General features: G+C 65.9%; 46 protein-coding genes and 2 pseudogenes (1 of these 48 cut by a window edge). 22 read left to right on the forward strand and 26 right to left on the reverse strand.

All coding sequences use genetic code 11. The features are described from left to right. The 4 genes from E1832_RS08190 to E1832_RS08205 all read right to left on the reverse strand — a co-directional run. Window positions 1-22: the start of a pyruvate dehydrogenase complex dihydrolipoamide acetyltransferase gene (locus E1832_RS08190; RefSeq protein WP_133359253.1), read on the reverse strand. Its footprint begins 1286 nt before the window's first position; the window shows 22 of its 1308 coding nt (coding positions 1-22); its start codon is at window positions 20-22; the stop codon falls past the left edge of the window. 11 nt (window positions 23-33) lie between these two features. Next, window positions 34-1404, reverse strand: a complete 1371-nt coding sequence (locus E1832_RS08195; RefSeq protein ID WP_133359254.1) for a pyruvate dehydrogenase complex E1 component subunit beta — start codon at window positions 1402-1404, stop codon at window positions 34-36. 15 nt (window positions 1405-1419) lie between these two features. After that, window positions 1420-2409, reverse strand: a complete 990-nt coding sequence (pdhA, locus tag E1832_RS08200; protein ID WP_133359255.1) for a pyruvate dehydrogenase (acetyl-transferring) E1 component subunit alpha — start codon at window positions 2407-2409, stop codon at window positions 1420-1422. A 138-nt stretch (window positions 2410-2547) separates the two neighbouring features. Beyond that, window positions 2548-2847: an FtsB family cell division protein gene (locus E1832_RS08205; protein WP_133359256.1), complete on the reverse strand. Its 300-nt coding sequence runs from the start codon at window positions 2845-2847 to the stop codon at window positions 2548-2550. Between the two features lie 196 nt (window positions 2848-3043). Here E1832_RS08205 and E1832_RS08210 point away from each other — a divergent pair, with 196 nt between their 5' ends. Beyond that, entirely contained in the window at window positions 3044-4678 is a 1635-nt protein-coding gene (locus E1832_RS08210) for an acyl-CoA dehydrogenase family protein (protein WP_133359257.1), read from the forward strand. 69 nt (window positions 4679-4747) lie between these two features. Next, window positions 4748-5233 carry a bacterioferritin gene (locus E1832_RS08215; RefSeq protein ID WP_133359258.1) on the forward strand — a complete coding sequence of 162 codons (486 nt, stop codon included), beginning with the start codon at window positions 4748-4750 and terminating at the stop codon, window positions 5231-5233. A 90-nt stretch (window positions 5234-5323) separates the two neighbouring features. Here E1832_RS08215 and E1832_RS08220 read toward each other — a convergent pair whose 3' ends face one another. Further along, window positions 5324-6217, reverse strand: a complete 894-nt coding sequence (locus tag E1832_RS08220) for a fructose bisphosphate aldolase (RefSeq protein ID WP_133359259.1) — start codon at window positions 6215-6217, stop codon at window positions 5324-5326. Between the two features lie 190 nt (window positions 6218-6407). Between E1832_RS08220 and E1832_RS08225 the strand changes: the two genes are divergently transcribed. Next, window positions 6408-6872 carry an MAPEG family protein gene (locus tag E1832_RS08225; RefSeq protein ID WP_133359260.1) on the forward strand — a complete coding sequence of 155 codons (465 nt, stop codon included), beginning with the start codon at window positions 6408-6410 and terminating at the stop codon, window positions 6870-6872. On the opposite strand, the gene E1832_RS08230 is transcribed toward E1832_RS08225, so the two are convergent. After that, on the reverse strand, window positions 6869-8083 hold the full coding sequence (locus E1832_RS08230; RefSeq protein ID WP_133359261.1) for a phosphoglycerate kinase: 1215 nt from the start codon (window positions 8081-8083) through the stop codon (window positions 6869-6871). The two genes, E1832_RS08225 and E1832_RS08230, sit on opposite strands and share 4 nt — an antisense overlap. A 136-nt stretch (window positions 8084-8219) precedes the next feature. On the opposite strand from E1832_RS08230, the gene E1832_RS08235 reads away from it, so the two are divergent. Beyond that, complete coding sequence (locus E1832_RS08235; RefSeq protein WP_133359262.1) at window positions 8220-8726, forward strand: peptidylprolyl isomerase; 507 nt, start codon at window positions 8220-8222, stop codon at window positions 8724-8726. Continuing rightward, complete coding sequence (locus tag E1832_RS08240) at window positions 8719-9276, forward strand: peptidylprolyl isomerase (RefSeq protein WP_133359263.1); 558 nt, start codon at window positions 8719-8721, stop codon at window positions 9274-9276. Before E1832_RS08235 ends, E1832_RS08240 begins: the two co-directional genes overlap by 8 nt. Window positions 9277-9566: 290 nt before the next feature. Here E1832_RS08240 and E1832_RS08245 read toward each other — a convergent pair whose 3' ends face one another. From E1832_RS08245 to E1832_RS08265, 5 genes are all read right to left on the reverse strand, one after another. Then, window positions 9567-10082, reverse strand: coding sequence for a bactofilin family protein (locus tag E1832_RS08245; protein WP_133359264.1), 516 nt, complete (start codon window positions 10080-10082; stop codon window positions 9567-9569). Continuing rightward, window positions 10072-11394, reverse strand: coding sequence for a M23 family metallopeptidase (locus E1832_RS08250; RefSeq protein ID WP_133359265.1), 1323 nt, complete (start codon window positions 11392-11394; stop codon window positions 10072-10074). The genes E1832_RS08245 and E1832_RS08250 overlap by 11 nt, the downstream gene beginning before the upstream one ends. Before the next feature lie 163 nt (window positions 11395-11557). Further along, window positions 11558-12364, reverse strand: a complete 807-nt coding sequence (locus E1832_RS08255) for a ferritin-like domain-containing protein (RefSeq protein WP_133359298.1) — start codon at window positions 12362-12364, stop codon at window positions 11558-11560. A 93-nt stretch (window positions 12365-12457) separates the two neighbouring features. After that, window positions 12458-12703, reverse strand: a complete 246-nt coding sequence (locus tag E1832_RS08260; RefSeq protein ID WP_133359266.1) for a hypothetical protein — start codon at window positions 12701-12703, stop codon at window positions 12458-12460. Between the two features lie 112 nt (window positions 12704-12815). Next, complete coding sequence (locus tag E1832_RS08265; RefSeq protein ID WP_133359267.1) at window positions 12816-13277, reverse strand: peroxiredoxin; 462 nt, start codon at window positions 13275-13277, stop codon at window positions 12816-12818. Between the two features lie 99 nt (window positions 13278-13376). Here E1832_RS08265 and E1832_RS08270 point away from each other — a divergent pair, with 99 nt between their 5' ends. The 6 genes from E1832_RS08270 (at window position 13377) to E1832_RS08295 (ending at window position 22180) form a co-directional block, all read left to right on the forward strand. Then, window positions 13377-16730 (forward strand): YhdP family protein, encoded by a 3354-nt coding sequence (locus E1832_RS08270; protein WP_245513906.1) that lies wholly within the window; start codon window positions 13377-13379, stop codon window positions 16728-16730. Between the two features lie 57 nt (window positions 16731-16787). Continuing rightward, complete coding sequence (gene queA / locus E1832_RS08275) at window positions 16788-17843, forward strand: tRNA preQ1(34) S-adenosylmethionine ribosyltransferase-isomerase QueA (RefSeq protein ID WP_133359268.1); 1056 nt, start codon at window positions 16788-16790, stop codon at window positions 17841-17843. A gap of 173 nt (window positions 17844-18016) precedes the next feature. Further along, window positions 18017-19288 carry an MFS transporter gene (locus E1832_RS08280; protein WP_133359269.1) on the forward strand — a complete coding sequence of 424 codons (1272 nt, stop codon included), beginning with the start codon at window positions 18017-18019 and terminating at the stop codon, window positions 19286-19288. Window positions 19289-19399: 111 nt separating this feature from the next. After that, window positions 19400-19978: a DUF924 family protein gene (locus E1832_RS08285; RefSeq protein WP_133359270.1), complete on the forward strand. Its 579-nt coding sequence runs from the start codon at window positions 19400-19402 to the stop codon at window positions 19976-19978. 152 nt (window positions 19979-20130) lie between these two features. After that, window positions 20131-21525 (forward strand): dihydrolipoyl dehydrogenase, encoded by a 1395-nt coding sequence (lpdA, locus tag E1832_RS08290; RefSeq protein WP_133359271.1) that lies wholly within the window; start codon window positions 20131-20133, stop codon window positions 21523-21525. 97 nt (window positions 21526-21622) lie between these two features. Beyond that, complete coding sequence (locus E1832_RS08295; RefSeq protein WP_133359272.1) at window positions 21623-22180, forward strand: methyltransferase domain-containing protein; 558 nt, start codon at window positions 21623-21625, stop codon at window positions 22178-22180. Window positions 22181-22187: 7 nt separating this feature from the next. On the opposite strand, the gene E1832_RS08300 is transcribed toward E1832_RS08295, so the two are convergent. Next, on the reverse strand, window positions 22188-22547 hold the full coding sequence (locus E1832_RS08300) for a rhodanese-like domain-containing protein (RefSeq protein WP_133359273.1): 360 nt from the start codon (window positions 22545-22547) through the stop codon (window positions 22188-22190). A gap of 182 nt (window positions 22548-22729) precedes the next feature. On the opposite strand from E1832_RS08300, the gene uvrA reads away from it, so the two are divergent. Continuing rightward, complete coding sequence (gene uvrA, locus E1832_RS08305) at window positions 22730-25600, forward strand: excinuclease ABC subunit UvrA (RefSeq protein WP_133359274.1); 2871 nt, start codon at window positions 22730-22732, stop codon at window positions 25598-25600. Further along, complete coding sequence (locus tag E1832_RS08310; RefSeq protein WP_133359275.1) at window positions 25597-26487, forward strand: patatin-like phospholipase family protein; 891 nt, start codon at window positions 25597-25599, stop codon at window positions 26485-26487. The genes uvrA and E1832_RS08310 overlap by 4 nt, the downstream gene beginning before the upstream one ends. Before the next feature lie 6 nt (window positions 26488-26493). On the opposite strand, the gene E1832_RS08315 is transcribed toward E1832_RS08310, so the two are convergent. The 5 genes and pseudogenes from E1832_RS08315 to E1832_RS08330 form a co-directional block, all read right to left on the reverse strand. Beyond that, window positions 26494-26694, reverse strand: coding sequence for a YgaP family membrane protein (locus tag E1832_RS08315; protein ID WP_133359276.1), 201 nt, complete (start codon window positions 26692-26694; stop codon window positions 26494-26496). 230 nt (window positions 26695-26924) lie between these two features. Next, complete coding sequence (gene mmsB, locus E1832_RS23190; protein WP_342635562.1) at window positions 26925-27797, reverse strand: 3-hydroxyisobutyrate dehydrogenase; 873 nt, start codon at window positions 27795-27797, stop codon at window positions 26925-26927. A gap of 81 nt (window positions 27798-27878) precedes the next feature. Further along, window positions 27879-28850 (reverse strand): annotated as a pseudogene (locus E1832_RS23195) (enoyl-CoA hydratase/isomerase family protein); the annotation flags it as partial. Window positions 28851-28855: 5 nt separating this feature from the next. Further along, a complete protein-coding gene (locus E1832_RS08325; protein WP_133359278.1) occupies window positions 28856-29998 on the reverse strand; it encodes an acyl-CoA dehydrogenase family protein in 1143 nt (380 codons plus the stop codon). A 205-nt stretch (window positions 29999-30203) separates the two neighbouring features. Continuing rightward, entirely contained in the window at window positions 30204-31319 is a 1116-nt protein-coding gene (locus E1832_RS08330) for a carboxylate-amine ligase (protein ID WP_133359279.1), read from the reverse strand. A gap of 150 nt (window positions 31320-31469) precedes the next feature. On the opposite strand from E1832_RS08330, the gene E1832_RS08335 reads away from it, so the two are divergent. Continuing rightward, window positions 31470-32330 carry a class I SAM-dependent methyltransferase gene (locus tag E1832_RS08335; RefSeq protein WP_133359280.1) on the forward strand — a complete coding sequence of 287 codons (861 nt, stop codon included), beginning with the start codon at window positions 31470-31472 and terminating at the stop codon, window positions 32328-32330. Between the two features lie 44 nt (window positions 32331-32374). Here E1832_RS08335 and E1832_RS08340 read toward each other — a convergent pair whose 3' ends face one another. After that, a complete protein-coding gene (locus E1832_RS08340; RefSeq protein ID WP_133359281.1) occupies window positions 32375-33205 on the reverse strand; it encodes a cysteine hydrolase family protein in 831 nt (276 codons plus the stop codon). A 128-nt stretch (window positions 33206-33333) separates the two neighbouring features. Between E1832_RS08340 and E1832_RS08345 the strand changes: the two genes are divergently transcribed. Beyond that, complete coding sequence (locus tag E1832_RS08345) at window positions 33334-34245, forward strand: AraC family transcriptional regulator (RefSeq protein ID WP_133359282.1); 912 nt, start codon at window positions 33334-33336, stop codon at window positions 34243-34245. Window positions 34246-34314: 69 nt separating this feature from the next. Here E1832_RS08345 and E1832_RS08350 read toward each other — a convergent pair whose 3' ends face one another. Both E1832_RS08350 and E1832_RS08355 read right to left on the reverse strand, forming a co-directional pair. After that, window positions 34315-34914, reverse strand: a complete 600-nt coding sequence (locus tag E1832_RS08350; protein WP_133359283.1) for a L,D-transpeptidase — start codon at window positions 34912-34914, stop codon at window positions 34315-34317. Between the two features lie 144 nt (window positions 34915-35058). Then, the gene (locus E1832_RS08355) at window positions 35059-35484 is read right to left on the reverse strand and encodes a hypothetical protein (RefSeq protein ID WP_133359284.1); all 426 of its coding nucleotides are present in this window, start codon (window positions 35482-35484) and stop codon (window positions 35059-35061) included. A 243-nt stretch (window positions 35485-35727) separates the two neighbouring features. Between E1832_RS08355 and E1832_RS22480 the strand changes: the two genes are divergently transcribed. After that, window positions 35728-35919 carry a hypothetical protein gene (locus E1832_RS22480; protein WP_206021022.1) on the forward strand — a complete coding sequence of 64 codons (192 nt, stop codon included), beginning with the start codon at window positions 35728-35730 and terminating at the stop codon, window positions 35917-35919. A gap of 51 nt (window positions 35920-35970) precedes the next feature. Here the strand turns inward: E1832_RS22480 and E1832_RS08360 are convergent, their stop codons facing one another. Continuing rightward, entirely contained in the window at window positions 35971-37470 is a 1500-nt protein-coding gene (locus tag E1832_RS08360) for a CoA-acylating methylmalonate-semialdehyde dehydrogenase (RefSeq protein WP_133359285.1), read from the reverse strand. 100 nt (window positions 37471-37570) lie between these two features. On the opposite strand from E1832_RS08360, the gene E1832_RS08365 reads away from it, so the two are divergent. From E1832_RS08365 to coaD, 3 genes are all read left to right on the forward strand, one after another. After that, entirely contained in the window at window positions 37571-38467 is an 897-nt protein-coding gene (locus tag E1832_RS08365; protein ID WP_133359286.1) for a LysR family transcriptional regulator, read from the forward strand. Window positions 38468-38528: 61 nt separating this feature from the next. Beyond that, window positions 38529-38963 carry a CBS domain-containing protein gene (locus tag E1832_RS08370; RefSeq protein WP_133359287.1) on the forward strand — a complete coding sequence of 145 codons (435 nt, stop codon included), beginning with the start codon at window positions 38529-38531 and terminating at the stop codon, window positions 38961-38963. A 96-nt stretch (window positions 38964-39059) separates the two neighbouring features. Next, window positions 39060-39554 (forward strand): pantetheine-phosphate adenylyltransferase, encoded by a 495-nt coding sequence (gene coaD, locus E1832_RS08375; protein WP_133359288.1) that lies wholly within the window; start codon window positions 39060-39062, stop codon window positions 39552-39554. A 40-nt stretch (window positions 39555-39594) separates the two neighbouring features. Here coaD and E1832_RS22485 read toward each other — a convergent pair whose 3' ends face one another. From E1832_RS22485 to E1832_RS08385, 3 genes are all read right to left on the reverse strand, one after another. Then, window positions 39595-39738, reverse strand: a complete 144-nt coding sequence (locus tag E1832_RS22485; RefSeq protein WP_165978833.1) for a hypothetical protein — start codon at window positions 39736-39738, stop codon at window positions 39595-39597. A gap of 92 nt (window positions 39739-39830) precedes the next feature. Beyond that, window positions 39831-40832 (reverse strand): type I glyceraldehyde-3-phosphate dehydrogenase, encoded by a 1002-nt coding sequence (gap, locus tag E1832_RS08380; RefSeq protein ID WP_133359289.1) that lies wholly within the window; start codon window positions 40830-40832, stop codon window positions 39831-39833. 120 nt (window positions 40833-40952) lie between these two features. Further along, window positions 40953-41516, reverse strand: coding sequence for an HPF/RaiA family ribosome-associated protein (locus tag E1832_RS08385; protein WP_165978834.1), 564 nt, complete (start codon window positions 41514-41516; stop codon window positions 40953-40955). 150 nt (window positions 41517-41666) lie between these two features. Here E1832_RS08385 and E1832_RS08390 point away from each other — a divergent pair, with 150 nt between their 5' ends. Then, window positions 41667-42092 carry a DUF2267 domain-containing protein gene (locus E1832_RS08390; RefSeq protein ID WP_133359291.1) on the forward strand — a complete coding sequence of 142 codons (426 nt, stop codon included), beginning with the start codon at window positions 41667-41669 and terminating at the stop codon, window positions 42090-42092. Window positions 42093-42163: 71 nt separating this feature from the next. Next, entirely contained in the window at window positions 42164-43135 is a 972-nt protein-coding gene (locus tag E1832_RS08395; protein WP_133359292.1) for a DUF808 domain-containing protein, read from the forward strand. A gap of 144 nt (window positions 43136-43279) precedes the next feature. On the opposite strand, the gene gltA is transcribed toward E1832_RS08395, so the two are convergent. Continuing rightward, a complete protein-coding gene (gene gltA, locus E1832_RS08400; RefSeq protein WP_133359293.1) occupies window positions 43280-44575 on the reverse strand; it encodes a citrate synthase in 1296 nt (431 codons plus the stop codon). A 107-nt stretch (window positions 44576-44682) separates the two neighbouring features. Then, a complete protein-coding gene (gene gltX, locus E1832_RS08405; RefSeq protein ID WP_133359294.1) occupies window positions 44683-46098 on the reverse strand; it encodes a glutamate--tRNA ligase in 1416 nt (471 codons plus the stop codon). Between the two features lie 81 nt (window positions 46099-46179). Here gltX and E1832_RS08410 point away from each other — a divergent pair. Next, a pseudogene (locus tag E1832_RS08410) lies at window positions 46180-46447 on the forward strand (ComEC/Rec2 family competence protein); the annotation flags it as partial.

The following is a 46447-nucleotide window of genomic DNA, read 5'->3' on the forward strand; positions in this document are numbered from 1 at the left end:
GCATCAGGATTTCGGTGGGCATGGGTTTGCTCCTTACCGGTAGGTCACTTGTTTCACCGCCTCGATCACCTCTTCGGTGGTGACCAGGGCCAGCTTTTCCAGGTTGGCGGCATAGGGCATCGGCACGTCCTTGCCGGTGCAGTTGATCACCGGCGCGTCGAGGTAGTCGAACGCCTCCTGCATCAGCACCGAGGAGATGTAGTTGCCGACCGAGCCCTGCGGCCAGCCCTCTTCGACGGTGACGCAGCGGTTGGTCTTCATCACCGAGCGGATGATCGTCTCGGTATCCATCGGCCGCAGGGTGCGCAGGTCGATCACCTCGGCCTCGATGCCCTCGCCGGCCAGCCGCTCGGCGGCCTCCAGCGCATAGGTCATGCCGATGCCGAAACTGACGATGGTCACATCCGTGCCCTCGCGCCAGATCCGCGCCTTGCCAAAGGGGACGGTGTAATCGTCCATGTCTGGCACCTCGAAGCTGCGGCCATAGAGGATTTCGTTCTCGAGGAAGATCACCGGGTTGGGATCGCGGATCGCCGATTTCAGCAGCCCCTTGGCATCAGAGGCCGAATAGGGCATCGCCACCTTGAGCCCCGGGATCTGCATGAACCAGGCGGCGTAGTCCTGGCTGTGCTGGGCGCCGACGCGGGCCGCCGCGCCGTTGGGGCCGCGGAACACCATCGGCGCGCCCATCTGCCCGCCGGACATATAGAGCGTCTTGGCCGCCGAGTTGATGATCTGGTCGATGGCCTGCATGGCGAAGTTGAAGGTCATGAATTCGACGATCGGTTTCAGCCCGCCAAAGGCGGCGCCGACGGCGACGCCGGTGAAGCCGTGCTCGGTGATCGGCGTGTCGATCACCCGTTTCGATCCGAACTCGTCCAGCAGGCCCTGGCTGATCTTGTAGGCGCCCTGATATTCGGCCACCTCCTCGCCCATCAGATAGACGTCGGCGTCGGCGCGCATCTCTTCGGCCATGGCGTCGCGCAGCGCCTCGCGCACGGTCTGGCTCTTCATCGGGGTGCCCTCGGGCCAGTCGGGGCTGAGGTCGGGGGCCGGGGCTGCGGGGGCCGCCGGTTTGGCCGGGGCGGATGCCTCGGCCGCCGGGGCAGGTTCGGTGGACGCTGCGGGGGCAGGGGCGGCGGATGCCTCGCCCAGTTCCTCGCCCTCTTCGACCAGAACGGCGATGGGGGTGTTCACCTTGACCCCCTCGGTGCCCTCGCCGATCAGGATTCTGCCGACGATACCCTCGTCGACGGCCTCGAATTCCATCGTGGCCTTGTCGGTCTCGATCTCGGCCAGAATGTCGCCGGCGGAAACGGTATCGCCCTCTTTCACCAGCCATTTGGCCAGGGTGCCTTCCTCCATGGTCGGCGACAGGGCGGGCATGAGAATTTCGGTTGCCATCTTAGATCATCCCCCTCAGGCGTATACGTCGGTCCAAAGCTCGCTGACCGCGGGCTCCGGGCTTTCGCGTGAGAAATCGGCGGCCTGGTTCACGATGTCCTTGATGTCCTTGTCGATCGCTTTCAGATCCTCTTCGCTGGCGTGCTTGCCCTCCAGCAGAATGGCGCGGACCTGTTCGATCGGGTCGCGCTCCTCGCGCATCTTCTGCACCTCTTCGCGGGTGCGGTATTTCGCCGGATCCGACATCGAGTGCCCGCGATAGCGATAGGTCTTGATTTCCAGGATGTACGGCCCCTTGCCGGCGCGGCAGTGCGCCACCGCCTTTTCGCCCGCCTCCTTGACCGCCAGCACGCTCATGCCGTCGACCATCTCGCCGGGGATGCCGAAGGCCTCGCCGCGGTGATAGATGTCCTTGGTCGAGGTCGAGCGCGCCTGCGCGGTGCCCATGGCGTACTGGTTGTTCTCGATCACGAAGATCACCGGCAGCGCCCAGAGCGCGGCCATGTTGAATGCCTCATAGACCTGGCCCTGGTTGGCCGCCCCGTCTCCGAAATAGGTGAAGGTGACGCGACCGTTCTCCTTGTACTTGTCGGCAAAGGCCAGGCCGGCGCCCAGCGGCACCTGGGCGCCGACGATGCCGTGGCCGCCATAGAAATGCTTCTCTTTCGAGAACATGTGCATGGAGCCGCCCTTGCCCTTGGAATAGCCGCCCTCGCGGCCGGTCAGCTCGGCCATCACGCCCTTGGGGTCCATGCCGCAGGCCAGCATATGGCCGTGATCGCGGTAAGAGGTGATGCGTTTGTCGCCCTCTTCTGCGGCGGCTTCCAGCCCGACGACGACCGCCTCCTGCCCGATGTAGAGGTGGCAGAATCCTCCGATCAGACCCATGCCGTAAAGCTGGCCGGCCTTTTCCTCGAATCGGCGGATCAGCAACATCTCGCGGTAATAGGTGGTCAGTTCCTCGGCGGAAACGTTTGGTTTCCGGGCGCTTTTTCGCGTCGCCATGGCAGCTCCCTTTCTCCTGAAAAAGGATAGTTTAGCGTTAAACTATCTATTACAGGATTTCGGCCGCGCTGACGAGGGGGATTTTGCCGCGCTCTTGCCCGGCTCCGGTCCGGCTCTGATCCGGGCGGATTGCGGGGGTCAGCGGATGACGATCTCGTCCGGCCGTAGCAGCCCCAGGACCGAGCGCGCCTGCTGGTCCAGCAGATCGAGGTCCAGATAATCGTCCGACAGCCGGTGGGTCAGGTTCTCGATCCGCGCGATCTCCGACTCGAGCTTGCCCAGATCGGCGCGCAGCGCGCTGGCCTCGGCGGCGATCTCGACCCGGCGGAACAACCCGTAATCGCCCTGCACGGCGGCAAAGGTGAAGTAGGCCCCGACCAGAAAGGCGGCGGCGAAAAAGATCAATGCGCCAAAGTCGGGATGGGTGGAGCGGGTCACGATGATTACTGCTTTCTGCCTCGAACGCGCCCTTTGCGGGCGTCTTTCCCCACTATGCCACAGGTGATTCGCAGTGTGAATCCCCTATTTGCAACAAACACTTGTCACGGACGTCCGATCCTGACCCGGCGTTCCGATTGAAACCGCTGGGGCGCCGCCGCAGACTGCTGCCCGAGGACTCGGGAGGATTTGCACCATGACCATCACGCCGCCGCGCGCCGATCTCGGCACACATGAGGTTTCCAACCAGCCGGCCCCGCGCACCGCCCGCGATCTGTGGGCCGGGGATCTGCCGCTGCGCAGCGCGGTGCAGCGTGCCGGCGGGCGCGCCGCGGATCTGGCCAGGGCCGGCGCCGCCTATGGCAGCGACGAGATGCTGCGCGCCGCCGAAGAGGCCCGCCGCGACAAGCCGCGGCTGATGCTCTTCGCCCGCTCTGGCCACCGGCTGGACGAGGTGCGGTTCAACGACGGCTATCACCAGGTGATGAAGACCGCCTCGGCGCTCGGCTATGCAGGGGCAGCCTGGGACGGGGCGCCGGGCGGCCATGTGACACATGCGGCCCATGTCTACATGCTCAACCAGGTCGAGCCGGGCTGCTGCTGTCCGTTGACCATGACCTATGCCGCGGTGCCGGCGCTGAACGCCGACCCGAAGCTGGCCGCGCTCTGGCAGCCGAAGCTGACCTCGGGCGTCTACGACCCGGCGACGCGGCCGGTCGCGGAAAAATCCGGCGCCACACTGGGCATGGCGATGACCGAGAAACAGGGCGGCTCGGACGTGCGCGCGAACACGACGCGGGCGCTGCGCGACGGCGACGCCTACCGGCTGCGGGGGCATAAATGGTTCTGCTCGGCGCCGATGTCCGACGGCTTTCTGACGCTGGCCCAGGCCGAGGGCGGGCTGACCTGTTTCCTGGTCCCCCGCTGGCTGGAGGGCGAACGCAACGGCATCCGCCTGCAACGGCTCAAGGACAAATTGGGCAATGTGGCCAACGCCAGTTCCGAGATCGAATATGACGACGCGCTGGCCTACCCGCTGGGCGAGGAGGGGGATGGCGTTCGCACCATCATCGAGATGGTCCATCACACCCGCCTCGACACCGCGATGGCGCCGGCGGGGCTGATGCGCGCGGCGCTGGCCGAGGCGGCCTGGTGGGTATCGGGCCGCGCCGCCTTTCAGCGCCGGCTGATCGACCAGCCGCTGATGCGCAGCGTTCTGGCCGATCTGGCGCTGGATTGGGAGGCCTCGGTCAGCCTGGGCTTTTTCATGGCAGCCGCCTTTGACCGCGACGACGCCGAAAGCCGGGCGCTGGCCCGCATCGGCGTGGCGCTGGCCAAGTATCTCGGCAACAAGCGCTGCATCCCGGTGATCGGCGAGGCGATGGAGGTGCTCGGCGGCATGGGCTATATCGAGGAAACCCCGATGCCCATGCTCTACCGCGAGGCGCCGCTCAACGGCATCTGGGAGGGGTCGGGCAACGTGATCTGCCTCGATATCCTGCGCACCCTGGCGCGCGAGCCGCTGGCCGGCCAGGTGCTGGCCGCAACGCTGGATGCCGTGCGCGGGCGTGACAGCCGCTATGACGCCGCGCTCGAGGCGCACCGCGCCCGCTGGCCCGCCCTGCCGCCCGAGGCAGAGGCCCGCTGGTTCACCGAGAGCCTCGCCACCCTGCTTGGCGCCGCGACCCTTTTCGAGGGGGCGCCGGAGGCGGTGGCGGGCGGCTATGTCACCTCGCGCCTCAGCGGCGAACGCGGCAGCCTGCCGGGGGCGGTGGCCGGCCTCGACACCGAGGCGATCTTGAAAAGACTGACAGGAGATACAGGTTCCTGAGGGACATCCGGCGGGGCGCGCGACCCTGCGATCCCATACCCCCGCCGCATGGACCAAAAGGAGCTTTTTATGACGACCGCGAACGCGAGCCTTGAAAACCTGCAAACCGCCCTGTCGATGGAGCTTTCGGCGGCCACGCAATACCTGCTGCACGCGCATGTTCTGGACGACTGGGGGCTGGACAAGCTGGCCGCCAAGATGCGCGAGGAAATGCAGGAGGAGCTGGGCCACGCCGGCCTGTTCACCGACCGCATCCTGTTCCTGGGCGGCGATCCGGTGATGACACCGGCCAAGACCCCGATGCGCGCCCGAAGCCTCAAGGAGATGTTCGAGACCGACAAGGCCGACGAAAAGGACGCCATCACCTTTTATACCCGCGCCGCGCGCATGGCCTACGAGGCCGACGATATCGGCAGCCGCGCCCTGTTCGAGGAGGTCGCGCTGGACGAAGAGGGGCACTGGGGCTGGCTCGACCTGCAACTCGACCTTCTGGAGCGGATGGGCGAGCCTGCCTTCATCTCGAAATACATGAGCGTCGGGTCGGGCGAGGATTGAGCCCGCCGGTCGCGGCTCCGGTCAGGGGCGCGCGCCAACAAAAAAGGCCCGGCGCGATGCCGGGCCTTTCGCAACTTCGTGACAGGGTGATCAGCCGGCCAGCGAGGCTTGGAAAATGCTGTCGATGCTCTCTGCCAGCACCTTGTCGAACTCTTCCTCGGTCTGCTGCGCCGAGAGCCCCTCGGTCAGCGCCCGCGAAAAGCTGGCGATCATGCCCTTGTTCTGCGCCAGCCGCGCGTTGGCCTCGTCCCGCGAATAGCCCCCCGAAAGCGCCACGACGCAAAGCACGCGGGGGTGATCCACCAGCGGTTTATAGTGATTGGCCCGCTCCGGCAGGGTCAGCTTGAGCATCACCTGCTTGTCCCCGGGCAGTGCGTCGAGATGCTTCTTGATCTCGGCAAGCAGGATTTCCTCGGCCTCGGCCTTGTCGGCGATGCTGATGGTCACCTCCGGCTCGATGATCGGCATCAGCCCGTGGCTCAGGATCTGCTTGCCGATCTCGAACTGCTGGGCGACCGCCGCGGCGATGCCGCTGGGCGAGGCCGCGTTGATGACCGAGCGCATCTTGGTGCCGAAAATTCCCTTCGAGACGGCCTTTTCCAGCAGCGCGTCCAGATCCGGCATCGGCTTCATCAGCTGCACGCCGTCGGCCTCCTCGGCCAGCCCCTTGTCGACCTTGAGAAAGGGGACGACGCCGCGTTCCTGCCACAGATAGGTGGCGGTGGGCACACCGTCGATGTCGCGGTCCATGGTCATCTCGAACAGGATCGCGCCGGCGATGCGGTCGCCGGTAAAGGCGGTCGATTTGATGATGCGGCTGCGCATCTGGTGGATCATGTCGAACATTTCGCTCTCGGAGCCATAGGCGTCCTCTTCGACCCCATAGAGCTTCAGCGCCTTGGGGGTCGATCCGCCGCTCTGGTCGAGGGCGGCGATGAACCCTTTTGCGGCGCGGATCTGTTCGGTCTGTTTCTGGTTTGACATATCGGTTTTCCGCCCAAATAGATTTTTGATTGCGTGTCTTGCGGGGGCAGCCCCTCTGCGATGTCCATAGGCAAGCGCGCCGCGCGTTGCAATTGCGTTAGCGCGAACATCCGGGTCTGACGGCAGGGCCCGTTTGACAAATCCGCATCAGGCGGCGTTGGATGGTGCCCACAGGGACAGGGAGGCACGCATGGAACTCTACACCCCGGACAACCCGGTCTTTGCCACCTACATGATCGCCGCGGCGCTGATGGTGCTCAAGATCATGGGGCAGGGCTGGATGACCGTCTATCGCATGATGAAAAGCGGCAGTGGACTGGTGAACCCCGAGGATATTCAGAAGGGGCCGTTCAACCCGGCGCCGGACCCGGCGCAGCTTGAGCGCAACGATTATGTCGACCGCTCGCGCCGGATGCACCGCAACGATCTTGAGAATATTCCGGCCTTCCTCGCCATCGGGCTGATCTATGTGGCGATCGCCCCGCCGCTGTGGCTGGCGCAGGTGCTGATGTACGGGTTTGTCGCCGCGCGGGCCTGTCACGCGGTGGCCTATGCCACCCGCCAGATCCACGAGGTGCGCGCCACCTTCTACACCCTGGGCTCGCTGAGCGTGATCGTCATGGCGGTGCAGGTGCTGGCGGCGCTGCTGATCTAGGCTTCGGCCGGCTCCGCCCGCTTGCGCAGCAGGATGTCGACACCCGGCAGGGTCTTGCCCTCCATCCACTCCAGAAAGGCGCCCCCGGCGGTGGAGATATAGGTGAAATCGTCGGCGGCCCCGGCCTGGTTCAGGGCGGCCACGGTGTCGCCGCCGCCGGCCACGCTGATCAGCCGTCCGGCGCGGGTCAGCTCGGCCGCGGTGCGGGCCGCGGCATTGGTGGCGGTGTCGAACGGCGCGATCTCGAAGGCGCCCATCGGGCCGTTCCAGATCAGCGTTTTGGCGCTGTCCAGAATCCTGGCGATGCGCGCCACTGTCTCGGGGCCGGCATCGAGGATCATCGCGTCGGCCGGGCAGGCATCGGCGGGCAGGATTTCGCTCTCGGCGCCGGCCCGGAATTCGCGCGCCACCACCACGTCGGAGGGCAGCAGGATGGCGCAGCCGGTCTTCTCGGCCTTGGCCAGGATCGCGGCGGCGGTGTCCAGCATGTCCCGCTCGCACAGCGATTTGCCGACGTCGATGCCCTGCGCGGCGAGAAAGGTGTTGGCCATGCCGCCGCCGATGATCAGGTGATCGACCTTTTCGACAAGGTTGCCCAGCAGCTCCAGCTTGGTCGAGACCTTGGCGCCGCCGACCACTGCCACCAGCGGGCGCTGCGGTTTGCTCAGGGCGGCCTCCAGCGCCTCCAGCTCGGCCTGCATCAGGCGTCCGGCGCAGGCAGGCAGCAGCCGGGCCACCCCCTCGGTCGAGACATGGGCGCGGTGCGCCACGGAAAAGGCGTCGTTGCAGTAAATATCGCCCAGCGCCGCGATCTCGGCCGCCAGGTCGGGGCAGTTCTGTTCCTCGCCGGGATGAAAGCGGGTGTTCTCAAGCATCAGAATGGCGCCGCCCTCCAGCGCGCTCAGCGCCGCCTCGGCCGCCGGTCCGCGGCAATCGGCGCAAAAGACCACCGGCGCGCCAAAGGCGGCCTCCAGCGCCGGCACCAGCGGCAGCAGCGACAGTTCGGGGACGCGCTTGCCCTTTGGGCGGTCGAAATGCGCCAGCAGGATCGGCGTGCCGCCGCCGTCGCGAATATCGTTCAGGGTGGGGGCGAGGCGGCGGATCCGGGTGTCGTCGGTAACGGTGCCGTTTTCGATCGGGACGTTGATGTCCACCCGCACCAGCACGCGCTTGCCGCGCAGATCCATGTCGTCCAGCGTCTTCCAGCCCATATCGTCACCTCGAAAATCGAATGGTCGCAATCCGCCGCGTTGTTGCCCCGGAATTGGCGGTCAGGTCAATGCGTCACTTGGCATTCGTCGGCCCCCGTCTTAGGTATCGGGACAAATCCAAAGACAGGAGCGCCAGATGGCCGAGATCAAAGACCCCGAGAACACCATCCTGATGGAGCTGAAGAACGGCACCGTCACCATCGAGCTGTTGCCCGACGTGGCCCCCGAACATGCCGCGCGGATGAAGGAACTGGCCCGCGCCGGCGCCTATGACAACGTCTGCTTTCACCGGGTGATCGACGGCTTTATGGCCCAGACCGGCGACGTCAAGCACGGCAACATGGAAGAGGGCTTCAACCTGCGCATGGCCGGCACCGGCGGCTCCGACCTGCCCGATCTGCCGGCGGAATTCTCGCGCCTGCCGCATGATCGCGGCACCCTGGGCGCGGCGCGCAGCCAGCACCCGAACTCGGCCAATTCGCAGTTCTTCATCAATTTCGGCGACAACCATTTCCTCAACGGCCAGTACACCGTCTACGGCCGCGTCATCGAGGGGATGGAGCATGTGGATGTGATCACCCGCGGCGAGCCGCCGGCAGAGCCCGACCGCATGATCTCGGTCAAGGTGGCCGCCGATGCGTAAGCTGGCGCTCTTTGCGGCGCTGGCCGCGCTGGTCGCGGGCCCTGCGCTGGCGACCGAGCTGACCATCGAGGTGGAGGGCGAGGGCGCCAACGGCACCATTGTCATCGACATGGCCGACGACGTGGCCCCGGGTCACGTGGCCCAGATCGCCGCGCTGGCAAAAGAGGGCGCCTATGACGGCGTCGTCTTTCACCGGGTGATCGACGGCTTCATGGCCCAGACCGGCGACGTGCAGTTCGGAAAGCTGGGCGGCGACATGCGCCGCGCCGGCATGGGCGGCTCGGAGCTGCCCGATCTCAAGGCCGAGTTCTCGGACCTGCCGTTCGATCGCGGCGTGGTCGGCATGGCCCGGTCGCAGAACCCCGACAGCGCCAATTCGCAGTTCTTCATCATGTTCGCGCCGGGTCCGTTCCTCAACGGCCAGTACACCGTCGTCGGCCACGTGACCGAAGGCATGGAGGTCGTCGATGCGATCAAGCGCGGCAAGGGGTCGAACGGCGCGGTGATCGGCCAGCCCGACGTGATGAAAAAGGTCACCGTGAGCGAATAGGCAAGGGCCGTTCCTTGCCGAACCGACCGGACAGGTCAGATCCGCCAGACCGCCCCGCCGGGGTGTCTGGCGGGTGTCGCTCGGCCGCAGGGCCAGGTACCGCGCGCGACCTGCCTGCGCGGTGGCAGGGGCGTGGTTGACCACAGGATCCTGCCAGAAACGCCCAAACTGCCGGTCTCGCCGGATGCCGCGCGGCGGACCGGGCGCAAATCCAGGAATCCCATATTCCGCGCAAACGAATGGCGCCGCAGGGGCCTGCGGCGCCGTTCCGGTCGCGCAATGCGGGACGATTACTTTCCGCCGGCCTCGGCGGCCTTGGCCGGTTGCGGCTGTGCGCCGCCCTTGGTGGCGGCGCCACTGCCGCTCAGCGGGTCATCCTGACGCTGCACCGAGCCTTCGAAATGGGCGCCGCTCTCGATGGCGATGGTCTTGTGGATGATGTCGCCTTCGACCCGCGCGGTCGAGGTCAGGCGCACCTTGAGGCCGCGGACCCGGCCGACGATCCGGCCGTTGATCACCACGTCGTCGGCCGATACCTCGCCCTTGATCGTGGCGGTCTCGCCGACGGTCAGCAGATGCGCGCGAATGTCCCCCTCGACGGTGCCCTCGACCTGGATGTCGCCGGTGGTCTTGAGGTTGCCGCTGATATGCAGATCCGAGGACAGAACCGACGCCGGCGGCTTGGCCTTGGGCGTGCTCGACTTGAAGTCGCTCTGGCTCGGGGCGGGGGCCGTCGGCTGGGCGGACGGTGTGGCGGCTTCCGACGCCTTGGAGCCGGGTTCGTTGATTTTGCTCTTAGAAAACATTTCTCGCAGCCTTGATGTATGTCATGGGGTTAACTGGTCTTCCGTTCACCCGAACTTCGTAATGCAGATGGGTGCCGGTGGACCGTCCGGTATTACCCATATCAGCAATGTGATCCCCGCGCGAGACCCTTTGGCCCTTCTTCACGTGGACGCGTGAGGTATGGGCATAGCGGGTCTCGATGCCAAAGGCATGCTTGATCACGACCACCTTGCCATAGCCGGACTGCCAGCCCGCGTGGGTGACGACGCCGTCCGCCGTGGCAAAGATATGGGTTCCTTGTGGTCCGGCGAAGTCCGAGCCGTTGTGCATCCGCCGCCCGCCGGTCTTGGGATCGCGGCGATAGCCAAAGCCGCTGGTATAGCGGACCGAGCGGTGCACCGGATTGGCAAAGGGCGCCTTGTCCGCGGCGATGCGATAAAGGTTCAGCGTGTCCATCTGATGCAGCAGCTTGTTGGCGCGCAGCTCGTCCGGGGTGGGTTCCTCGCCCCGGGTCGAGAACGAGATCGGGGTCAGCGGACCGCCCTGGCCGTTGTAACCGCTGCGCACCTGTTCGATGATCCGTTCGGGCGGCATGCCGGCCTCGCGGAACATCTTGTTCAGTGGCTCGACCGAGATCGCCATCGCCTCTTCCAGCTGGCGGAAGATCTGGTCGTTGCGTTCGCGCATCAGCTTGATTTCCAGCTCCAGTTCGTCGCGCTGGTCCAGCGCGGCCAGGGCGTCGGCCTGGATGCGGTCGCGGTCCCGGGCGGCGTCGGCCAGCGCCGTGGTCATGAAGTCCATCTGCACCGGGATCACCGGATCGGCCGCCAGCCCGCCGCGGTTTCCGTTGTCTTCCATCGCCGTCAGCGCGTTGCGGGCGGTCTCGCGGTCGCGCATGGTTTCGCGCAGCGTGGTCTGGATCACCTCGATACCCGTCTCCAGCTCGCGCCGCCGGGTTTCCGAGGCAAGCAGTTCGGACTGCATGTTCGAGATCTGCTCAAGAGCGGCGTTGAACCGGCTCTGCGCCGCCAGCGCCTCCTCGGCGCGGGCATCGCGTTCGCTGGAAATCTGGTTCAGACGATCCTGATAGATGCGCTGATCGCGCTTGGCCTGTTCCCGGAAATTGCCCGATCCGATACTGTCCATCATCAGGATGGCTGTGGCGATGATCGCCCAGGCCACGATCAGCCCCGCCCCCGACAGCGCGATCAGCTGCGTGCCGGACTTCAGGCGGATAAAGCGGGTATCGGTATCCGATTTCAGAAAAACGCGGCGTTCGGGAAAGAGTTTTTCCAAGACCGCATGAACCTTGATTGCGAGGCGTGTGCGCAAACCGTCGTCCTTGTCCCATCCCCGGCCCGGTAGACTGCTCGCCCGGACCCTTGGGCCGAGTGCATACCCCCCGCATGGCATTTGGGCAAGTTTGTTGAGCCGTTCGGCGGCATTTCCGCGCCGATCAGAGGCGTTTAGGCAAGAACCTGCCGAGTCCCGCCACCTAGGCGCGCGGCGGGATCTCATCCGCAAGCGGCCAGTAGAAGTCCGGCGGCAGGCCGGCCTCGGCACGCTTTTCCTCGTTGAAGGGCGGTTTCAGGGCGCCGTGAAAATATTTGCGCACCAGCGCATGAAACACTTCTTTCGGATCGGCGTTTTCGCGCCCGCAAAGGAAGTGGAACCATTTGGAGCCATAGGCGACATGGGCCACCTCCTCGGCATAGATGGTCTCCAGCGCCGCCACCGCCTGATCGATCCCGGCCTTGCGGAAGATCCCGATCATGCCCGGCGTCACGTCCAGCCCGCGCGCCTCCAGCACCATCGGCACCACGGCGAGGCGGCCCATCAGGTCCTGGGCGGTGTCCTCGGCGGCGCGCCACATGCCGGCATGGGCGGGCAGGGCGCCGTAATGGCTGCCCAGCGCCTCGAGGCATCCGCAGACCAGATTGAAATGCTTGCTTTCCTCGTCCGCCGCCTTGACCCAGTCGTCGTAGAACCCCATCGGCATCGGCACATGGCCGAACCGCGCGATGATGTCCCAGTGCAGATCCACAGCGTTCAGCTCGATATGCGCCACCGCATGCAGCAGCGCGATGCGCCCGGCGGGCGAGCCGGGCTTGCGTTTGGGCACCTCGCGCGGCGACAGCAGTTCGGGCCGCGCCGGTCGCGCCGGGTGCAGCGGCGGGGCGGCGGTGCCCACGGGGATCGGCGCGACCCCCTCGGACCGCGCGGCGAACCAGGCCGCCGCGTGGCGCCGCGACAGCGCGGTCTTCTCGCGCCCGTCCGCTGTGGTCAGCACTTCGGTCGCCATCTGGGCCAGCGATTGTGTCACGGCGGGGGTCCCCCTGATTTCGAACGGTCTTGAGCGATTGGTCTGCACGGCCGGGGCGACCCGTTCGCCCGGTCAATAGAGCGAGGTCACCGCGACGATCGAAAGGCCCATGATGACGTACATGACCAGCAGACCGGGGACAACGGCGACGATGCCGTTGTCCCCGCGTGCCCAGCGCCAAACCACATAGCCGCCCAGCGCCACCGCCGGAAGGAGGGCGGCGAACAGAAATCCCGGATAGCCCAGGTTGAACAGCACGAACATGATGTTGAAGGCCAGGAACAAGCCGACGGTCAGCGCCGCCAGAAAAAGGACCATTCGGTTGCTGGCGCCGGATTGGCCTGCGGGGCCGGGAACCGGCATGGGGCGTCGTCCCTCTCTAGGGGCGCCGCGCCGACACGTAGGCCGGATCCGGCAGCGCCTGTCCAGCCTACATTGCCTTGACCGCCTCCAGCACCTCCTCGACGTGACCGTCCACCTTCACCTTGCGCCAGATACGGGCGATTGTGCCACCCGCGTCGATCAGAAAGGTCGCGCGTTCGATGCCCATCGATTTCTTGCCGTACATGGTCTTTTCGACCCAGACGCCATAGGCCTCGCAGACGGCGCCATCCTCGTCCGACAACAGCGGCACGGTAAGGTCGTGTTTGGCGACGAATTTGTCATGTTTGGCCACGCTGTCGCGAGAGATGCCGAACACCTGCACACCGGCATCGGCAAAGGCTTGCAGATGCGCCGAAAAGCCGATGGATTCCCGGGTGCAGCCCGGGGTATCATCGCGCGGATAGAAAAACAGAACAACGGCGCCGCCGCGCAAACCTGACAGGCTGACCTCGCCACCGCCGTCGCGGGGCAGGGTGAAATCGGGGGCGGTATCGGAAATATCGGGCATCGGGTGACTCCACTGACATGGTTGAACAGATGGGTTCCATAATAGATCGCCGCGGGCAACCGGAAAGCGGGGCACGGCGGATCATTCGGAATTGGGACCGTGGCGCGTACTGACCCGGACATCGGCCGGCCGGCCGGGAGCCGCAAGACCCGCGCGCTGCGCCGGTCCGGGCTGTGGGCGATGCGCATTTCCGCAGTGCTGGTGATCCTGGCCTCCGCGGCGGTGATCTTTGGCGTGAACCAGCGGCTGCGACCGCCGGACTGGCTGCGGGCGCGGGTCGAGGCGCGCATCGAGCAGGGCCTTGATGGGCTGCAGATCGCCTTTGGCGACATCGAGCTGGTGATCCGCGCCGGTCTGCGGCCGCGGCTGCATCTGCGCGACGTGGTCCTGTCCGAGGCGGACGGGCGCATTTTGGCGCGGCTCTCGGATGCCGAGGCGAGCCTGGCGCTGCGCCCGCTGCTGCGCGGCCGGGTCCAGCCGAAGCGGATCGCGCTGAGCGGCCTGTTCGCAACCCTGCGGCGCGAGGCGGGCGGGACGGTGTCGCTGACGCTGGAGGACACCGCGGCGCCGGTGGGCCAGGCCGCCGGTTTGCCGCAGCTGATGGAGGGGGCGGAGCAGATCCTGCTGCGTCCGCAGCTTGCCGCGCTGGTCGCGCTGGACGTCGATGCGGTGACCCTGCGCTATGAGGATGGCCGCAGCGGCAAGGTCTGGACACTCGACGGCGGTCAGGTGCGGCTGAGACGCGATGGCGATGCGCTGGGAATCGGCGCGGATTTCGCCGTGCTCAGCGGGCGGGACTACGCCAGTTCGGTCGAGATGAACTATACCAGCCGGATCGGAGATGCCGGGGCAGAGTTCGGTGTCTCGGTTCAGGACATCGCCGCCCCCGACATCGCCGCGCAGAGCGTGGCGCTGCACTGGCTGAAGGTGCTGCGCGCGCCGATCTCGGGAGCGCTGCGCGGCAGCGTCGACAAGGCCGGCGCCTTGGGGCCGCTCTCGGCGACGCTGCACATCGGCGCCGGCGCCCTGCAGCCGACCGAGACGACCCGCCCGATCCCCTTCAGCGGTGCGCGCAGCTATTTCACCTATGATCCGGCGGCGCAGACCCTGACCTTTGACGAGATGTCGGTGGACAGCGCCTGGGGCACCGGCCGCGCCGAGGGGCGCGCCTATCTCGGCGGCATCGAGAACGGCACGCTGACCGATCTGGTCGGTCAGTTCCACTTTGCCGCGACAGCGCTGAACCCGGCGGGCCTCTATCGCGAACCTGTGCGTCTCGAGGGCGGGACCGCCGATTTCAGGCTGGAGCTGGACCCGTTCCGGCTGACGCTGGGCCAGATGCACCTGTCCGACCAGGGCAGCGCGCTGGACCTCACCGGCACCCTGACCACCGTGGCCGAGGGCTGGCGGTTGGCGGTGGACGGGCACATGGACAGCCTGACCCCCGCGCGCCTGCTGGAGCTGTGGCCCCCGTCGGTGTCGGAAAAGCCGCGCACCTGGGTCGCCGAGAACGTTCTGGACGGAACGCTGCACGACATAGACCTGGCGCTGCGGCTGGAAGAGGGGCGGAAACCGGACATCTACGCCGATCTCGATTTCGACGGCGCCACGGTTCGCTATAACCGCTACCTGCCGCTGATGACCGGGGCCTCGGGCACGCTGTCACTGGAGCGGCAGCGGCTGGTGGCGACGGCAGACCGTGGAATCGTGACCGCCGGGCAGGGCGGCGATCTGGATGTCGCGGGCTCCTCTTTCATCATCCCGGACGTCTCGGTCAAACCGGCGGCGCCGGCGGTGATCCGCCTGCGCGTCGGCGGCGCGGTGACCGCAGTGATGTCTCTGCTGGCCGGGCCGCCGGTGCGCGCCCTGCGCGACACCGATCTGCCGGTGGATCTGGCACAGGGGCAGGCGCGGCTTGAGGGGACGCTGTCGCTGCCGCTGAAAAAGGGCGTGCCCTTCGAGGAAATCGCCTTTCACGTCGCCGGCGATCTGAACCAGGTCGAAAGCACGGTTCTGGTGCCGGGGCAGACGGTTTCCGCGACCGCGCTGCGGCTCGAGGCGGACCAGAGCCGGGTCGAGATCACCGGCACCGCCCATATCGGCGCGCTGCCGGTGGTGCTGCGCTGGCGTCAGCCGATCGGGCCGGACGCCCCCAAGGGCAGCCGGGTGGAGGGGCAGGTGGAATTGTCGCCAACCCTGCTCGACACTTTCAGGATCGGTCTGCCCGAGGGCAGCGTCAGCGGTCAGGGCACCGGGCGCTTTACCCTCGATCTGGCAAAGGGCAGCCCGCCGGCGCTGCATCTGACCTCGGATCTGGCGGGCGTCGGGCTGGCGATCCCGACGCTGGGCTGGCGCAAGCGCGCCGAGGAGACGGGTATGCTCGATCTCTCGGCCACGTTGAGCGAGGCGGCCCGGATCGAACGGCTGTCGATCGAGGCGGCGGGGCTGACGGCGACCGGCAGCGTGATCGGTGCCAAGGATGGCGGGCTTGACCGGGCGCTGCTCAGCTCGGTGCGGCTGGGCGGCTGGCTGGAGGCCGGGGTCGAGTTGATCGGTCGCGGCAGGGCGGCGCCGGATGTGCGCATCCTGACCGGGGTCGTGGACCTGCGCCGCGCGCCGCTGGACAGCGGCGGCGAAGGCGGCGGCGCGCTGAGCGCGCGGCTGGACCGGTTGCAGATTTCCGACTCGCTGGCGTTGCAGGATTTCAGCGGCGATTTCACCACCCATGACGGCTTGCGCGGCAGCTTCACCGGCAAGCTGAACGGCCAGACCCCGGTGCGCGGCCGGATCGAACCGCAGGGCGGGGGCAGCGCGATCTATGTCGAGTCGGACGACGGTGGCGGCGTGTTCCGCTCGGCCGGGATCCTCAACCAGGGCCACGGCGGGTCGTTTGAAATGTCCCTCTTTCCGGCAGAGGCACCGGCCTTGTTCAACGGCACGTTGCGGGTCAGGAACACAAGGGTCAAGGACGCCCCGGCGATCGCCGCGCTGCTGAACGCCGTAAGCGTGGTCGGCCTGCTGGACGAGATGACTGGCCAGGGCATCCAGTTCACCGAGGTCGAGGCCAAGTTCCGGCTGGAGCCGGACCGGCTGGTGCTGCACGAAAGCAGCGCCACCGGCCCCTCGATCGGGCTGTCGATGGACGGGCTCTATGATCTGGAACGCGGGGTGCTGAACATGCGCGGGGTGATATCGCCGGTCTATCTGATCAATGCGGTCGGCAGCGTCCTGACCCGCAAGGGCGAGGGGATGATCGGGTTCAGCTACACGCTGAAGGGGCCGGCGGCGGCGCCCAGCGTGCAGGTCAACCCGCTGTCGGGGCTGACCCCGGGTATCTTCCGCGAGATATTTCGCGGCGCGCAGCCGACCATGCCGGGCGAGGCGCCGGCAGAGCCGGACCGAACGCCGCGCCGCGCCCCTGACCTGATCGAGGGGGCCGAGGGCGGGCGATAGGTGCCAGGTGCCTCCGGGGCATGGTCAAACCGTGCGTGGCGGCCTATAGCGCGCAGCATGAAACTGAGTGATTTCGATTTCGACCTGCCCGAGGATCTGATCGCCACGCGGCCCGCTGTGCCGCGCAGCGCCGCGCGGCTGCTGGTCTCCGAGGGGGATGCGATCACCGACGCCCATGTGCGCGACCTGACGGACTGGCTGCGTCCGGGCGACCGGCTGGTGCTGAACGACACAAGGGTGATCCCGGCACGGCTGAGCGGCGAGCGGCCCCGCCCCGGCCCGCAGGGCGAGACCCGCGCGCGGATCGAGGTGACGCTGCTGGAGCCGCGCGCCGACGGCACCTGGGCGGCGCTGCTGAAGCCGCTGAAGAAGATCCGCGTCGGCGAGGCGATCGAGTTCGCCGCAGGTCTCAGCGCCACGCTGGAGGGCGTGGCCGAGGGGCAGGGGCATCTGCGCTTCAACCTCGCGGGCGAGGACTTCGACTCGGCCCTGGCGCAGGCCGGCGCGATGCCACTGCCGCCCTATATCGCCGCCCGGCGGCCTGCGGACGAGCGGGACAAGACCGACTATCAGACCGTCTGGGCCAGAACCTCGGGCGCCGTCGCGGCCCCGACGGCGTCGCTGCATTTCGATGACGCCTTGCTGGACAGGCTGCGCGACATGGGCGTGAGCTTCACCTATGTCACGCTGCATGTGGGCGCGGGCACCTTTCTGCCGGTCAAGGTCGAGGATGTGACCACCCACCGGATGCATGCCGAATGGGGCCGCGTCAGTGCCGCCGCGGCGGCCGAGATCGCCGCCACCCGCGCGGCGGGCGGCCGGGTGATCCCGGTGGGCACCACCGCGCTGCGCCTGATCGAGACCGCCGCCCGGGGCGGGCAGATCGCCGCCTGGGAGGGGGAGACGGACATCTTCATCTATCCCGGATTCCGGTTCCACGTGACCGACGCGCTGATGACCAATTTCCACCTGCCGAAATCGACCCTGCTGATGCTGGTCTCGGCGCTGATGGGGCAGGACCGCATCCGCCGCATCTATGAGCACGCTGTCGAGGCGGGCTATCGGTTCTTCTCCTATGGCGATGCCTCGTTGTTGATCCCGGACCGCCGCTGAGCCGGCAGCCGAGGCTTGCGGCACGGGGGTAGGCGGGTTAGGCGTTGGAAAACCTTCGCATTCGCGGCAACATTGCCTCAATGCGACATTGCCCGTGTCGCGGACAGGGCGGACGCAGGCGACTCACCCCCGTAGCTGGGGCGGACGGTCGGCGCGCAACAAGGGGGCCCCCGATGCAACAAGTACTGGCGAGTGCCTGGGCGCTGCTGCTCGGAATGGGTATGCTGATGATCGGCAACGGCCTGCAGGGCACCCTTCTGGGCGTGCGCGGCGAAATCGAGGGGTTCACGACCCTGCAGATGTCGTTTGTCATGTCGGCCTATTTCGTGGGGTTTCTGGGCGGCTCGAAACTGGCGCCGGAGATGATCCGGCGGGTTGGCCATGTGCGGGTCTTCGCCGCGCTGGCCTCGTTCATTTCGGCGGTGATGATCCTCTATCCCACCTTCACCGATCCGGTCGCCTGGGCACTGGGACGGGTGGTGATCGGGTTTTGCTTTTCCGGGGTCTATGTGACGGCGGAAAGCTGGCTCAACAACGCGTCGAACAACGAAAACCGGGGCAAGGCGCTGTCGCTCTACATGATCGTGCAGATGGCGGGGGTCGTTTCCGCCCAGGCGATGATGCTGCTGGGCGATCCGGCGGGATACGATACCTTCGTGCTGGCCTCGGTGCTGGTGTCCGTTTCCTTCGCGCCGATTCTGCTGTCGATCAGCCCGACGCCGGCCTTTGATACCACCAAGCCGATGAGCCTGAGAAAGCTGATGGACACCTCGCCGCTGGGCTGCGTCGGCATGTTCCTGATGGGCAGCGTCTTTTCGGCGCAATTCGGGATGAGCGCGGTTTATGGCGCCAAGGTCGGGCTGAGCGTGCCGCAGATCTCGGGCTTTGTCGCCACCTTCTATGTCGGGGCGCTGATCCTGCAATATCCGCTGGGCTGGATGTCGGACCGGATGGACCGCCGGCTGCTGATCCTGATGGTCGCCGCCGTCGCCGGCGTCGGCGCGGTGCTGGGCATGGTGCTGGGCGGGTACTATGTCATGCTGCTGGTCGCGGCCTTTGTGGTGGGGGGGATGACCAACCCGCTCTATTCCCTGCTGATCGCCCACACCAACGACTACCTGGAGCATGACGACATGGCGGCGGCCTCTGGCGGGCTGATCTTCATCAACGGTCTGGGCGCCATCGCCGGGCCGCTGATCACCGGCTGGCTGATGGGCGACGGGGTGTTTGGCCCGCCGGGCTTCTTCGTGCTGATGGCGGGGTTGCTGTTCGCGCTGGCGGCCTATGCGCTCTATCGGACCACCCAGCGCCCGGCGGTGCCGGTCGAGGACACCGGTAGCTATACGCCGGTGTCGCCGAGCTCCACCCAGGTCGCGGTCGAGGTGGCGCAGGAATACGCCATCGAGGCCGAACAGGAGGCCCAGGAAGAAAACGATGCAGCCTGAGTTCGCACGGAATATTGCCGCTGTTGCAAATTGTTACTGTATCTCGCGCGCAAAGCGTTCTTAGACTGGCGGTCAAACTTTAAGTCGCGGCAGTAAAATGGAGTATGGCCGATGGTTGGCCCGGAGGAGATACTGGAGTTCTGGCTGGATGAGGTCGGTGCAAAGGGATGGTACGCCCAGGATGATGCGCTGGATGCCAGGATTCGCGATCGCTTTGAGAAGACCTGGGAGGCGGCCCGCGACGGGCGGTTCTCGCTCTGGCTGACCTATCCCAGCGGCGCGCTGGCCTATATCATCCTGACCGACCAGTTTCCGCGCAACATGTTCCGCGACGACAGTCGGGCGTTTTCCACCGACCGCGCCGCGCTGGCGGCGGCGAAATCGGCGATAGACAAGTGCTGGGACATGAAGATCGACGAACCGTCGCGGCAGTTCTTTTATCTGCCGCTGATGCATTCCGAGAATCTGTGTGACCAGGAACGCTGTGTGCGCCTGCTGTGCCAGCGGATGCCCCAGACCGGGGCCTCGAACCTGTTGCACGCCCGTGCGCACCGCGAGGTGATCCGCAAGTTCGGTCGCTTTCCCTATCGCAACGCGGCGCTGTCGCGGGCGACGACCCGACCCGAAGCGGATTACGTCTCGGCCGGCGGATATGGCGAGACCGTGCGCGAGCTTCAGGAGGCCTCCTGACCGGGGCCGGATGAAAAACTTTTCCTGGTGAAAAGGCAGTTGTCCGCCGCAGCCGTGCCTGTGGCGGATTTGTCTTTTTGCGCCCATTGATGCAGGGCTGGAAATAGTTTAATGGTAAACTAGTTTTTCAGCAACCGCGCCGAGGGGATGTCATGGCTGCTAAATCTTTTGATCTGATCGTCATCGGTGCCGGGCCGGGCGGCTATGTGGCCGCGATCCGCGCCGCGCAACTGGGCCTGAACGTGGCCGTGGTGGAGCGCGAGCATCTGGGCGGGATCTGTCTGAACTGGGGCTGTATCCCGACCAAGGCGCTGCTGCGCTCGGCCGAGGTGTTCCACCTGATGGAGCGGGCCAAGGAGTTCGGCCTTTCCGCCGACAAGATCGGCTATGATCTGGATGCGGTCGTCAAACGCTCGCGCGGGGTGGCGAGACAGCTCAGCGCCGGGGTGAAGGGCCTGCTGAAAAAGAACAAGGTCACCGTGGTGATGGGCGAGGCGATGCTGCCCGCCAGCGGCAAGGTCAGCGTCAAGACCGATGCGGGGACCGAGGAGCTGACGGCGAAACACATCATCCTCGCCACCGGCGCCCGCGCCCGCACCCTGCCGGGGCTGGAGGCCGACGGCGACCTGGTCTGGACCTACAAGCACGCGCTGCAACCGCCGCGGATGCCGAAAAAGCTGCTGGTCATCGGCTCGGGCGCGATCGGCATCGAGTTTGCCAGCTTCTTCAACACGCTGGGCGCCGAGACCACGGTGGTCGAGGTGATGGACCGGGTGCTGCCGGTGGAGGATGCGGAAATCTCCGCCTTCGCCAAGAAGCAATTCGTCAAGCAGGGCATGAAAATCATGGAGAAATCCATGGTCAAGCAGCTTGATCGCGGTAAGGGCAAGGTCACCGCCCATATCGAGACCGGCGGCAAGGTGGAGAAGATGGACTTCGACACCGTGATCTCGGCCGTCGGCATCGTCGGCAATGTCGAGGGGCTGGGGCTGGAGGCGCTTGGCGTCAAGCTGGACCGCAGCCATGTGGTGACGGACGAATTCTGCCGCACCGGGGTTGAGGGGCTTTATGCCATCGGCGATATCGCCGGCGCGCCCTGGCTGGCGCATAAGGCCAGCCACGAGGGCGTGATGGTGGCCGAGCTGATCGCGGGCAAGCACGCCCACCCGGTCAAACCCGAAAGCATCGCCGGCTGCACCTATTGTCAGCCGCAGGTGGCCTCGGTCGGCTATTCCGAGGCCAAGGCAAAGGAGCTGGGCTATGACGTCAAGGTCGGCCGCTTCCCCTTTATCGGCAACGGCAAGGCCATCGCGCTGGGAGAGCCCGAGGGCATGGTCAAGACGGTGTTTGATGCCAAGACGGGCGAGCTGCTGGGCGCGCATATGGTCGGTGCCGAGGTGACCGAACTGATCCAGGGCTATGTGGTGGGCCGCCAGCTGGAAACCACCGAGGAGGACCTGATGAACACCGTCTTCCCGCATCCGACGCTGTCGGAGATGATGCACGAAAGCGTACTGGACGCCTGGGATCGCGCGATCCACTTCTGACCGGAGCGCCCTGGGGCCAAATGACAACGACAGCGCCGCCTCCCCGTGACGGCGCGGTCGCACTGTGCTTACGTTCCCCGAAAGCAGGAGGGCAGCCATGGCAAGTCTCAACCGTATCGCGATGGGCCGCGCCAGCCGTGGGATGATCCGGGCACTGGGCCCCGATCTGGAGGTGGCCGAAATCTCGGGCAAATGGGGGCGGATGTTCGGGTTCCGTTCCTACTGGCAGTTCAACTATCCGGAGTACGATATCTGTGACGCCCCCTTCACCGATGAGGATGGCGCGGTGCAGCAATTCGACCTGATCCTCGCCAATCAGGTGTGGGAGCATCTGGACCGGCCCTATCGCGCCACCCAGAACGTTTTACAGATGCTGAGGCCGGGCGGCTATTTCTGGCTGGCGGTGCCCTTCTTCATACCTTTCCACGCGGCACCTGCGGATTGTTCGCGCTGGTCGGCGCGGGGGCTGACCAATCTGCTGATCGAATGCGGTTTCGGCGCGGATCAGATCCGCGCCGAGCAATGGGGCAACCGCAACGCGGCGCTGCGGAATATGGAGCCCGACTGGCCGCCGAAGTTCGACCGCGAGCGCGACAGCCTGAAGAACGACCCAAACATGCCGATCTGTTCCTGGGCGCTGGCGCGCAAGCTCTGAGCGCGGCTCAGCCCCGCTCGATCTCGCCGCCTGCTTGCGCCCAGTGGCCCAGCCCGCCGATGTTGTGCACGTCGCTATAGCCAAGTTGCGCCAGCATCTGGGCCGCCGCATTCGACCGCGCGCCGCTGGCGCAATAGACACAGATCTTTGCGTCCGGCGTCAGTTCGCTGCGGAAATCGGGATGGCGCGGGTCGGCCATGTCGCGCAGCCGCATCAGCGGCATGTGCAGCGCGCCTTTGGCCTTGCCGGTCATCGCCAGCTCGCCATGGTCGCGCACGTCGATCACGATCACGCCGCCGTCCTTTGCGGCGGCGACGGCTTCCTGCGGGGTGAGGCCGCTGCTGCGGGCCTGTCTGAACAGAAACATTCTCGTCCTTTCCTGTCTCGGGCGGTCGCCTCGGCGGCCGGTTGCCGGGAATATAACATTCAAGAAAGCGAATACAAAGGTGGAATGCAGCGAAACCCGGCGTGTTCATACTTCGTTCGCATTTTCCGGTTGGAGACTCATCCCGGCTCACCTATTTCTAGGGCACGCGATGCGGGGGCGATATGGCTGAGCTGAAAAAGATCGAGGTGCGCGGCGCGCGCGAGCATAATCTCAAGGGCATCGACGTGGATATTCCCCGCGATGAGCTGGTGGTGATCACCGGCCTGTCGGGGTCGGGAAAATCCAGCCTTGCCTTTGACACCATCTATGCCGAAGGCCAGCGGCGCTATGTCGAGAGCCTGTCGGCCTATGCGCGGCAGTTCCTCGACATGATGGAAAAGCCGGACGTGGACCATATCAGCGGTCTCAGCCCGGCGATTTCCATCGAGCAGAAGACCACCAGCAAGAACCCGCGTTCGACCGTCGGCACGGTGACCGAGATCTACGATTACCTGCGGCTGCTGTTCGCCCGCGCCGGCACCCCCTATTCGCCGGCCACCGGCCTGCCGATCGAGGCGCAGCAGGTGCAGGACATGGTCGACCGGGTGATGACGCTGGAGGAGGGCACGCGCGGCTATCTGCTGGCCCCCATTGTCCGCGACCGAAAGGGCGAGTACCGCAAGGAGTTTCTGGAGCTGCGCAAGCAGGGCTTCCAGCGGGTCAAGGTGAATGGAGAGTTCCATGAGCTTGACGACCCGCCGACGCTGGACAAGAAATTCCGCCATGACATCGACGTGGTGGTCGACCGCATCGTGGTGCGCGAGGGGATGGAAACGCGGCTGGCCGACAGTTTCCGCACCGCGCTGGACCTGGCCGACGGCATCGCCATTCTGGAAACCGCCCCGCGCGAGGGGGAGGGAGAGCCGGAGCGCCTTACCTTTTCCGAGAACTTCGCCTGCCCGGTCTCGGGTTTTACCATCCCCGAGATCGAGCCGCGCCTCTTCTCCTTCAACGCGCCCTTTGGCGCCTGTCCCGACTGCGACGGGTTGGGGGTGGAGCTGTTCTTTGACGAACGCCTGGTGGTGCCGGACGCGACGCTGAAGATCTCGGATGGCGCGCTGGCGCCCTGGCGCAAGGGCAAATCGCCCTATTTCCTGCAAACCATCGAGGCCATCGCCAAGCACTACGAGTTCGACAAGAATGCGCGGTGGAAGGATCTGCCGAAACATGTGCAGCAGGTCTTCCTCTATGGCTCGGGCGACGAGGAAATCCCGTTCCGCTATGACGAGGGCGGCCGCGTCTATCAGGTCTCCCGCGTGTTCGAGGGGGTTATCCCCAATATGGAACGACGCTATCGCGAGACCGACAGCAACTGGATCCGCGAGGAATTCGAACGCTATCAGAACAACCGCTCCTGCCACAGCTGCGGCGGCTACCGGCTCAAGCCCGAGGCGCTGGCGGTCAGGATCGGCGAGCTGCATATCGGCCAGGTGGTGGAGATGTCGATCAAACAGGCCCATGGCTGGATCGGCAGCGTGCCCGACAGCCTGAGCAACCAGAAGAACGAGATCGCCCGCGCCATCCTCAAGGAGATCCGCGAACGGCTCGGATTCCTGATCAACGTCGGCCTCGACTATCTTACGCTCAGCCGCAACGCTGGCACGCTCTCGGGTGGGGAGAGCCAGCGGATCCGGCTGGCCAGCCAGATCGGATCGGGCCTGACCGGGGTGCTCTATGTGCTCGACGAGCCCTCGATCGGGCTGCACCAGCGCGACAATGACCGGCTGATCGAGACGCTGAAGAACCTGCGCGATCAGGGCAATACCGTGATCGTGGTGGAACATGACGAGGACATGATCCGGCAGTCCGACTACGTCTTTGACATCGGACCCGGCGCCGGGGTGCATGGCGGCCGGGTGGTGGCCCATGGCACGCCGCAGCAGATCGCCGCCGATCCGGCGTCGATCACCGGGCAGTATCTGTCGGGGGCCCGCAGCATCCCGGTGCCGGTGGAGCGGCGCAAGGGCAAGGGCAAGGGCAAGGCGATCACCGTCGTCAAGGCCACCGGCAACAACCTGAAGAATGTGACCGCCGAATTCCCGCTGGGCCAGTTCGTCTGCGTCACCGGCGTCTCAGGCGGCGGCAAGTCGACCCTGACGCTGGAGACGCTGTTCAAGACGGCGTCGATGCGCCTCAACGGCGCGCGGCAGACCCCGGCGCCCTGCGAAACCATCAGGGGCCTCGAACACCTGGACAAGGTGATCGACATCGACCAGCGCCCGATCGGGCGCACCCCGCGCAGCAACCCGGCCACCTATACCGGCGCCTTCACCCCGATCCGCGACTGGTTCGCCGGCCTGCCGGAGGCCAAGGCGCGCGGCTATAAACCCGGGCGGTTCAGCTTCAACGTCAAGGGCGGCCGGTGCGAGGCCTGTCAGGGCGACGGGGTGATCAAGATCGAGATGCACTTTCTGCCCGATGTCTACGTCACCTGCGAGACCTGCAAGGGCAAGCGCTACAACCGCGAGACGCTGGAGGTGACCTTCAAGGGCAAGAGCATCGCCGACGTGCTCGACATGACCGTCGAGGAGGCGCGGGAGTTCTTCAAGGCGGTGCCGAGCATCCGCGACAAGATGGAGGCGCTGCACCGCGTCGGCCTCGATTACATCAAGGTGGGCCAGCAGGCGACGACGCTGTCGGGCGGCGAGGCGCAGCGGGTGAAACTGTCCAAGGAACTCAGCCGCCGGTCCACCGGCCGCACGCTCTATATCCTGGACGAGCCGACCACGGGGCTGCATTTCGAGGATGTGAAAAAGCTATTGGAGGTGCTGCACGAGCTGGTCGATCAGGGCAATTCGGTGGTGGTGATCGAGCATAACCTCGATGTCATCAAGACCGCCGATCACATCATCGACATCGGCCCCGAGGGCGGCGACGGCGGCGGCAAGATCGTGGCGACCGGCACCCCCGAAGAGGTGGCCGGAATCCCGAACAGCCATACCGGGCGCTATCTCAAGCCCCTGCTCGACGGCGCCAGGGTGGCAGCCGAGTGAGCGGCGGGCCCCTTGCGCTGGCGCTTGGCTCCGGCGGTGCGCGCGGCTGGTGCCATATCGGCGTGCTGCGCGAGCTGGAGCGCCAGGGGGTGACGCCCGACAGCGTGGCGGGCTGCTCGATGGGGGCGCTGGTCGGCGCGGCCTGGGCCGCCGGCAGGCTGGACGCGCTCGAGGATTGGGCCCGCGCGCTCTCCAGCACCAGTTTCATGGGGATGATCGACCTGCGGCTGGATCGCAGCGGGCTGATGCGCGGCGGCGCGATCATGGAGATGCTGCGCGAGCTCGGCCTGCCCGAGACGATCGAGGAACTGGACCGCCCCTATATCGCGGTGGCCACCGACATGGAGACAGGCCGCGAGGTCTGGCTGCGCGAGGGCTCGCTGGCCGATGCGGTGCGCGCCTCGATCTCGCTGCCGGCGATCCTTCGGCCGCACCGGGTTGGCGGTCGCTGGCTCCTGGATGGGGGGCTGATCAACCCGGTGCCGGTCTCCGCCGCCCGGGCGCTGGGGGCGCGGCGGATCATCTCGGTCAATCCCAACGACAAGGCGGGCGGTCCCCTGTGGGAGCCGAGCGAAGGCCGCCTCTGGAGCGCGTTGCAGGCGCCGGAGCTGCTCGACAAGCTGCCCGATCCGCTGCGCAAGCTGCTGCCCGAGCGCGACGCAGGTCCGGTGGATCCGACCTATTTCGATGTGGTCTCGGCCTCGATCGACGTGCTGACGGAGTTCCTGCGCAAAAGCCGCGAGGCCGCCGACCCCGCCGATCTGGCGCTGGCGGCGCATCTGACCGAGATGTCGACGCTGGAATTCTACCGCGCCGGCCATGCGATAGAAGAGGGCGCGCGGATCACCCGCGCCGCCCGCGACCAGATCGCGGTGCTGACCCGGTAATGGCGGTCAGTCCGCCTCGCTGGTGCTGTGGTTCAGCCGTGAATAGATCGGACAGGTGCCCAGCAGCCCTGACGCCATCGGCAGAAGACCGAGCAGCAGCAGCCAGCGAAATGGGCCCGGCGCCGTCATGGCATAGGTGATCAGCATCGCCGCACCCAAAAGGATGCGTCCGATCCGGTCGATATCGCCAAGATTGCTGTTGAACATAGCTGTCCTCATTTAAAAAACCAATGTCCTGACAGCCTTGCCGCCATGGCCTTAACGAAGCGTGAAATCCCGGGAGGCGACCGCCCGGAAAATGTCGAAAACTATCGGTAATTTATGTCCCCTGCGCGCGCCGCAAGAACAGGCCGTCGCGGTATCCGCGAGGCGCGGCGCGGTCAGAAAAATGCCGCGGGCCCGGCCCGCGGCATCTGCTGTCTGTCAGGGCCGGATGTTCAGCCCCGGTGGCGCTTCTCGAACCGCGGCAACATGGCGCTGAAGTCCATGCCCTTGCCGTCCTCCTGCTCGACGAACTGCGTGTAGAGCTGTTGCGCCAGCGCGCCCATCGGGGTGTCGGCATCCGCGCTTTCGGCGGCCTGCTGGCTCAGGCGCAGATCCTTGAGCATCAGCTCGGCGGCGAAGCCGGGTTTGTAATCGTTGTCCGCCGGGCTTTGCGGTCCGACGCCGGGGGCCGGGCAATAGGCGTTCATGGTCCAGGAATAGCCGGACGAGGTCGAGACCACATCGAACATCTTCTGCCGGTCCAACCCCAGCTTGTCGGCCAGCGCAAAGGCCTCGCAGGTCACGATCATGGTCGCGCCCAGGATCATGTTGTTGCAGATCTTGGCGGCCTGTCCGGCGCCGGCTGCACCGCAATGCACCGCCTTTTGTCCCATGATGTCGAAAAGCGGCGCGGCCTTGGCAAACGCCGCCTCCGATCCGCCGGCCATGAAGGTCAGCGTGCCCGCCGTGGCGCCGCCGACGCCGCCCGAGACCGGCGCGTCCACCGCCAGCAGCCCGGCGGCCTCGGCCTGATCGGCCACCGCACGGGCACTGTCCACGTCGACCGTCGAGCAATCGACAAAGGCGGCGCCCTTGTCCATCGCCGGGATGATCTCGGCGGCCACGGCGCGCAGGATCTGCCCGTTCGGCAGCATGGTGATCACCACCTCGGCGCCCTTGGCCGCCTCGGCGGCGGAGGCGGCCATCGCGACCCCCTCGATCGACACCTCGGCCATGTCGAACCCGGTCACCTCATGCCCGGCCCTGGCCAGGTTCGCCGCCATCGGCGCGCCCATGTTGCCCAGCCCGATAAACCCGATTTTCATCTGTCTGTCCTCCCCTTCGAATGTCAGCGCATCCGCGCCCAGCGGCGCCAGCATGTGGCGCACCGCCGCGTCGGGCACCGTGCCCCCGGCATGTTGCCATTGCGGATTGCGGTCCTTGTCGATGATCTGCGCGCGGATTCCTTCCAGGAAATCGCCGTGCTCCATCGCCCGCCAGGTAAAGCGGTATTCCAGATCCAGCGCTTGGCGGATGGTGCCATCCTCGGCGCGCAGACGCCGCAGCATCTCGATCGTGCAGGCCATAGACAGCGGCGAATTGCGCTCCAGCGCGGCGCGCGTCTTTTCGGTGAAATCGCTGTCCTCACCGGCCAGAGAGGCCCGGATCGCCGCCAGCGAGCCGCCGGAGAAATGCCGGTCTATGTCGCCCTGCATCTCGCCCAGCGCCGAGGGCGGGGCGGGCAGGGCGTGCGACGCCACATGCGCCGCGTCGCCGCTGGCCTCCAGCATCTCGATCAGGTCGGCCCATGTGCCGCGCGGCACGAAATGATCGGCAAAGCCGGCCAGGATCGCGTCGCCCGCCGCCATCCGCCCTGTCGTCAGCCCCAGGTATTCGCCCAGATGCCCCGGCGCGCGTGCCAGCAACAGGCTGCCGCCGACATCCGGCACCAGCCCGATGCCGCATTCCGGCATGGCGATGCGGCTGCTGTCGTCCACCACGCGGTGCGAGCCGTGGCAGCCGATGCCGACGCCGCCGCCCATGGTGAAGCCCTGCATGAAGCTGACCACCGGCTTGGGATACTCCGCGATAAAGGCGTTCAGCCGGTATTCGTCGCGCCAGAACCGGCGGCCATATTCGTAATTCCCCTTGGTGCCGGTGTCGTACAGCTCGGCGATGTCGCCGCCGGCGCAGAACGCCTTGTCGCCCGTCGCGTCGATCACCACCAGCGCCACATCGTCGTCGTCGCGCCACAGCCGCATGGCCGCGTCGATCGCCATGCACATCTCATAGCTCATCGCATTGAGCGCCTGCGGCCGGGAAAAGGTGATGCGCCCGGCGCGCCCGGTGATCCGGATGTCGATATCGGCCATACTCATGCCCCTCAGCGGTTGGCCAGCATGTGGCGGGCCACGATCATTCGCATGATCTCGTTGGTGCCCTCCAGGATCTGGTGCACGCGCAGATCGCGCACCAGCTTCTCGATGCCGTAGTCGGCCAGATAGCCATAGCCGCCGTGCAGCTGCAGACACTGGTCGACCACCTTGGAGCCGGCCTCGGTGACGAATTTCTTGGCCATGGCGCAGAACTTGGTCGCGTCCGGCGCGCCCTGATCCAGCTTCCACGCCGCCTGCCGCAAAAAGGTGCGCGCGGCCTGCAGCTCGATCTCCATGTCGGCCAGGCGGAATTGCAACGCTTGGAACTGGTCGATGCTTTTGCCGAAGGCCTTGCGCTCGCCCATGTAATTCAGCGTCATGTTCAGCGCGGTCTGCGCGGCGCCCAGCGAACAGGCCGAGATATTCAGCCGCCCGCCGTCGAGCCCCATCATCGCGTATTTGAACCCGTCGCCCTCGACACCGACGAGGTTTCCGGCCGGGATCTTGCAGTCGTCGAACTGCACCTGCGCGGTGGGTTGGCTGCGCCAGCCCATCTTGTCCTCAAGCCCGCCGAAGCTCAGCCCCGGCGTGCCGTCTTCGACATAGACGGTCGAGATGCCCCTGGGTCCGTCCTCGCCGGTGCGCACCATGCAGACATAGGCGTCCGAATAGCCGCCCCCCGAAATGAACGCCTTGGTGCCATTGAGGGTATAGCCCTCGTTGGTCTTCTCCGCCTTGGTCTTCAGTGCCGCGGCGTCCGAGCCCGATCCCGGTTCGGTCAGGCAATAGCTCAGCACCGTGTTCATGCCGAGCACATCGGGCATGATCCGCGCCTTCATCTCGTCGCTGGCGAAACTGTCCAGCATCTTGGCGCACATGTTGTGGATCGACAGGAAGGCCGCCACCGAGGGGCAGGCCATGCTCAGCGCCTCGAACACCAGCGTCGCGTCAAGCCGGCCCAGACCGGCGCCGCCGCCTTCTTCGCTGACATAGAGGCCGCCAAAACCCAGCTCGCCCACCTGCGGCCAGAGTTCCTTGGGAATAGTGCCCTGTGCCTCCCAATCGCGGGCGTGCGGTGCGATCTGCTCCTGCCCAAAGGCATGGGCCATGTCGAAAATCGCGCTCTGTTCCTCTGTCAGTGCAAAATCCACGCTGCGCCTCCCCTCGGTTCTGTGAATTGAACGGTCGTTTTATTCCTAGCCTTTGCGGGCCTTCGCCTTCAAGTCTCATTGCCGCAAACCGGCTTTGCGGGAATGCCGCATCCGCGGCGCGGCAGATCCGCGCCGGCAAAGATGTGGCAGAGGAATCTTGCAACAAGATTGCAAGGATTCCCCCGGCGATCCGGCGCGGGCCGGGTCACAGATCGGCGTGGAATTCCTCGATCAGGTGGCGCACCACCGCGCGGCCGGGATCGTCGCCCTGTGCTTTGGCCTCGGCATGGGCCCGGCGCTGGCGGGTGGCGCTGGTGCCCTGTTCGGCCAGCGGACGCAGCGCGGCGATTTCCGCCAAACTGCCCAGGGCCTCGGCATCCTCCGAGAGCAGACCGATCAGCTCGTCGATCAGCTGCACCATCGGCTTGACCGCCCCCTCGCCAAAGTCGATCAGCCCTTCGCCGACGCCGTAGCGCTGCGCGCGCCAGCGGTTCTCGGCGATCAGGAACCGGTCGTATTCCCGCCAGCGCAGATTGCGTCCGCGCAACCGCACCAGCATGCGCAGGATCGCCTGGGTCAGGGCGGCCAGCGACAGGGTATGCTCCAGCCGGGGCGAGACATCCATGATCCGCGTCTCCAGCGTCGGGAAATTGTGCGACGGCCGCAGATCCCACCAGATCTTAGAGGTATCCTCGATGATGCCGAGATCGATCAGCGTTCCGGTGGTCCGCTCATACTCGGCCCAGCTCGAAAACGCCGGCGGCAGCCCGGTGCGCGGCAGGTTGTCGAATACCGTCAGCCGGTAGGAGGCCAGCCCGGTATCCTCGCCCTGCCAAAAGGGCGAGGAGGTCGACAGCGCCAGCAGATGCGGCAGGAAGTAACACATCTGCGGCATCAGATCGGTGCGCAGGGCCTGATCGTCGATGCCGACATGCACATGCATGCCGCAGATCAGCATCCGCCGCGCCACCCCGCCCAGATCGTGACGCAGGCTGTCATAGCGATCCTTGCGGGTGTGGTGCTGATCCTTCCAGTCCTCGAACGGATGGCAGCTGACTGCGATCGGGGCGAGGTTGTACTCGGCGGCACGGCGCGAGACGACCGAGCGCAGCCGCCGCAGATCCTCGCGCGCCTGGCCGATGGTCTCGCAGACGCGGGTGCCCACCTCGATCTGGCATTGCAGGAATTCGGGGCTGACCTGTCCCTGCATATCCGCCTGACAGGCGGTCATCAGCGCCTCGGGCGCCTCGGCCAGCCGCAGCGTGTCGCGGTCGACCAGCAGATATTCCTCTTCGATTCCGAGGGTGAACTTGCTCTGCATCGGCGCACTCCGGACAGCGGGGACTTGGGGGCAGTCAAACCCGACATCTCCGCGATGCCAAGCGAAAACGCCAGGCTGCGGCGATCCGCGGTTGCGCCTTCGGGGCAGGGGGCGCTATGCAGGCCGCCGCAGCCAGACGGAGCGCCGCCAATGCCGAAGCCCCCTTTGCCGGACCTCGAAGAGCTAATCGCCGGTTTGGATCCGGCCCGCCGGCGGCGTCTGGCGCGCACTCTGGTCGAACAGGCGGCAGAGCGGGAACGGCTGGCCGGTTTCGAGGCCGCCGGCGGGCTGGAGCGGCCGGCCTATGCACTCTCGCCCGGGATGGCGGGGTTCGATATCGCACCGCTGATCGAGGGGTATCGCGCCCATGGAGACGCGCTGGCCCGGCTGACCGGCCCGGAGGGAAGTGCCAGCGGCTATCGTGGCGGCAACGGCTATTTCGATACGCCGGATGCCGAGGCGCTCTATCTGATGATCCGCCGGTTTGCGCCGCGGCGGGTGATCGAGATAGGCTGCGGCAATTCCACCCGCGTCACCCGGCAGGCGATCATCGACGGCGGGCTGTCGACCGAGCTGACCGCCATCGACCCCTGGCCGCGCGCCGACATCGCCGATGCGGTGGACCGGTTCGAACAGGCGGCCCTGGAAACCGTCGATCCGGCGCAGTTTGCCGCGCTGCGCTCGGGCGATGTGCTGTTCATCGACTCCAGCCATCAGGTTCGGATGAGCAACGATGTGGCGCATCTGTTCTGCCGGATCATCCCGGCGCTGGCGCCGGGCGTGGTGATCCATGTCCACGACGTGTTCCTGCCATATGAATACCCTGCGCGGTTCTTCCACGACTGCCCGTCCTGGGGCGAGCAATACCTGCTGCACGCGCTGGTGCAGGGCGGCGGATACGAGATCCTCTGGCCGGGGTATTACCTGCAGCGGGAGCGCGCCGATGCGGTCGCGGCGCTGCCGTTCCTCGGGACCGGCCGCGCGCAAAGCTTCTGGATGCGCAAGCGCTAGGACGGGCCTCTGCCCGGCGGGATGCCGGACAGAGGGGGATCGACTCAGGCGCCGGACAGCATGTCCACCACCTCGTCAGTCCACCAGACCGCGCTGGCGATGTAGCGGAAATTGGTCAGCGCCGCGAGATAACCGTCTCCTTCGGGCAGGATCGCCGCCGCTGTGGCATCGCGCACCACCGCAACCTCGAACCCCTGTTCGGTCAACTCGCGCATATGGCTCTCGGTGCACAGGTTCGCGCTCATCCCCGCCAGGATCACCTGGTCGATGCCGCGCTTGCGCAGTTGCAGCGTCAGGTCGTTGGTTTCGTTGCCATAGACCTTGTGCGGCGAGGTGACGATGGTCTCACCGTCATTGATGTACTTCTTGTACTGCTCCAGCCAGTCCGCGCCCGATCCCTCGAAGCCGGATGTGTTCAGCGCGCCCTTGCGGTCGAACATGCCGATATTGTGCATCAGCGCTTCGAGCTTGCCTTCGAATTTCCAGCCGTGGTCGGTGGGATAGTAATAGTGCGGCGACACCGCCACGGTGAGGCCGGCGGCCTTGGCCGCAGCGAACAGCCGGTCGATGTTCTGAACCGTGCCGTGTTCGGTGACACTCTTTCCGACCACACCCCAGGTCACGCCATCGGGCGACAGGAAATCGTTCTGCGGATCGGTCACCACCAGTGCGGTCCGGCTGAGGTCCAGTTTCATGGTGCTGGGCGGCAGCGCCGGTTCGGCGGGGTCGGAATAGGGGTCGGCGCTGGCCTGGGCCCGCGCGGCACCGGTGGCGGCGACGGTCGCCGCGGCGGCGACGCCGGTGGCGATCCCGCCGCGCAGGGCCTGGCGCCGGGTCAGCTTCGGATTGTGATCATGGTCATGGCAATTGCACATCGTTTTGGTCCTCGTATCGGGGTTTCGATGGTACAGAGATGACGGGTACCATGTGCCTTTTGGTCCCAAAGACGTGCCCATTTCGGTTTTCGTTGTGCTTTCCGGTCCAGATCTGCCATTCCTCCCACATGCAGGAGAACTTCGAACGCACCCTTGATGAGCTTGAGCTGCGGGCCGATCCCTTCGCGCTGTGCCAACTCGACGGCGAATGCACGCTCGGGCTGGGACGGATGGCGCAGGCTACGCTGCATTACGTGCTGGACGGCGGCGGCGAGGTGCGCCTGCGTGGGCAGCGCGCTTTGGCCGTCGGGCGCGGGTGGCTGGTGCTGGTGCCGGCCTGCGAATGGCACAGCCTGCGCAGCCTTGGACATCGAGGCGGAGGGCTGCCGTCCTGTGAACCGGCCGAATTGCAACTGGCGCATCACCGCCAGCAGGGTGAGGGGGGCGGCGGCATGGCGGTGCTGTGCGGGGCGGTCAGCATCGGCATGCGGGGCACCCATGGCCTGGTCGACCTTCTGCGCGAACCGATGGTGCTGGACCTTACGGAAACGCCCGCCGCCGCCCGCGCGATGGACCAGATTCTCCTCGAACTCGGCACCCCCGACGTCGGTGGCCGCGCGATGATCCGCGCATTGCTCCTGCAATGCCTGATCGCCCTGTTCCGCCAGAGGATCACGGCGGCCGATCCGGGGCTGAACTGGCTTGCCGCGCTGGGGGCGCCGAGGCTTTGGTCGGCTCTGCAGGCGATGCTCGAGGCGCCGGGCGCGGACCACTCGGTCGAGAGTCTGGCCGCGGTGGCGGCGATGAGCCGCTCGCGCTTTGCCGCCCAGTTTTCCGAGGCCTATGGTGCCGGACCGATGGAGCTGCTGCGGGAGTTGCGCCTGGCGCGGGCGGCGCGGCTGCTGCTCGACGGGCGCGAGCCGGTCAAACGGGTTGCCGATCTCGTGGGGTTCCGGTCGCGCTCGGCATTTTCGCGGGCCTTCACCGCGCGGATGGGCAGTTCGCCGCAAGCCTTCCGGCTGGCCCGACGGCCGGAGTGAGCGCGAAAGAGTACGGGCGGCCCGTCCGGACCGCCCGCTCTGTACAAAACGGCGTCTAAACTCCCCGGTTCAGAGCAGCCGAACCTTGGTGCCGATCTGCACCATCGGGTAAAGTTCCTCGACGTGCTGATTATAGAGCCCGATGCACCCGGACGAGCTTTGGCGGCCGATCTTGCGGGTGTCATGGGTGCCATGCACGAGGTAGGCGGGCCAGCCCAGGTACATCGCGCGGGTGCCCAGCGGGTTGCCGGGGCCGCCCGGCAGGAACGCCGGCAGCGAGGGGTCGCGTTCGCGCATCGAGGACGTCGGCGTCCAGCGCGGGTTCTCGGCCTTGCGCACGACCTCGGTATAGCCGCGCTTGGTCAGTTCCTCGCTCAGCGGCACCGAGGAGGGGAACAGGCGATAGGTTTCGCCATCCGGCCCCCAGTAGTGCACCGCGCGGCTGGTGATGTCGGCCAGCAGGCAGCCTTTGCCCAGCTCGTCGAAATGGTCCTGCCAGTGCTGCTGGGCGAAGGAGGAGATATTGCGCCGCGTCGGGATCTGCTCGCGGATGGCGGGCTCGTCCTGCGGAAAGGCATCCATGGACTGAGCGCGCAAAAGGGCGGGCGTTGCCAGGGTTGCGGCGGCGCCAAGCAGCGCGCCGCGGCGGGTCATGCGGAAATCGGTCATTGGGCTCGGACCTCGGGTTTCTTGGCTAGTCGTGCGGGGTTTACCCAATTCGCCGTTGCCGCGCCAGTGGGCGCGCTGCCGCAACCGGCGGCCTCACGGCATTGTCAGGGGCGCGCGAGCCCGCGTGATGAAATTTTGCTCGGATCAGGTTTCGCTTGCCAGTGCCCACAGGGCGTCGAGGCTGCGTTCCGGCTGGCCGAGCAGTTCCAGCGCCTGGGCCTCATCCTCCTGGATCAGGGCGATCACCGAATCGAACGGCTCCCATGAGCGCAGGACAAGCTGCGCCAGATCCCGGGTCTGTTTGCTGGGGGCGAGATAGACCATCAGCGTTTCGGCCCCCTCGGCGGCAAAGACGTCGGCCTTGCGGGCCTGAACCTCCATCAGCTTGGTGAAATCGGTCTCGTATCCAGAGATGCCGGAGAGATCGACAAGCTGTTTTTGTCCGGGTCTGGACTCCGGGTGGGCGGCATATTCGGCGAAGGCGGCCAGGGTGTCGTCAAGTCGCGCAAAGCCCCGGTAACGGACGACGACGAGGCCGCGATCGGGGAATATGCGAAAGGACACGGACATGATGACGGGGCTCCAAGCCAGCGGCCGGAAAGGGGCGTACAGGATCGTGAAATCATGTTTTGATCTTTTGGTCAATCCAGCGGGCGTGCAGAGATTTCGCGGTCCCCGGAAATGCGCGGCTTTGCGTCTTTCGTGCGGAACCGGGGCGGCCGGACTGAGCCGTGTCAAACCTTATGGCGCTGGAATGTTTGACGTAAGTCGAATGATGGTTGCCGCAGGTAACTTTCCTCGACCCTTCATCTCGTGGGGAACCATGACAAGATATTGCGGCCTCGCTTCCTGGCCCTGGCCATTGTCCTGGCGCTGTTCGCGGTCGCCACCTCCGGTGCCGTTCGTGCCGAGGACGCGGCCAAGCGGGGCCTGTTCAACGATCTGACCACCGACGACACCCGGACAGCGGCCAAGACTATCATGTTCGCGCATGAAAAAAAGTAAGCCCCGGTCTTTCGACCGGGGCTTACGATTTGTCAGATCAGCCTGTGCGGATCAGTCCATCGCCTTGAAGTGGAACTCGCCACCGTCCTTCAGGCCGGAGGGCCAGCGCGCGGTGACGGTCTTGGTCCGCGTGTAGAACTTGAAGGCGTCGGGCCCGTGCTGGTTCAGGTCGCCAAAGGCCGATTTCTTCCAGCCGCCAAAGGTGTGATAGGCCAGCGGCACCGGGATCGGCACGTTGATACCGACCATGCCGACATTGATCTTGCTGGCGAAATCGCGGGCGGTGTCGCCATCGCGGGTAAAGATCGCGGTGCCGTTGCCCATCTCGTGATCCATCGCCAGTTTCAGGGCCTCCTGATAGGACTGGGCGCGCACGGTGGACAGCACCGGGCCAAAGATCTCCTGCTTGTAGATGTCCATGTCCGGGGTCACCTTGTCGAACAGGTGCGGGCCGACAAAGAAGCCGTCCTCGTAGCCCTGAAGCGAGAAATCGCGGCCATCGACCACCAGTTCCGCGCCCTGGTCCACGCCCGACTGCACCAGGCCCAGGATCTTTTCCTTGGCCGCGGCGGTCACCACGGGGCCGTAATCCACGTCATCGCCGGCGGTATAGGGGCCGACCTTCAGCTTTTCGATGCGCGGCACCAGCTTTTCGATCAGGCGATCGGCGGTCTCGTCGCCGACCGGAACCGCGACCGAAATCGCCATGCAGCGTTCGCCCGCGGCGCCGTAGCCCGCGCCGACCAGCGCATCGGCGGCCTGATCCATATCGGCATCGGGCATGATGATCATGTGGTTCTTGGCGCCGCCGAAACACTGCACCCGCTTGCCGTTGGAACAGCCGCGGCCATAGATGTATTCCGCGATCGGGGTGGAGCCGACAAAGCCCACCGACTGGATCGTCGGGTGGTCCAGGATGGCGTCGACGGCCTCTTTGTCGCCGTTCACCACCTGCAGAATGCCCTTGGGCAGTCCGGCCTCTTCGAACAGTTCCGCCAGCATCAGCGGCACCGAGGGATCACGTTCCGACGGCTTCAGGATGAAGGCGTTGCCGCAGGCGATGGCGGGTGCGAACATCCACATCGGGATCATGGCGGGAAAGTTGAACGGGGTGATGCCGGCGGTGACGCCCAGGGCCTGGCGCATCGAATAGATGTCGATGCCGGGGCCGGCGCCATCGGTGAACTCGCCCTTCAGCATCTGCGGCGCGCCGATGCAGTATTCAACCACTTCCAGACCGCGCTGGATGTCGCCCTTGGCGTCGGGGAAGGTCTTGCCATGTTCGCGGCTCAGCGCCTCGGCCAGCTTGTCCATGTCGCGGTTCAGCAGGTCGACGAACTTCATCAGAACGCGGGCGCGGCGCTGCGGGTTGACTGCGGCCCAGCCCGGCTGGGCGTCGGCGGCCACATCGACGGCCATCGCCATTTCGACGGTGCTGGCCAGCGGCACCTTGGCCTGAACCTCGCCGGTGGCGGGGTTGAAGACATCGGCAAACCGGCCGGACTGGCCTTTCACGTGGCTGCCGTTGATGTAATGGGTCAGTTCCTGCATCGGAATACTCCTCCAGACATTTTGCAGCAGATTAGCCTTGCGCAAATCCCTTGAACAGAGGCAAGATTTCAAAAAGGCTTTGCAAAATCGCAAGGGTGGGATGGAGCCGCACTGGGATGACATAAAGATTTTTCTCGCCGTCGCGCGGGAAGAGAGCCTGTCAGGCGCCGGCCGGGTGCTGAAGCTCGACCCGGCCACGGTGGGGCGGCGGATCTCCCGGCTGGAACAGGCGCTCGGCGCGTCGCTGTTCGTGAAATCGCCGCAGGGCTATACGCTCAGCGCGGCGGGCGAACGGCTGATGGCCCATGGCGAGACGGCGGAAAGCGCGATGCGCGCGGCGGCCGAGGCGCTGACCGGACCGAGCGACACCCTGTCCGGCCAGATCCGCATTGGTGCGCCCGATGGCTGCGCCAATTTCATCCTGCCGCAGGTCTGCGCCGCGATTTCGGCCCGGAACCCGGATCTCGACATCCAGATCGTCGCCCTGCCGCGGGTCATCAACCTGTCGCGGCGCGAGGCGGATATGGCGATCACCGTCAGCGCGCCGACGGCAGGGCGGCTGCTGGTGCAGAAGATCACCGACTACCGGCTGCACCTGGTCGCCTCGGCCCGGTATCTGCGCGACAACGGGCCGGTCGAGACGCTGGCCGACCTGCAGCACCACGGGATGATCGGCTATATTCCCGACATGATCTTTGACCGCGAACTGGACTACCTGAGCGATCTCGGGGTCGAGCGGGTGGCGCTGGCCTCGAACTCGGTCTCGGTTCAGATCAAGATGGCGGCGGAGGGCACGGCGCTTTGCGTGGCGCATGACTTCACGCTGCCCAGTCATCCGATTCTGCGCAAGGTGCTGACCGACCGGATCAGCCTGACCCGCAGTTTTTATCTGGTGCGGCACCAGGGGGCAGAGCGCAGCGCCCGCCTGACCCGCTTTGCCGAGGCGCTGTGCGACGAGGTTCGTGCCGAGGTGGCGCGTCTTGAAAGCCTGACTTGACTTGATCGCGCATTGCGGCAACGCTTTGTTGTACGAAAGAAAATTGCGGGAGGTTTTCGGAATGCTTGTTCAGTCCATTCTCAAATCCAAGGCCGCCGCCGGTGTCGTGACCGTCCGGTCCGACGCCAAGGTGTCGGACGCGGCAAAGCTGCTGGCGGAGAAGAAGATCGGCTCGCTGGTGGTGTCCGACGACGGCACCACGGCGGACGGTATCCTGTCCGAGCGCGACATCGTGCGCGAACTGGCCCGCATCGGTGGCGGCTGCCTGGACAAGACCGTGGCGCATTACATGACCCGCGATCTGGTCACCTGCACCGGCCAGTGCAGCGTGCAGGAGGTTCTGACGCGGATGACCGAGGGGCGGTTCCGCCATATGCCCGTTGTCGAAGAGGGCAGGCTGGTCGGCATCGTGACCATCGGCGACGTGGTCAAGGCGCAGCTCACCGAACTGGCGATGGAGAAGGACGCGCTTGAAGGCATGATCATGGGGCACTAACCGGGTAATTTTGTTGCGGTCCGCCGCGCGCGCTCTTGCAAATCGTTTCCCTGTCGTGTTGCTTGCGCTGCAGGAGCAAAAAGGCAGGAGGATGCCATGCGCGTAGCGCTCTATCCGGGAACCTTCGACCCGATCACCTTGGGTCACATCGACATCATCAGCCGGGCGGCGGCGCTGGTCGACAAGCTGGTGATTGGGGTCGCCATCAACCGCGACAAGGGGCCGATGTTTTCCCTGGAAGACCGCGTGGCGATGATCGAGGCCGAATGCGCCAAGCTGAGCGCGCAGACCGGCACCGAGATCGTCGTGCATCCATTCGAGAATCTGCTGATCGACTGCGCCCATGACGTCGGCGCCCAGATCATCGTGCGCGGTCTGCGCGCGGTGGCCGATTTCGAGTACGAGTTTCAGATGGTGGGCATGAACCGCGCGCTCGACGCCAGCGTCGAGACCGTGTTCCTGATGGCCGACGCGCGGCGCCAGGCGATCGCCAGCAAGCTGGTCAAGGAAATCGCCAGGCTGGGCGGGGACGTGTCGAAATTCGTCACCCCGCTGGTGAACGAGGCGCTCAAGGACCGGCTGTCCATGTGACGGCCCGGGCGATCACGGTCGGGCGCGCCAGGCGCCTGGCCTAGCGCCAGAATGCGATCCATTCGATCAGATCGAACATCTCCTTGCCCAGAAAGACCAGATGCTCGCTGCCGTTAAGCGCGACGTCCAGCACGAGGGCGGACAGGATCATGAATCCCAATACGAGGGCGATTCTGTCGGTCATGGGCCATCCGGCAATTACAACAGCACCCGATCAGGTATGCCCGACCGGGTGCTTTGAGACAAGGGCGCTATAGCGGGCGGGATAACCCGGGCTCAGCCCAGCCGGCCCATGGCGACGGCGACATCGGCCATGCGCACCGAGAACCCCCATTCGTTGTCGTACCAGCTGAGCACGCGGACCATGCGGCTGCCGACCACGCGGGTCTGATCGGGCGCGAAGATCGAGCTTTCGGGGCTGTGATTGAAATCGGTCGAGACCAGAGGTGCCGGCTCATAGCCCAGCACGCCCTTCATCGGGCCGCTGGCGGCGGCCTGCATGATGGCGTTGATCTCTTCGGCGGTCACGTCGCGGCCGGCCTGGAAGGTGAGGTCCACCGCGGAGACGTTCGGGGTCGGCACCCGCAGGGCAGAGCCGTCGAGCTTGCCCCTGAGGTTCGGCAGCACCTCGCCCAGGGCCTTGGCGGCGCCGGTCGAGGTGGGAATGATCGACATGGCGGCGGCCCGGGCGCGGTAAAGATCCTTGTGGCGGCGGTCCAGCGTCGGCTGGTCGCCGGTATAGGAGTGGATCGTCGTCATGATGCCGCTTTCGATGCCGACGGCCTCATCCAGCACCTTGGCCAGCGGCGCCAGGCAGTTGGTGGTGCATGAGCCGTTCGAGACCATGCGGTCAGCCGCCGTCAGCGCATCGTCGTTGACGCCAAAGACCACGGTCCTGTCCACGTTCTTGCCCGGCGCCGAGAGCAGCACCCGTTTCGCGCCGCGCTCCAGATGGGCCTTGGCCTTTTCGCCGTCGTTGAACTTGCCGGTGCATTCCAGCACGACGTCGCAGCCGTCCCAGTCCAACTCGTTCATGTCATAGGTCGAGAACATCTGCATCGGCCCGCGGCCCAGGTCCATGGTGCCGTCGCCCAGGGTGACCTCGCCGGGGAAGCGGCCGTGTACGCTGTCGTATTTGATCAGATGCGCCGCCGTCTCGATCGGGCCGGCGGCGTTCACCTTGATCACCTCGATGTCGTCGCGGCCCGAGGCCGCAATATGCGACAGCGTACACCGGCCGATGCGGCCGAAACCGTTGATCCCGACTTTGATGGTCATGACAAACTCCACATAAAATTCCCGAAGGTGCTATAACGGGCTGCGGGCGGAGCAAAAAGGGGAAAACGACGTGTCCTGAGGGTGATAGCGCAAACGCACCCTGACCCGATCCGATCGGGCTCAGCCTCCCGGCCGGCTCACCAGCGTCACATTGGCGGCAAACAGGCCCTTGTCGCCGTCCTGCTGGGTAAAGGCGACCTCGGAATAGATGTCCAGAGCGGTCCAGCCGTTGTTGTTCACGCTGTCGCGGTCGAAGAAAACCTCGTCCCGTTCGGCGTTCTCGATGAAACCGTACCCCTCGTCGGGAAAGAGGCGGACCACGGTGCCGTGGCGCCGCTCGGGATAGGAGCGGACCTGCTGTTCGTCGAGCCGGGCCATGTGTTCACGCAACTGACGGCGGGCGGCGTTGAAGCTGTCGCGCACGGCCACGCGCAGATCCTCATGCGCCCCGAGATCGCCGGGCTTGTGGTTGACGATCACGGTGCCGGCGGGCACCTCCAGTTCGACCGCCACCTGATAGAGGTGACCCTTGTGGCCCTTGCCGCTGCGCAACTCCACGGTCACGCGGGCCGAAGTGATGCGGTTGCTGACCTCTTCCAGCTTCGCGATCTTCTCCTCGATCATCTCGGTGATCTCGGGACGGGCCTCTAGCCCCCGAAAGGTGATTTGCGGCGTGGTTTCCATTCTACCCTCCATCAGTGATACCCGATTTATGCCGCCATCGCGCGGGCCGCGGCAATGATTTGAGTCAACTTGGCGCAGGCCGAAGGATGATAGCCTGCAGCCCTGATCTGCGACTGCAGGGCGGATCGCGACGCGGGAAAGGAGCGGCTCATGAGTGCTTTGGGGCTGAAGATCATCGACGAGTCGGTGCAACAGGCCAATATCTGGGTCAATGCGGTGGACGCTGCGACCGGATGGGAGAATAAACAGCGCGCCTATCGGCTATTGCGATCGGTGCTGCATGGGGTGCGTGATCATCTGAGTGTGGATGAGGCGGCGCAATTGGCGGCGCAGATGCCAGCGCTGATCCGCGGGATATATTACGACGGCTGGAACCCGTCGAAGACGCCGGTCAAGCTGCGCACACGCGACGCCTTCATCGCGCGGATCCAGAAGGATTTCGAGCCCGACCCGCTGGGCGATGCGCCCGAGGCCATCGCGGCGGTGATGGCAGTGCTGCGGAGCCATATTTCCGCCGGCGAGATGGAGGATGTGGAGAACGGCTTTACCGACCAGGTGCGCGAACTGTTCGGCTGACCACCCGTTTCCGGGCTTGTCCGCCCCGGCCCTTGGGGTAGGTTGGAGCAAACCGAAAACAGGGGGCGGGGATGAGCGGGCTACTTGCATTGCTGGACGATGTGGCGGCGCTGGCCAAGGTGGCGGCGGCGTCGGTCGATGACGTGGCCGCCTATGCCGGCAAGGCCGGCGCCAAGGCCGCCGGCGCGGTGATCGACGACGCCGCGGTGACGCCGAAATACGTGCACGGCTTTGAGGCCAGCCGCGAGTTGCCGATCATCTGGCGCATCACCAAGGGATCGTTGCGCAACAAACTGGTGTTCCTGCTGCCCGCCGCGCTGCTGTTGTCGGCCTTCGCGCCCTGGCTGATCGCGCCGTTGCTGATGCTTGGCGGGGCCTATCTGTGTTTCGAGGGGGCCGAGAAGATCGCCCATGGACTGCGCCCCGGCGACGCCCATGGCCAGGCTTCGGCGGCCGTGCCGGACGATCCCGCCCATCTGGAAGAGCAGAAGGCCGCCGGCGCCATCAAGACCGATTTCATCCTGTCCGCCGAGATCATGACCATCGCGCTGTCGGAAATCCCCAAGAGCGGGGTGATGACCGAGGCCGCGACGCTGGCCATCGTGGCGGTCGGCATCACCGCGGTGGTCTACGGCGCGGTGGCGCTGATCGTGAAGGCCGACGATGTCGGACTGCACATGGCCGCAACCGGGCGGCTTGCTGCGACCCGTGCTCTGGGCCGGGGACTGGTGCGGGGGATGCCGGGTTTCATGGCGCTTCTGACCACCGTCGGCACGGCGGCGATGCTCTGGGTCGGCGGCTCGATCATCATCCACGGGCTGGGCGTACTGGGATGGCATCTGCCGGAGGAGGCGATCCATCATGTCGCTGTTGCCGCCGGTCACGCATTGCCGCAGGCGGTGTCGGCGGTGGAATGGACCGTGACCGCGGCGCTGGACGGGGTTCTGGGCCTGGCGCTGGGGCTGGTTCTGCTGCCCGTCGGCACGCGGATCATCACCCCGCTCCTGCGGCTGGTGACGGGCGGCAAGACGGCCGCGCATTGAGGCGCCGGACGCAGAGCGCAAGAGCCCCGAAACCAGGGGCGAAGGTAACCTACCTGTCAGCCTCCAGAACAGGAGCAAGGTCTCCAACAAGAAACGCCCCGCGAAACTTCGCGGGGCGTTGCATTTCCGGGACCGGAGCCGCGTTCAGCGGTTCTCGATATCCACATAATCGCGCGTCGTTTCGCCAAGATAGAGCTGGCGCGGACGGCCGATCTTATGCGCCGGATCCGCAAGTTGCTCTTTCCACTGGCTGACCCAGCCGACGGTGCGGCTGAGCGCGAAGATCGGCGTGAACATCGAAGTGGGGAAGCCCATCGCCTCGAGGATGATGCCGGAGTAGAAGTCGACGTTCGGGAACAGCTTCTTATCGGCGAAGTAGGGATCCTCGAGCGCCTGCTTTTCCAGTTCCTTGGCGACCTGCAGGATCGGGTTGTCTTCGATCCCCAGCAGGTCCAGCACCTCGTCGGCGGACTGTTTCATCACCGTCGCGCGCGGGTCGAAGTTCTTGTAGACCCGGTGGCCGAAGCCCATCAGACGGAACGGATCGTTCTTGTCCTTGGCGCGGGCGATGAACTCGGGGATGCGGTCCGGGGTGCCGATTTCCTTCAGCATCTCCAGGCAGGCCTGGTTGGCGCCGCCATGCGCGGGCCCCCACAGACAGGCGATGCCGGCGGCGATGCAGGCAAACGGGTTTGCGCCCGAGGACGAGGCCAGCCGGACCGTCGAGGTCGAGGCGTTCTGCTCGTGGTCCGCGTGCAGGGTAAAGATGCGGTCCATCGCGCGGCTGAGGATCGGGTTCACCTCGTATTCCTCGGCCGGCACCGCAAAGCACATGCGCAGGAAGTTCGAGGCGAAGTCGAGATCGTTGCGCGGATAAACGAAGGGCTGACCGGTGTGGTATTTGAACGCCCATGCCGCGATCGTCGGCATCTTGGCGATCAGCCGGATCGAGGCGACCTCGCGCTGCCAGGGATCGTTGATGTCGGTGGAGTCGTGATAGAAGGCCGACATCGCGCCGACCACGCCGACCATGATCGCCATCGGGTGCGCATCGCGCCGGAAACCGCGGAAGAAATACTGCATTTGCTCGTGCAGCATGGTGTGGCGGGTCACGCGGGTTTCGAAATCTTCCAGCTCCACTGCGGTCGGCAGCTCACCGTAGAGCAGCAGATAACAGACCTCGAGATAATGCGATTTCCCGGCAAGCTGATCGATCGGGTAACCGCGGTGCAGCAGCTCGCCCTTGTCGCCGTCGATGAAGGTGATGGTGCTGTCGCAGCTCGCGGTCGAGGTGTAGCCCGGATCGTAGGTGAACACGCCGGCCTGCGCATAGAGCTTGCGCACATCCAGAACGTCGGGACCCGCCGTCGGCGACAGGATCGGCAGCTCGATGCTCTTGCCATCCAGCTGTAGCGTGGCGGTCTTGCATTTTTCGGTCATTATAGTCCCTTCCTCTTACTGGCACGGGACGCGAAAGCGTCTGTCTCCGCGCGGGCAGACCATGCGGCGACCGCCGGTCCGATCTCTTTCGCCACGGTCTTGTCTGGTCAGTCAGACCCGACGCGAACGGCAGCATCCTTGAGGCGGGCCAGGGTTTCGTCCCGGCCCAGCACAAGCATCATGTCGAACACCGAAGGGGTCACCGCACGTCCCGCAAGGGCGGCCCTGAGCGGGCCGGCCAGCTTGCCGAATTTGGTGCCCCGGTCTTCGGCGAAAGCGCCCAGAGTCGCCTCCAGATCGTTTCGCGTCCAGCTAGCATTTTGCAGATGCGGCGTCAATTCAGCCAGTATACCGTCGGATACCGTGTCCAGCGCCTTGGCCGCCTTCTCATCCATCTCCACCGGGCGGGAGACCAGCGCAAAGTGAGCCTTTTCAAGCAGTTCCGGAAAGGTGCGCGCGCGCTCCTTGAGGCAGTACATGGCCCGCTCCAGCGTGTCGCCCTGCGCCGGGCTCAGCGCCGGCAGGTTTGCCGCGGCCAGATAGGCCTCCAGTTCCCGCCGCAACGCGGCGTCATCGCTAACGGCGATGTGCTGGCCGCACAGATTCTCAAGTTTTTTCAGATCGAACCGGGCCGGACTCTTGCCGATTCCATCGAGATCGAACCAGTCTTGCGCCTGCTCGTCGGTAAAGAATTCGTCATCGCCATGGCTCCAGCCCAGCCGGGCCAGGTAATTGCGCATCCCGGCGGCCGGAAAACCCATCGCCTGATATTCCTGCGCCCCCAGCGCGCCATGGCGTTTCGACAGCTTCTTGCCGTCGGGCCCATGGATCAGCGGGATATGCGCCCAGACCGGCACCTGCCAGCCCATGGCGTCATAGATCATCATCTGACGGGCCGCATTGTTGAGGTGATCGTCGCCGCGGATCACATGGGTCACCCCCATGTCGTGATCGTCCACCACAACCGCCAACATATAGACCGGGCTGCCGTCGCCGCGCAGCAGGACCATGTCGTCAAGCTGATCGTTGCGAATCGACACCTCGCCCTGCACCCGGTCGCGGATCACCGTGGTCCCCTCCAGCGGCGCCCTGATGCGCACCACATAGGGCGCATCCGGGTGCGTCGCCGGATCGGCGTCGCGCCAGGGGCTGCGGAACAGCGTGCTCTTGCCCTCGGCGCGGGCGGCCTCACGGAATTCGGCGATCTCCTCCTGGGTCGAAAAGCATTTATAGGCCTTGCCCTCGGCCAAAAGCTGATGCGCCACCTTGGCATGGCGGTCGGCGCGGTCGAACTGGCTGATCGGTTCGCCGTCCCAGTCCAGGCCCAGCCAGGTCAGCCCCTGCAGGATCGCCGCCGTCGCCTCGGGGGTCGAGCGTTCGCGGTCGGTATCCTCGATCCGCAGCAGGAATTTGCCGCCGCGCCCGCGCGCATAGAGCCAGTTGAACAGCGCCGTGCGCGCGCCCCCGATATGCAGAAACCCGGTGGGCGAGGGGGCGAAACGGGTGACGACCTGATCGGACATGAGGGCGCTTTACCTTTTGGAAACCATGAGGGGGGTAGCGTTTTGCGGCCTGTCTAGCGGGCCGGAGGGCAGGGGGCAAGCATGGGCGTTCCGACCGGAGTGGCGGCACGGCTCGACGCGGCGCTGGATCGTCAGCGCGGGCATCTGTTTCCCTGGGCGCCGGTCTGTCTGGGCCTGGGGATCGGGTTTTATTTCACCCTGGCGGCAGAGCCGGGCAGATGGGTTTTCCTGATAACCGCAATCATCGCGGCCGCCGGCGCGGCCGCTGCGCTGGTCCGGCCGGGCGGGGCGGCGGCGCTGGGATGGGCGGCGGCGCTGGTCGCCGCCGGGCTGGGGCTGGCCGCCGGGC

The organism is Antarcticimicrobium luteum (genome assembly GCF_004358185.1).
GTDB classification, from domain to species: Bacteria; Pseudomonadota; Alphaproteobacteria; order Rhodobacterales; family Rhodobacteraceae; genus Antarcticimicrobium; species Antarcticimicrobium luteum.

What these genes read in the sequence shown, in the direction of transcription:
- E1832_RS08240 (WP_133359263.1), top strand. Translation starts at nt 8,719, where the DNA reads ATGCGTAAGCTGGCGCTCTTTGCGGCGCTGGCCGCGCTGGTCGCGGGC.
- E1832_RS08230 (WP_133359261.1), bottom strand. Translation starts at nt 8,083, where the DNA reads ATGGGCTGGAAGACGCTGGACGACATGGATCTGCGCGGCAAGCGCGTG.
- E1832_RS08395 (WP_133359292.1), top strand. Translation starts at nt 42,164, where the DNA reads ATGAGCGGGCTACTTGCATTGCTGGACGATGTGGCGGCGCTGGCCAAG.
- E1832_RS08280 (WP_133359269.1), top strand. Translation starts at nt 18,017, where the DNA reads ATGCAACAAGTACTGGCGAGTGCCTGGGCGCTGCTGCTCGGAATGGGT.
- E1832_RS08330 (WP_133359279.1), bottom strand. Translation starts at nt 31,319, where the DNA reads ATGCAGAGCAAGTTCACCCTCGGAATCGAAGAGGAATATCTGCTGGTC.
- uvrA (WP_133359274.1), top strand. Translation starts at nt 22,730, where the DNA reads ATGGCTGAGCTGAAAAAGATCGAGGTGCGCGGCGCGCGCGAGCATAAT.
- E1832_RS08335 (WP_133359280.1), top strand. Translation starts at nt 31,470, where the DNA reads ATGCCGAAGCCCCCTTTGCCGGACCTCGAAGAGCTAATCGCCGGTTTG.
- E1832_RS08235 (WP_133359262.1), top strand. Translation starts at nt 8,220, where the DNA reads ATGGCCGAGATCAAAGACCCCGAGAACACCATCCTGATGGAGCTGAAG.
- E1832_RS08300 (WP_133359273.1), bottom strand. Translation starts at nt 22,547, where the DNA reads ATGTTTCTGTTCAGACAGGCCCGCAGCAGCGGCCTCACCCCGCAGGAA.
- E1832_RS08295 (WP_133359272.1), top strand. Translation starts at nt 21,623, where the DNA reads ATGGCAAGTCTCAACCGTATCGCGATGGGCCGCGCCAGCCGTGGGATG.
- gap (WP_133359289.1), bottom strand. Translation starts at nt 40,832, where the DNA reads ATGACCATCAAAGTCGGGATCAACGGTTTCGGCCGCATCGGCCGGTGT.
- queA (WP_133359268.1), top strand. Translation starts at nt 16,788, where the DNA reads ATGAAACTGAGTGATTTCGATTTCGACCTGCCCGAGGATCTGATCGCC.
- gltX (WP_133359294.1), bottom strand. Translation starts at nt 46,098, where the DNA reads ATGTCCGATCAGGTCGTCACCCGTTTCGCCCCCTCGCCCACCGGGTTT.
- E1832_RS08220 (WP_133359259.1), bottom strand. Translation starts at nt 6,217, where the DNA reads ATGTCAAACCAGAAACAGACCGAACAGATCCGCGCCGCAAAAGGGTTC.
- E1832_RS08210 (WP_133359257.1), top strand. Translation starts at nt 3,044, where the DNA reads ATGACCATCACGCCGCCGCGCGCCGATCTCGGCACACATGAGGTTTCC.
- mmsB (WP_342635562.1), bottom strand. Translation starts at nt 27,797, where the DNA reads ATGAAAATCGGGTTTATCGGGCTGGGCAACATGGGCGCGCCGATGGCG.
- E1832_RS08345 (WP_133359282.1), top strand. Translation starts at nt 33,334, where the DNA reads ATGCAGGAGAACTTCGAACGCACCCTTGATGAGCTTGAGCTGCGGGCC.
- E1832_RS08265 (WP_133359267.1), bottom strand. Translation starts at nt 13,277, where the DNA reads ATGCCCGATATTTCCGATACCGCCCCCGATTTCACCCTGCCCCGCGAC.
- E1832_RS08385 (WP_165978834.1), bottom strand. Translation starts at nt 41,516, where the DNA reads ATGGAAACCACGCCGCAAATCACCTTTCGGGGGCTAGAGGCCCGTCCC.
- E1832_RS08260 (WP_133359266.1), bottom strand. Translation starts at nt 12,703, where the DNA reads ATGGTCCTTTTTCTGGCGGCGCTGACCGTCGGCTTGTTCCTGGCCTTC.
- E1832_RS08355 (WP_133359284.1), bottom strand. Translation starts at nt 35,484, where the DNA reads ATGTCCGTGTCCTTTCGCATATTCCCCGATCGCGGCCTCGTCGTCGTC.
- E1832_RS08255 (WP_133359298.1), bottom strand. Translation starts at nt 12,364, where the DNA reads ATGGCGACCGAAGTGCTGACCACAGCGGACGGGCGCGAGAAGACCGCG.
- coaD (WP_133359288.1), top strand. Translation starts at nt 39,060, where the DNA reads ATGCGCGTAGCGCTCTATCCGGGAACCTTCGACCCGATCACCTTGGGT.
- E1832_RS08225 (WP_133359260.1), top strand. Translation starts at nt 6,408, where the DNA reads ATGGAACTCTACACCCCGGACAACCCGGTCTTTGCCACCTACATGATC.
- pdhA (WP_133359255.1), bottom strand. Translation starts at nt 2,409, where the DNA reads ATGGCGACGCGAAAAAGCGCCCGGAAACCAAACGTTTCCGCCGAGGAA.
- lpdA (WP_133359271.1), top strand. Translation starts at nt 20,131, where the DNA reads ATGGCTGCTAAATCTTTTGATCTGATCGTCATCGGTGCCGGGCCGGGC.
- E1832_RS08360 (WP_133359285.1), bottom strand. Translation starts at nt 37,470, where the DNA reads ATGCAGGAACTGACCCATTACATCAACGGCAGCCACGTGAAAGGCCAG.
- E1832_RS22485 (WP_165978833.1), bottom strand. Translation starts at nt 39,738, where the DNA reads ATGACCGACAGAATCGCCCTCGTATTGGGATTCATGATCCTGTCCGCC.
- E1832_RS08285 (WP_133359270.1), top strand. Translation starts at nt 19,400, where the DNA reads ATGGTTGGCCCGGAGGAGATACTGGAGTTCTGGCTGGATGAGGTCGGT.
- E1832_RS08350 (WP_133359283.1), bottom strand. Translation starts at nt 34,914, where the DNA reads ATGACCGATTTCCGCATGACCCGCCGCGGCGCGCTGCTTGGCGCCGCC.
- E1832_RS08195 (WP_133359254.1), bottom strand. Translation starts at nt 1,404, where the DNA reads ATGGCAACCGAAATTCTCATGCCCGCCCTGTCGCCGACCATGGAGGAA.
- E1832_RS08370 (WP_133359287.1), top strand. Translation starts at nt 38,529, where the DNA reads ATGCTTGTTCAGTCCATTCTCAAATCCAAGGCCGCCGCCGGTGTCGTG.
- E1832_RS08315 (WP_133359276.1), bottom strand. Translation starts at nt 26,694, where the DNA reads ATGTTCAACAGCAATCTTGGCGATATCGACCGGATCGGACGCATCCTT.
- E1832_RS08340 (WP_133359281.1), bottom strand. Translation starts at nt 33,205, where the DNA reads ATGTGCAATTGCCATGACCATGATCACAATCCGAAGCTGACCCGGCGC.
- E1832_RS08215 (WP_133359258.1), top strand. Translation starts at nt 4,748, where the DNA reads ATGACGACCGCGAACGCGAGCCTTGAAAACCTGCAAACCGCCCTGTCG.
- E1832_RS08390 (WP_133359291.1), top strand. Translation starts at nt 41,667, where the DNA reads ATGAGTGCTTTGGGGCTGAAGATCATCGACGAGTCGGTGCAACAGGCC.
- gltA (WP_133359293.1), bottom strand. Translation starts at nt 44,575, where the DNA reads ATGACCGAAAAATGCAAGACCGCCACGCTACAGCTGGATGGCAAGAGC.
- E1832_RS08365 (WP_133359286.1), top strand. Translation starts at nt 37,571, where the DNA reads ATGGAGCCGCACTGGGATGACATAAAGATTTTTCTCGCCGTCGCGCGG.
- E1832_RS08245 (WP_133359264.1), bottom strand. Translation starts at nt 10,082, where the DNA reads ATGTTTTCTAAGAGCAAAATCAACGAACCCGGCTCCAAGGCGTCGGAA.